The following is a 57,287-nucleotide window of genomic DNA, read 5'->3' on the forward strand; positions in this document are numbered from 1 at the left end:
TGAAGACTACGACGTTGATAGGCAGGGTGTGGAAGCACAGCGATGTGTGTAGCTAACCTGTACTAATTGCTCGTTTGGCTTGACCATACAACACCCAAGTGGTTTGTATGAAAGCTCTAATTAATCTATCTTGTATAGCTCAGGCTATAGAATATATATATTTCGATATCACCTTAAACCTTGATTCAGTTAGGTTTATGTTGACAGGCTTTAAGCTAATACTTAAGTCAATAACAACAACAGACTCATATCTAACCCCCTTTGCTGACGACAATAGCATGATGGAACCACCTGATCCCTTCCCGAACTCAGAAGTGAAACATCATCGCGCCAATGGTAGTGTGGGTTCGCCCATGTGAGAGTAGGTCATCGTCAGCTCTCTATTCCTAAAAGCCCCCCAACGTTAATTCGTTGGGGGGTTTTGTTTGGGCGTTGATTTAATCGTTACGGCTTTAATATTCTTTTAGATATTTATCTGAGTGTATTTTATAGTATCAAAATTCGAATGTACTTTATTTACCAAAGCTCCCAATTTAACCGTTGGGAGCTTTTTTTATGCTTATTCTTACTATCCCTATCTAATAATTTAGCGTTCATAACCTTGCTAAAGTTAGTTTACTCGCCATATTTAGATTGTTGGTTAGTGATATTATGCTAAATTGCTTATAGCAACTCATTTTATCTTTCTAGGTCAGAATTATGAAAATATCAAATACGTTAGATAGAAGTACTAAAATACAAAGGTATATGGATTTAAGTAAGTTTTTACATATACTTGAAAGTAAACAACTATTTATGTGTAGAATCGACAAGTTTGAAGATAAACTAGAAGGAGGATTGACAACAATAAATGATTTCTTTTATAGCGGTGCCGCAGAAGTATTAAGTAACCTTGTAAATAATAGTCTAACTTTAAGCCTTGGAAGAGATTGTAACTCTCCTGAAAGTATTGAAGAAGCTCAACAAAGGCAACAAGAATATGAAGAGAAGTCTAGAAATAAGTCGTTTACGACTGTTTTTGGAGACATTAAGCTATCAGAAAAAGTAACATATAAAGATGTTATTAAAGCACAAAAGAAATGGTTCGATGTGAGCTGTTGGCATTCCAATATACATGATACTGAAAGTATTGCTATGTGGAAGATATACGGTAATGATATAAACTCCGTATGTATTACCACCACCATTGGTCAACTATTAGACTCTATAGAAGAAGATAAAGATGTAAATCTGCTAATACAAAAGGTTGAGTATATAGATCATCGAGCAGAGTATTATAACTTAGAGGTCGATAGTAAACTCGCACCCTTCGTCCATAAGCATAAAGCATATAAATTTGAGAACGAAATAAGGTTAATAGCATATAATCACAGCAATGATCCTTTAAGTAATAGAGTTGATGCTGGCTATTTAATTAGGCTCAAATCGAATGATTTTATTAATAGTGTTAAGGTTTCTCCTGAAGCACCTGAATGGTTTTTTAACTTGATAAAAGATATTTTTAACGATAGGTATGGGCAAACTGGTGCTGTTGTTCGCTCTGATCTTGACGATTTAGTAACAACACTTAGTAGTTAGTATGTTTTATAGCTGTATTTGATATAGAAGCCATTATCTAAAATATTTGAGGATAAAGTTATGACAACTTCAAAAGTAACCTACCAAGGTGATCTACGTACTACGGCCGTTCATCTGCAATCTAACAATGAAATCATTACTGATGCACCAGTTGATAATCATGGTAAAGGTGAAGCTTTTTCACCAACCGATTTGCTAGCAACCAGTTTGGCCAGTTGTATGCTGACTATTATTGGCATAAAAGCCGCTGATATGAGCATCGATATTACAGGCACGACAGCTGAAGTCACTAAAATTATGGCTGCTGACCCTAGACGGGTTAGTGAAGTGCATATTGTCGTTACCTTCAATCAAGATCTTGATGATAAAACTCAAAAGATATTCTATAACACCGCGCTCAGTTGTCCTGTCGCAAAAAGTGTGCATCCTGATATTACTCAAAATCTGACTTTTAATTATGCAGAAGGTATTTAATATGCCAACTAAAACACTGCTTATCGTTGCCCATGCACCGTCACCGAACACCAAAAAGTTAGCGCAAGCGGCCTATAATGGTGCTAATCATCCGGACATAGATATTAATGTGGTGCTAAAGTCCCCACAGGAAACCCAGCCGGAAGATGTGCTGGCAGCTGATGCACTGCTGCTAGGTACAACTGAGAATCTGGCATATATGGCAGGGTTGACTAAAGATTTTTTTGATCGTTGTTATTATCCGGTATTGGAAAAAAAGCAGGGCATGCCCTTTGCATTATATATTCGTGCCGGACAGGATGGTACGGGTACCAACCGTGCCATGCAGACGATTACTACTGGTTTACGTTGGTCATGGATACAAGATGCGTTGATTTTACAGGGTGATTGGCAAGATGAGTTTACTGAACAGGTTGAAAAGCTAGCAATGACGCTTGCTGCTGGGGTAGAAGCTGGGATTTACTAGACAGATTCTTCAGAGGAGTCATTATTAGAGGTAGTTATGGATAAAAGTAATTTAAGCAATACTGTAGCCAATTTGCCATTTTCGCAAGCGTGCGAGAATAATAAAGATGCAATTCTAGCAGTTTTACAAAAAGAACTTAAAGATTCTACGCATGTATTCGAGATTGGATCAGGTACCGGTCAGCATAGTGTTTATTTTGCATCACAACTACCGCATTTAAAGTGGCAAACTAGCGATGTAGTAGCGAACCATGCGACTATTAACGCTTGGCACGATGCCTATCCTGCACCCAATCTATACCAACCTTTAGCTTTCGATTTGGCTCATAACTTATTGCCAGTTAACACAGTTGTCAAGATGCCATATGATGCGATATTCACTGCCAATACGCTGCATATTATTAGCTGGTCGTTGGTCGAAAAGTTATTTGAGTTAGTAAGTGAGGTTTTACCTCTCCACGGAAAACTAATCGTTTATGGCCCATTTAACGAAAACAGTCGTTATACCAGTGAGAGTAATCGTCAGTTTGATACGATGCTACGTCAAGGTAATTCTGGTAGTGGTATCCGCAATAAAGAAGACGTTATAGACTTAGCAACTCAACATGATTTGACGTTAAGCGCTACGCATAGGATGCCAGCAAATAATCAATTACTAGTTTTCAGGAAGACAGCACCTACACCATAGCTAATACATCAAAAAGTGATAGTTATTTTTCCACTGTTTTATCTATATTCAGTAGCTAAAAAATCCAAGTAACGTTTCCATGAGCGCTCATCTGCACGCGCATCATATCTATCGCTATCGAACACAGTGAAGGCGTGTTTTGCACCACTATAAGTAACCATCTCATGTGGTACGTTAGAAGCCTCTAATGTTTTACCAAGCACGGTAAAATCCTCTAACGGAACTGATTCATCAGCTGAACCGTGAAAGACAAGTATTTCTCCAACTGTCTTATCATAGTTTTGACCGACTGGAATATCGAGTCCACCATGAAAGGGTACAAAGGCTTTTTGCGGGAATCCTGATCGTGCCAACTCGAGAGCAACGGTGCCACCAAAACAATACCCCATCGTAGTACCTGCACGCACATCATTGCCTTGTTTCTGACCTACGTTCAACGCTCCTTCGAGTAATTTGCGCATCTTCACCCGATCGTCATACAACGCTGAAGTAAGACGTTTTTTGTCTTCAATTTTAGTAGGACGAACGTCAAACCCAAACATATCCGCTGCTAGAACATTGTAACCTTGGTTTGCTAACATATCGGCACGTCTTCGCTCATAGTCTGTCAACCCATCCCAATCATGAATCAATAGGATAAAAGGAGCGTTAGGTTTGTCAGCTTTTGCGTAATAGCCTTCATAAGGTTGGTTGTCTACCGTATAAGTGATGTTTTTGGTAGTGATAGCGACTGCCGTTTGGCTAAAAGTCAGTGCCATCAAGCCTAGTGAGGTGCCAACGAATAACGATCGACAGAAATTTGCAGGTAAGTAAGTAGTTTTTAGTAACATAAATAGCCTTATAACTCAAAGTGAGAAAGATAAACATAGGGCTAAAAACTTTGACCATTGCGTTTATCAGTAACATGTAGAGCCCAATAAAATAATACCTTAAAGAATATCTACATTACAAGAGTCGATTGTTAATATTAGCAAACACTAAAAAATATAGAATACTTTACTTTTAGTAGGTGCAAAATTTAACTAAATATCAACAATGTTCAGTGTATACATGCCTAGTTTTTTGGGTAATATAGCCTATCAACCTATTTATTTTTTTAGTAATTGGTAGTGTTAATCACACAGAAAACCAATCAACACATGAAATTCTAATCGTCTTAAATGACCCTCAATCTGTATGAGTACTTTTTTGATGGTTTCTTTTAAGCCCATTTTTACTCATTAGCTAGGATATTTTATGAAAAAGAATCTTGATCATACTGACCCCGCCAAAGATATGAACACGACACGTGGTAATGGTGGTGAAACCCATCAACGTGCAGATAGCGATGGTAAAGTACTAACTACCCAACAAGGTGTGGCTATTGCTGACAATCAAAATTCGCTTAAAGCAGGCCCGCGTGGCCCAACGCTTTTAGAGGACTTCGTACTACGTGAAAAGATTAATCATTTCGATCACGAGCGTATTCCTGAGCGCGTTGTTCATGCTCGCGGTAGTGCAGCTCATGGTTTCTTTGAATTAACCGAATCACTTGAAGAATATACCACGGCAAAAATCTTAACTGAGACTGGTAAGCAGACGCCGTTGTTTACGCGCTTTTCTACCGTAGCTGGTAATAAAGGCTCAAAAGATACCCCGCGTGATGTGCGTGGGTTTTCAGTAAAGGTTTATACTGAAGAGGGCAACTGGGATCTCGTTGGCAATAATATGCCAATCTTCTTTATCCAAGATGCTATTAAATTTCCAGATCTTATTCATGCGGTTAAACCGGAGCCGGATCGCGGATTTCCACAAGCAGCATCAGCTCATGATACCTTTTGGGATTTTGTCTCATTAAGTCCAGAAACGATGCACAACGTTATTTGGCTAATGAGTGATCGAGCACTGCCGCGTAGCTTTAGTATGATGGAAGGCTTCGGTATTCATAGCTTTAGACTGCTAGATAAAGAAGGTAAAAGTACCTTTGTACGTTTCCATTGGAAACCAGTACTAGGCGTGCAATCGACTACTTGGGATGAAGCGGTCAAAATATCTGGCGCGGATCCTGATTATCATCGTCGTGACATGTTCGAAGCTATCGATAACGGCATGTATCCTGAATGGGAGTTTGGCGTTCAGTTATTTACTGAAGAGCAAGCAAACGAGTTTCCGTTTGACCACTTAGATTCTACTAAGTTGATTCCAGAAGAAATGGTACCCGTCAAGATAGTAGGCAAAATGGTACTGAATCGCAATCCAGACAACTTCTTCGCCGAAACGGAACAAGTGGCCTTCTGTTTGTCACATGTTCCACCTGGTATTGATTTTAGTAATGACCCACTATTACAAGGTCGTCTGTTCAGTTATTTGGATACGCAATTGAAGCGTCTTGGATCGCCGAACTTTGCCCAAATTCCTATTAATGCGCCAAAATGTCCGTTTGCCAATAATCAGCAAGATGGTCATATGCAGATGCAAGTGCCTAAAACTCGTGTCCTTTATGAGCCCCAAAGTCTAGATCCAACCAGACCACGTGAAAGTGTTGAAAAAGGCTTCGAATCGTTCCATGAGAAAATGGATGATGGCGTTAAAGGTCGCATACGTGCCGAGAGCTTTGCGGATCATTATAGTCAACCGCGTATGTTCTATCGTAGCCAAACGGCAATTGAGCAAGCGCATATTGCTTCAGCGTATGCATTTGAGCTCGGTAAGGTAGACGCCGCGCATGTACGTACGCGTGTATTAAGTCATCTAATTAATATCGATGATGATTTGGCAAATCGGGTCGCAACAGCGCTAGGTATGGAATTACCCAAAGCTGCTGATCCTGCGGCACCAGTAAAGGACATGGCTACTTCTGAGGCAGTCCAAACTATTGGTATTACACCTAAGTCTCTAAAGGGTCGTTTGGTAGGTATTTTAGTTGCCGAAGGCTCAAAACACAGCGAAATCAAAAAGTTCGAAGACGCTGCCAAAGAGCAAGGGGCGAGCGTCAAGATAGTTTCGCCTAATAAAGAAGTAAAATTAGACGATGGTACACGCATTCAAGCGGACGAGCGTTTGGCTGGTGGTCCATCTGTGCTATTTGATGCAGTAGTCAGTATTATCATGCCTGATCAAGCTAAGAAGCTGGCTAAAGACAGCGCTGCGCTAGATTGGTTTAATGATGCTTATGCGCATTGTAAGGCTATCGCCTATTGCGGTGCGACCGATGAGTTTATCTTAAGCAAACTACCAATTGAAAAAGATGCTTTTGTGACCCCACTTGCTGACTTGGATTCCTTTATTGAGAATGCTAAATCCCGTCTATGGGAACGTGAGCCTAAGGTTCGTGACCTAGCATAAAGTGACTTGACGTAAATCATGTCAGTTAGTGCATGGTATTAATGTAGTAAGTAAAAATCTTAAACTCAGCCTATGTGCTGAGTTTTTGTATTTATAAAAAGTCATGTTTAACAACAAAGTACAGCAGTGACCCGTATCGTTATAAAAATATTCACGTAAAGTATAAAAATTATAAGCGTCATAATTGAAATATGGACACAAGCGTTCACTCAAAATAACTTATAGTGAGACTATCGACGTTATAATAGAGACAACATGATTCGACAAGTGAAGAACAATGGATTCTAACAATAATAATTAGTGATAATAGTATAAGGAAGAGTAATGAGTTTATGTGAGATTGTACGTCTAGAGGGGTACATTCAAAGTACTTACCTGGCGGTGTATCCTAACAAGATCCTACTACTGGATGGCTGTTGTCGTCCTGATGTGAAGATAGTGCTGGATTACATCCAAACGACCTTACAGCGGCCCGTTAGTGATCTAAAAGTAGTAATAGTCACACATATGCATCCCGATCATGCGGGCGGAGCAAACAGGCTTAGAAAGGCAACAGGCTGCCGTATTGTATCCGCAGATAAATCAAAACAGTGGTATAACAGTATTGGGGGTCAGGCGATGCACTTGGTCGATATTGGCTTGGCTCATTATGTGGCTAAGCGTCAAGGGCGTCCGTTCAAAAAACTATGGTATTCGGCTCATCTCCATCCTGACACTACGGTTCAAGACGGTGATCTCATTCCTGAGTTTGATGATTGGCAAGTATTAGAAACCCCAGGGCACACCGATCGAGACTTATCTCTCTTTCATCTACCAAGCCAGCAAGTTTATACTGCCGACTTGATTATTAAGCTGCGGCACAAATTCGTTGCTCCGTTTCCAATTTATGATCCTAAAACCTATATTCGTTCTCTACAAAAAATCAAAGATCTGAACCCATCAAATGTGATGATGGCGCATGGACGTAGTCTTATGATTGATGCGGCGACTTTTGATATGCTAATTGCTCAAGCTCCTAAGCATCGGCGTACGGTAAAAGATACCATTCGTCATAAATTGTTATGGCGACAAAATTTTGATTCTTATTCGAAGAGGAAATCTAAGAAGAAGTAATTTAAGTCTATAAGGCTGGCCTAATATAGTCGATTGACAGTAAAATCATTACCGTATCAACCATACTAATCTATAGCTTACCCTTGGTTTTACTGTGCCGGTATCATTATCCATTGACTGGGTGAGTAAACCTATTACAGTGTTAGATTGAACGAATGAAAGCAGTTGCTTTACTAAGCCAGCTGTCGTTATCTCTTGGCATTCCATCATCTTTATTTTATTTGACTCACGATATATTATTGACACTTTATAGGGTAAAATAATCTTTAAGAAATTTTAAGCAAAAAAAAGCTCAGTCATTATATATAATGACTGAGCTTTCTGAATATGGTGGGCCGTCCGCGATTCGAACGCGGGACCAATTGATTAAAAGTCAACTGCTCTACCAACTGAGCTAACGGCCCTTGAGAAGCGTCAAAAAATTGCACTGCAATTTTAGCTTCGCAAGTCAAAATCCTTTAAATAGGATTTTGTTAGAACTTTGCAATTAAACAGATATTTCTGTCCGAGCGCAAGAGAATTTACATTTTCGTAAATTCTGTGGAAACTAAAAAAAGCACTGCTTTTTTAGCTCTGCAAGAGAAAATTCTTTAAATAGAATTTTCTTAAAACTAGATATCTATAAGACATCAATTTTGAATTTACATTGTCGTAAATTCTGTAGAACTTAACTTATTAAGCCAAAGCCGAATAGGGCAAAATGCATAATAAGGTCTAACTGAAATATGGTGGGCCGTCCGCGATTCGAACGCGGGACCAATTGATTAAAAGTCAACTGCTCTACCAACTGAGCTAACGGCCCTTGAGAAGCGTTAAAAAATTGCATGCAATTTTAGCTTCGCAAGATAAATTTCCTTAAAGGGAAATTTATTAAAACTTTGCATTTAAATAACTTATCTACTTGAGTATAGGTCAAAATCCTTTAAATAGGATTTTGTTATTCAAGCATAACCTAATAATTGAGACATTAAGCTTGTTTCACTGTTTAGAAATTTTGTATCCCTAAACGTGAGAGCACATTATATATATTACTGTGATAATTACAACCCCGTAGCCTAAAAAAAGTGCAATTGACGCCATAAAGTAAACATTTTCACAAAATATTGCCCAGAGGTTGTCTTTTAAATTCTTTAAACCGTTATCAAGGTTTTAGTAAATATGGATTTAATCTCTAGAAAGGGCTTCTACAGGATCAAGTTTTGCCGCATTGCGGGCAGGTAAGAAACCAAAAATAATACCGATAAGCGTCGAGCAGACAAAAGCGGCAATGATAGATGTTGGGGAGTAGATAACTTTAAAGCTATCACCGCCAACACGGTTAATCAGCTCACCGATGGCAAACGCTAACCCGATACCAAGTAGACCACCCAAAATACAGACCAGTACGGCTTCAATCAAGAACTGTTGCATGATATCGCTTTGACGAGCACCAACAGCCATTCGCACACCAATCTCATTGGTGCGTTCAGTGACCGAGACTAGCATAATATTCATAACGCCAATACCGCCAACAACTAAGGAGATAATGGCAATAGATGAAATCAGCAAGGTTAGGGCAGCAGTGGTAGATTCGATGGTTTGGCGAATAGAGTCTGAATTGCGTATTCGAAAGTCATCCGTACCGTGACGACTTATCATTAGCTCAGAGATGGCAGACTCTGCGGCAGAGGATGAAATATTATCATCAATGAGTGCCACGAAGCTTTCGATATAAGCGCTACCTATAAGCCGTGACATCATAGTGGTGTAGGGCATATACAGAGTTGGAGAATCCAGACTGCCTCTACCAAAACCGCTGTCGTTGGGTGCCAATACGCCAATCACTCGCCCTGGTACGCTACCTATCAAGAGTACTTCACCGATGGGATTGGTATTATCAGGGAAAAAGGTTTGCTTGGCATTGTCATCAATAATGATATCTTGGGTACGGCGTAAGATACTCTGCTCATCGAAGCCTTGACCTTGAATCAGAGTTTCACCACTGACATTGAGATAGTCTTTACCGACCCCGCTGACACTGGTGGCCTCTTGTATATTACGATAGCGTACGTTGGTATTACTATCGAGCTGCGGGCTAACACTAACAACATACGGCTGATCAGCGACAGCTTGTGCGTCTTGCGGGGTTAGGTTGTCATCCCCATAACTGCGCCTTGGATCGCCGTACGGATAGCCGTCAGAGATGGTAATGGTATTGGTACCAAGTGAGCTGATATTGGTTAATATTTGCGCTTGTGAGCCTTTACCTAAACCAACTACGGATACGACCGAGGCAATACCAATAATAATGCCTAACATAGTTAATAGAGTACGCATTTTATGAGCGCGCATAGCCAGTAATGACATCTTGAACGCTTCAAATAAACGGTCGATAAAGCTGCTAAAGGTACTCTTGCGGTTTTTGTTTAAAATAGGTTCAGGCTGAGCTTGTGTCTGCTGATAATGTTCAGTTTTATAATCAGCGATAACATAGCCATCTTTGAGCTCAATCACTCGCTCAGCTTGAGCCGCCAGATTGGGATCATGAGTAACCATGATAATGGTGTGACCTTGAGCGTTTAAGTCTTGCAAGATTTGCATTACATCGTCACCGGACTTACTATCCAGCGCGCCAGTTGGCTCATCCGCTAAAATAATATCACCGCCATTCATTAGTGCCCGTGCAATAGAGACTCGCTGCTGCTGCCCACCAGACAGCTGACTGGGACGGTTGCCGACCTTATCTGCCAGTCCTAAGTCCGTCAGTAGCTGATCGGCACGCTGACTGCGCGCTTGGCCGTCCATACCTGCATATACTGCAGGTACTGCGACGTTGTCTCGAGCATTGATGTCGCCAAGTAGATGATAACGCTGAAAAATAAAGCCAAAGTGCTCACGGCGTAGTTTTGCCAGCTCATCAGCCTCTAAGCGACTGACTGACTGCCCAAAAATTTGATAGTCGCCAGCGCTTGCTTGGTCCAAACAGCCTAGAATATTCATCAAGGTAGACTTGCCAGAACCTGACTGTCCAATGATAGCGACCATTTCGCCTTGGTTAATAGTCAGATTGATATTATGCAGCACGCGAATAATCTGCTCACCGGCCTTAAATTCTTTAATTACCCCTTTGACTTGCATCAAGGGAATCTCCATCGCGGCGTTTGTAGTAGGGTCTTGGATGCTCATCTGCCATGCTGCCTATATCAATATTGCTTATATAAATCAATGTCAAAAGTTAGTCTTTTTCATTACATACTGAATACTGACCCTTAAAACGGTTTTCCACTTTTGCTGGATTTTTCTAATCCTTCTTCGCTCAAAATAACTTCATCGCCCACACTTAATCCACTTAAAACCTGCGCATTAACACGGTTATTTATCCCCACTTTTACCTGTTGGTCAACGACTTGACCATCGGCTTTGAGAATGCGTACTTTGGCCATTGTGGTGTTTGAATTGTTACTACTAGAGCTGCTATTGTTGGCGCTGTCGTTCTGAGCAGCAGGATTGTCGCTACTATTGATTTTTTTAAGCTTATCCGCAGGTTGCAAGGCGGCGGAAGGAATCAGTAAGGCATCTTTGGCCTGATTGATGACAATATAAACTTGCGCGGTCATATCAATACGAAAGCGGCGCTCGGTATTGGGCACTTCAATGTAGCCGACATAATAGATAGCAGAATCGGTTGAGCTAGTATCACTGATGACCTCGGGTGCCGGCTCAATGGCCTTAAGTATGGCATCATACTTTTGGTCAGGATTACCGATGATATTGAAATATACTGGCATTCCTGCCTGTACATTGATGACATCAGCTTCAGAGATTTGCGCGTTAATACGTACCGTTGATAAGTCGGCTAAAGTGACAATCGTTGGGGCAGTTTGGTTGGCGTTGACGGTCGTGCCCTGTTCAGTAGTAATAGATACTACAGTGCCTGTTATGGGGGCGCGAATGGTAGTGTAGCTGAGGTCTTCTTGCGCGGTGTTGACGTTAGTTTGAGATTTGCGTAGCGCGGCCTGTTGGCTATCAATATTGGCTTGTGTGGTGGCAATTGCGGCTTTGGCGGTATCGATAGAAGCACGGGCATTAGCAACTGCCGCTTTAGCGGTATCAATACGAGTGGCTTGAGTATCGTACTCTTGCTGCGAGATGGCGTCGATGGCGACCAAAGACTGCAAACGTGCAAAGTCAGACTGTGCTTGTTTTAACTCCGACTGACGACTGGCAAGGTCAGCATAAGCACTTTTTAGCCCTGCCTTCTTACTTAAGGTTTCGGCTCTTGCGCTTTGCAGTGCGGCTTCACTTTGCTCAAGGCTGGCTTGCTCATTACTCAGGTTATTCTTTTGCGTGACTTGGTCAATTTGTGCGATAAGGTCGCCTTGTTGTACCTCGTCACCCACTTCAACGAATAGCCGTTTGACTTCCCCAGACACTTGCGCCCCAACGTCGACGGTATTGAGTGCTTTGACTTTACCAGAAGCCATAACGTTATTTTCGATATCGCCAATCTCAGCAATCGCAGTAAGATAGTTGGGTTGGGTTTTTTTTGGTTTGAAGATATTGTAGGCTAAAGCTACTAACGCTATGATTATTAAGGCAATAACGCCCCATTTAATAGCAGGATTTTTGCTAATTTTACGCATGACGACAGTCCAATCACAATTAAATCGAGTGTAAGTATAGTAAAGGCTTGATGTGCAAAAGGGAATGGTAATTAGTTTGCGAAAGGTTAAGGGAACACCCTAACGCAGGAGTAAATCTTTGATTATAGTGGTAAAAAATGACTAATATGAAGGGTTAAAAGGACTACAGTGTTCACTTATTAAGCTGCAAACAACCGCTGTCCCGACAATTCCAACGCTGCTTGCAATAACAACTCCCATGCGGGTTGACGCACGACACCTTTAATCGCTTGGTCACAGCGATAGATTAACGTGGGCCACTCGGCCGTTTGTGCTTTTGATTGCCGGCGGGAAGCTTGTTGGTACAACCCTTGTTTGCTACGCCAAATGCCTAATGCTTGCGGGTCTTGGCCATCAAGTAAAGCCATGATGTGGCGCATGTCTTTACTGATTGCCCATAGCACTAAGGTGGTTGGCTCATCTGTGGCTTTAAGCTGAAATATAATTTTTGCGACTTGGGCACTATTACCCGCTAACATGGCATCGGATAAATCAAACACGCTAAACTGCGCATCACTGACCAATGCCGCTTGTAGATCGGTGATATCTAACGCTACATTTGCAGAAGTATTGACAGAAGTGCTGCTCTTATCATTGGCTTCAGGAGTGTTTGCGGCCAACTGCTTATTATTATCTGCCAGCTGTGGAGCAAACAGATAAGATAAACGCCATAAGGTCTGATAGGCGCTTAACAGATGATGCTCAGTATGTGACATCAAAAGCTGCCAAGCTTCTTGTGATAGTCGTAGGCCGAATTGCTGTGCTTGTATCTGTAACAGCTGCTGCCGCTGTTGCTCATTGTATAAATTGCAATCAATAACGTTACCGTATTGAGCAAAAGGAGCAAACCATTTGCTGCTTTGGGCGCGGCGATCTTGCTTGGGTGTCAGCCATAATAAGCTGTGGCTATGTGCGCCAGTTTGTGCGTCCACTGCAAAGCGTTCCAGCTCAGCGATGACAGCTTTATCTGGCTTATGATTGCCTGTCACAATCAAAGCACTGGCATCATCAAATAAGGATTGGCTACCGAGCTCCGATAACACTTCTTGCCAGCTCTTAACGGAGACCAGCTCGATACGCTTCCTGGCATAGTTTTGCGCGCGCCAATGCGGACGCAACGCATCAATAAGCCACTGATGCAATAGCGGCTCATCACCATGCGCCAGCCACAAGCCCGCTACCGCAACTGAAGGTTGCAATAGCTTGGGATAGGCTTGTATAAAGGACTCTTGCATAAGGTTTTAAGCCATCAGTTTATTGAGTGAAGGAAAGTACGATGAAGCTTAAGAGGGGGGTGCGATAATGGTCGTCGTAGAAGGCATTGCGGCTGAACCCCTACTAGATTGCGATAACTTATTAGCGCTGGCAGGAGCCACTTTTGGCAAACCAATCGCGACATATTGATCCGTAATACGGCGCGCTAAGCTGTCATAGAGCCAGTCACGAATTTGATTGCCTTGTTGGTCGCCAGTACTGACTGATGCCTCGTTATATTGATAGCTACGCTCAACTTGGATGGCATTAGTCAGAGTCACCGGTTGACCATTTTGCATGGTTTGATAATTGACATCTGCTGACAATACCAGTCGAATCTCTGTTAGGACGCCAACCAATTCATAGCGCTTAAAGCGTACATTATTGACAGTAATAGTGGCAATTTTCTCAGCATCTTTATTGTCTACGGTCTTGTTTGCAATATTGTCACTTGTGTTTTCTATCAGCGCCATACTGTCGACCACATCGACACCCAATGCCTCTAAACTCCTTGTTAACGGTAGCTTTAATGGAAATGAGGTACGATTATCTTCAAGGATAATGGCAGTCTTGGCGATATCAAAACGCATTGGTGTATCATAACCGCGTAGCTGAAAGCCGCATCCTGTAAGAGCCGTCGTCGCACCAAGCACCGCAAATATTGGCAAGGTTGTCAGTAGCACCGTGGCTATTTTTTTTGCATGACTTTTTTCTACACGATGTTTTTGCACAAATGGGGGTAACTGCGCAGTTCGGTGCTTGTACGACATAATCGCTATCCTTATTCTCAATAAAAAAGGCTCGAAAACTAAGTTTAAAAAGACCTAGCCTGCCACTACAATATTGACCAACTTATTGGGCACGACAATCTCTTTTTTAATCTCACCAGTGATGAACTTGGCCACACTATCGATAGCGCGTGCTTGTGCTTTAAGTTGCTCAGGATCAGTATTTGGCGCCACATCCATCTTGCCACGCATTTTACCATTGACCTGTACTACCATAGTGAGGGTATCTTGCACCAAGGCGCTGGCATCAACAGTAGGGTAGTTCAGGGTCTTAGTCTCAAGACCCAGCTGTTCAAGCAGATGCTCACCGACGTGCGGCGCGTATACTGATAGCATAATGAGCAAATCAATCAGCGCTTCATGTTGTACTTGAAAGTCTTGTTCGCTACTGGCATCAAAGCTACTTAACTCGTTAGCAAGCTCCATTAGACTTGATACTGGGGTGTTTAGCGCCAAGCGGTCACCAAGGTCACCATCAATTTTAGCAATCGTTTCATGGGTCTTGCGGCGTAGGTCTTTGGCCGCTTTGGTCAAGCCGTCGGTATTCAAGGCCTTACTGTTTAACGTCTCAAGGTTTAAGTTCGCTACTGTTAAGGCTTGCATATGCTCAGTGGCAACTCGCCAAACTTTTTTAACGAAGTTATAAGGACCTTTTAGCGCATCATCTGACCATTCAAGGGTTTGATCGGCAGGGGCGGTAAATAAAGTGTATAGACGAACAGTATCGGCACCATATTGATCTATGGTGGTTTGTGGATCGACACCGTTATTTTTAGACTTAGACATTTTTTCGATTTTGCCAATAGTAACCGGCTGCCCGTCTGCTTTTAATATGGCTTTAATCGGTTGTCCACGTTCGTTATAGTCAATATCGACATCTTGTGTGAAGTAATACGTGGTACTACCATCGGTATTAACACGGTAGAACGTACCCGCCAAGACCATGCCTTGGGTCATCAGATTGGCAAAAGGCTCATCGCCTGATACCAAGTTTTCATCACGCATTAGCTTATGGAAGAACCGCGCATAAAGTAAATGCATAACCGCGTGCTCAACACCGCCGACATATTGATCGACCGGTAGCCATTTATTAGCAGCAGACTTGTTTACCATACTTTGTGTATCATGCGGGCTGGCAAAACGCGAATAATACCAACTTGACTCAACAAAAGTATCAAAAGTATCAGTCTCACGCTCAGCAGGATTACCACATTTAGGACAGCTAGTATTCACAAATTCTGGGATGTTCTTAAGAGGGTTACCGCGACCATCAGGAACGACATCAGTAGGCAATACTACTGGCAAATCTTGCTCTTCAACGGGAACCGTACCGCAATGCTCACAGTTAACCATTGGGATAGGACATCCCCAATAGCGCTGGCGAGAAACGCCCCAATCACGTAAGCGGTATTGGATCTTTTTATTGGCAAGTTCTTGTGGTGCAAGTTTGACTAGCATAGCCTCGAAGGCCTGCTCAAAGTTCATACCGTCAAACTCACCCGAGTTGACTAAGGTATTACGCTCGGTGTAGGCACGGTTGCTATCAGTATCATCAGCAGCAGCGTCAGCATCTACATCGTCAAAGTAACCTTCAGGAACGTCAATAACTTGTTTAATAGGTAGGTCATATTTGGTCGCAAATTCATAATCACGCTCATCATGCGCAGGTACTGCCATGACCGCACCTGAACCATAGCTCATTAGCACATAGTTGGCGACCCAGACGGGTACTTTATCGCCTGTTAGCGGATGAGTAACTGTCAGACCAGTATCCATACCAATTTTTTCAGCTTTGGCCAGATCCGCTTCAGCAACGGAGCCTTTTTTGCATAGCGCACAAAATTCTGCAATGATTTCGCTATGTTCAGCAGCATATTGGGCCAAAGGATGCTCAGCAGCGACGGCGACATACGTGACACCCATCAACGTATCGGGACGGGTAGTAAACACGTCTAAAGTATTGTCTTGGCCCTCAAGGTTATAAGGGAAATGCACTTCCATACCGGCACTGCGACCAATCCAGTTGCGCTGCATGGTCAATACTTCAGACGGCCAATGACCCTCTAACTGATCTAAATCATCGAGCAGTTCGTCGGCATAATCGGTGATATTAAAGTAATACATCGGAATATCACGCTTTTCGACTGCAGCGCCACTACGCCAGCCTTTTCCATCAATAACTTGCTCGTTGGCCAGTACGGTATTATCGACCGGATCCCAATTGACGGTAGCCAGCTTCTTATAGACCAAACCTTTTTTGTATAACTGTAAAAATAACCACTGCTCCCACTGATAATACTCAGGGGTACAAGTGGCAAACTCGCGTGACCAATCAATTGATAAACCGAGTAGTTTAAGCTGGGCGCGCATGTTATCAATATTGGCAAAAGTCCATTCAGCAGGTGGCGTTTGGTTGGCAATTGCAGCGTTTTCAGCTGGCAGGCCAAACGCATCCCAACCCATTGGCTGCATGACTTCATAGCCTTTTAAGCGATAATAACGACTTAATACGTCAGAAATCGTATAGTTACGGACATGCCCCATGTGTAGCTTACCGCTTGGATAAGGAAACATGGACAGCATGTAGCGGCTCGGCTTATCGCTTGGCTCGTTATCGACTTCAAAGCGCTTGTCTGTCGCCCATTTGGCTTGCTGCTGCGCTTCGATAATCTGCGGCTGATAGACATTGATACTGATATCGTTTGTATTTTCTGCTTGGCTATTATTTGGGGCAGTTTGCGAGTTACTCATTGTCGGCTCTAATTGGTTAACACAGATAAAAGGGTAAGATTTTATAATGCCATAGCATAGCGTAATTTGGTGAAAATTGCGACGCTATGATAAGGCAATCGTATGCTAGGTCTATGATATTTTTGACTGGTAAAATGCTAGACTGGATGTAAACAAACGATAATTTATATTGAAAATTCAAATAAAGAAAACTTGGAGACAATATGACCATTACTATTTACGGCATTAAATCATGTAGCACTATGAAGAAAGCCTTTGTTAAGCTTGAGGAGCTGGGCGTAAATTATAACTTTCATGATTATAAGAAACAAAGTATCGGCCAAGATAGCGTACAGCGCTGGGTCGACTTGTTAGGAATAGATAAAGTACTTAATAAGCGCGGAACGACATGGCGCAAGTTAAGCGATGAGCAAAAAGCGGCAGCTGATGCAAATGAGGCAGATGCAATTGAATTGTTACTGGCCAATACCAGTATGATCAAACGTCCTATTGTAGAAGGCCAGATCGAGAGTGAAAACCAAGCTCGGTCAGTATTGTTATGTGGCTTTGATGAAGCAGAATACGAAGCAAATCTTTTATAAAAGTGCTGTTTCTTAGATGGTGATGGCTATAAAAACGAAAACTCTTTTTTCAGCCAGCACAAAGACAGTCACTATATGAAAGTATATGGCAACAGTAGCCACAGCTCGGTAGATTTTTGCGCTTATTAATAATGTCTAACGGTATTATCAATTGATTTAATTGAGCCCGATTTTAGAAAAGTCTAAGCTCGGGCTTAATTATTCCTAGTATGAAAAAAACCAGACTGGCCAGCCAAACAATCAATACATGCGAATTTGCTCTGCGTTCCAATCTAGCGCAATCCAATCAATTAAAAAGAACGACTTCCAGCCTTCTATCCATTTTGCACCGCCATAACCGATAATCCACCAGCAGTATAAGCTATGAAAGGCAAAAGTCAGACACCACACACAATGCCATCATCTATTCCTAGCTTAACATACCTAAATCACGGCTGATTAGCGTACCAACCCCTTCATTAGTGAAGATTTCCAAAAGTGTGGCATGCGGGACGCGACCATCGACAATAACCGCGCTTTTGACGCCACTACGTACCGCATTCAGCGCACATTGTATCTTTGGAATCATACCGCCTGAGATGGTCCCATCTTCAATTAAGGCGTCTACCTTTTTCGGAGTCAAGCCAGTGACCACTTGACCGTCGCGTCCTAATACACCTTTGATATTGGTCAATAGCATCAACTTTTCAGCTTGCAAAAACTCAGCAACCTTACCCGCGACTAAGTCCGCATTGATATTATAAGTATTGCCTTCACTATCGACTCCAAGTGGGGCGATAACCGGGATAAAATTAGAGGCAATAAGCATATTAATCACGTCTTTATTGACGCTGACCACATCACCGACAAACCCCAAATCTACAGGCACGGCAACACCGTCTGCTCCGATTTTTTCCATCATCAATTTTTTGGCAGTGATTAAATTAGCATCTTTACCCGTTAAACCAATGGCGCTACCACCATGCTTGTTAATCAGGCTGACGATAGATTTATTGACACTACCGCCTAGTACCATCTCCACGATATCCATGGTGCTTTTGTCGGTCACACGCATACCATCAATACGTTCAGACTGGCGACCAAGCTCTTTTAGCAGATTATCAACTTGCGGACCGCCGCCATGTACGACTACGGGATGCATGCCGACCGTTTTCAACAATACAATATCGCGGGCAAAGGAGCTTTCAAGCTCCGGATCGGTCATGGCATTACCGCCATATTTGACCACAATCAGCTTATCTACGAAGCGTTGAATATAAGGGAGCGCCGTGGTTAATACTTCAGCGGTAATTTTGGCATCATCAAAATTAAGCGACATCATAAACTCCTAAAATATGGTTTCAAAAATTACGTTCAACACACATATACACGTTGATAGTAAAAAGTTTGTGTCTGACATTATTGTTATGGAGGTATTCGTTTTAAATCAGTATCGGCTTTCCGCCATTGATTGCTTGTCATTATTGCAGTAGTCCTTTGCTATAAATGACTTTCTTTTATTTTGAATCGACTATAACCAAAGCTATTCGGGGTAAATCGCCATAATTTGCTCAGCCAAATTATTATCAAATAGGCGACATAAAGTCACAAAGCGCATTTGTACGTCTTTGAGATCAGCGACACTGTCACCGGCAAAACGCACAGTGAGATTATGGCTGGTATTTGATTGGCGCAATATCCCAAAGCCACGAGCAAAATCCAACCGCACCCCATCAATACAGGTCAATCTTGTTCCTAGCGGTAATAACTGCTTTGCCTGTGCTAACGTCATATGTTGTCTGCTAGCAGAGCAAGTGCATAGCGACGGAATACAGGACCTGGCAAGCCTATTATCAGAGGGGCTAGAAGCTATCGATAGCTCAACTAAGTGCTGTAAATAATGACAAAATGTGGCTAATTGTTGTATTACTGAGCAGTCTGTCGGTGGCGTATCTGGTAGCGGTAAATAGTGATCCGCAGTACTGACCAGCGTTGGTAATTGTCTAGTAATATCAGTTAATCTATGAGGGACTAGCGTGTCAGTTTGTTCGCCCCACAAATCGACAGCAGGCGGCAATGTATCACTAGGCGCTGCCGTATATACCAACCAATGCAGCAAACGTAGTCCAGCGTACATGGCATCATCGTAAGCCGTAAAATAACCATCGTTAAAGATAAAATGGCCGGATAATTCACCAGCAAATATAATACGGTTTTCACAGGATTGCAGCTGCTGACGCATCAGGCTACTGCCCGTTTTACTGATAATAGGAACGACACCCAGATTGCTCAATAAAGTAGGTAGATGATGTGAGCACTTGATATCAAACAGCACTTGCGGTGTCGAGGTAGTCTCAGCATCCCATGTTTTTGGACGCTCAGTGATGGCCACTTGTGCCAATAAATACAGTAGATGATCAGGCATGACGACTTTACCGCTATTATCAACAATCATGAGCCTATCACCATCACCATCGAACGCCAGACCAATATCTGCGGCATTGATAATAACCGTTTGTTGTAGCTCTGCTAATCGATTGGGCTCGGTCGGATCAGGGTTGCCCATAGGGAAACTACCATCAGGCGTATCGTTGATAACAATAACGTGCTGGCAAAATTGGCTGAATAAAGGTAGAGCGATTCTACTGGTGGCACCATGCATACAATCAATAACGATTGTTAGATCAAGCTTTTTGACAGCCCATCTGTTTGTAGCAGACAGGTTCTGAGGCGAATAAATGGTGGTAAACACCTCTGCAATAGCTCGAATATAAGGCGCTGCTACGGTGTCAGTAGGCAAGCCTATAACAGACAGTACAGGGTTCGACTGAGCATTAATATTTTGAATAGCCGCTATGGTTTTACCGTTACTATTGTTATCTCTATTTTGAGTAGACTCAGAAGGTATTGAGTCTTGGTAAAGCGCCTGAATATCTTCGGCACTAGGAGAGACATTGCCAACCAACCATTTGATACCTAAGATACTTTTCGCAGAATGACTGGCGGTCACCATTATACCGTGACCAGCATATTGCTCAGTCCAAAATGCCATCATCGGTGTGGTGATCAGTCCCAAGTTGATAACTTGTAGACCTTGCTGCTGTAATATAGTGGCCAGCGTTTGGGCGATGCTATCGCTACCGTAGCGAACATCATAGCCGATGATAACGGTAGTCGCTTTGGGTTCGGTATGAGGCGTCAGCTCATTATTAGATCTGGATTTCACACTCTGGGCGGTATGATAGCGTTGATAAAGTCGAACAAAAGCCTTGCCCAAAGCCTGCACAAAAATAGGGGTAAAGTACTGTTCGTCACCGCGAATATCATAAGCACGAAATAAGGATTGCTGGGCGGCAAAAAACGGCATCGCTTTACTCTCCTTATGGTCGTTATTTGTGGAAATGAATGTTTGGGCACTATTAGACATACAAACTAGCGATGGCTATTGGCGACCTGAATGACCAAAACCGCCTGCACCGCGTGCGCTTTCATCGCTAAAGTCAGTCACGACTTCGAACTCAGGACGCGCGACTGGTACGACAACATACTGCGCCATACGCTCTGCTGGATTGAGGATAAAATCTTCACTACTGCGGTTCCAAATACTAACCATTAGCTCACCTTGATAGTCCGCATCAATCAGTCCGACCAAATTACCCAGTACAATGCCATGCTTGTGACCGAGTCCTGAGCGCGGCAAAATCATACCAGCATAATTAGGATTTTGGATGTAAACGGCCAGACCGGTACCGATTAAATGCGTTGAGCCTGCCTTAACCGTCAAAGGCTCATCAATACAAGCACGTAAGTCGATACCTGCCGATCCATCAGTGGCGCGGGTAGGTAGAGAAAATGCTTTATCTTGAGTGATTTTAGGGTTTAGGACTTTGACTTGTACAGCTTGCATAACACACTCACTTAACGGTTGGACAGTTTGGATAGATAGTTTTTTAATACATACGTTTTAATAAATAACGACAACCACAAGGCTACGATTTATAAATTTAATACTGAAATTTAGACCTAAAGTAATAACACACTCGCCAGTCCTAGGAACGACATAAAGCCGACGATATCGGTTACTGTGGTCAAAATAACTGAAGCTGATAATGCCGGGTCAATATCCATATTCTTTAATACTATGGGAATAGTAATCCCCGATACATTCGCTGCTGTCATGTTAATGGCAATCGCACAGCCAATCACAGCGCTAATTCTAACATCCTGAAACCACATTTGCGCAATAATCGCCATGATTATCGCCCAAATGATACCGTTTATTGCGCCAACCCACAGCTCTTTATTAAACAACCACCAGCGGTTGGAACCACCAATTTGACCCATTGCCATACCACGAATAACTATGGTAAGTGTCTGGGAGCCGGCAATACCGCCCATACTTGCGACTACTGGCATCAGTATCGCTAGCGCCACTACTTTTGCGAGTACCGCCTCGAACTGACCAATGACCGCTGCTGCTAGTAATGCGGTACATAAATTAATACCCAGCCAAATACTACGGCTTTTGGCACTGGTGAGAATAGGCGCAAACAGTTCTTCATCTTGACTGACACCAGCCAGGTTTCTCATGGTGCTGTCGACATCGTCTTGGATGATTTCCATGATGTCTTCACCATTTAGCTGTCCAACCAGCTCACCATGACTATTAATCACCGGCGCAAAACGAATATCTTCTGAACGAAAAATAGCTGCCGCATCTTGGATATCTAAGCGATCATTGATAGTGACAGCGGTATCAATGAAGCTGGAAACCAATGAGCTTTGCTCGTGCTTGATCAAATCGACGAGACTGAGTAGCCCAAGCAGTTGCTGGCTTTGATCGACTATCAATAGCTCTTGGCTTTGGTCATCCAGTAGATCTTCATTATCGCGTAGCCATTGCTGTACTTGTGCCAGAGAGATATCATCTTGTACTTGAATGATATCAGGATCCATATAGCTACCCACTTCCCAATCGGCATAAGTGTCGAGCTTATTGACCTGAATCCGTATATCTTCATCCAAAGTCGCCATCACTGAGGTACGGACAGTATCGGTGACAGTCTCCAAAATCTCTGAGATATCCTGCGCATCAAGATCTTGGGTAAATAACGAGATTTCTTTTGAGGAGATATTCTCCATCAACGGCTGACGCGTATCAAACTCTAGCTCAGCGAGTACTTCCCCTTTGAGCTGCTCAGGAACTTGTGCCCAAATCAGCAGCCTATCTTGGGTTGGAAACGACTCGAGTAGGTTGGCGATTTCATATTCAGACTGCTTTGCCAAAAACTCAGTGATGGCTGTATAGGCCTCATCCGCAACTAAATCCTGTAAATACAGCAGCTTATATTCAGCGCTATACTCTAACGGATTATAGTTTCCCTGTAGCTTGGACGGGCGTTCAGGGCTAGGCGTAGCGGCGGACATAAGCGTTCCAAAAGTGTTGAAAAAGTATAAAACGAGCTAAAGCTGAAAAATAAATATTAATTTGATGCTATTCATTGAGACTTTAGTATAAATACTAGCGATTACCTAATAATGCTCGAATATTGGCTAAGTATTCATCAGCAACGGCTTCTGGATCTTTGGTAGCTTTTTTCTTTTTAGCTTTGGCTGGCCAGTCGATATGGTCTTCGGGTAGCTCCTCTAAGAATCTGGACTCTGAGGTGACACGCATCTGTCCCCCTGCACGGCGCTGCGTGGCTAAGGTTAAGGTCAGCTCACGACGGGCGCGGGTGATGCCAACATACATTAAGCGGCGTTCTTCTTCTACCGTTTCACTGATAATAGAGTTACGGTGCGGCAGCATCTCTTCTTCTAAACCCATAATATAAACGTAATTAAACTCCAAGCCTTTTGCTGCATGCAAGGTCATTAGATTGACCTTATTGGTGTTTTCATCTTCTTGCTGCTGCTCCAACATATCGAGCAATACTAGCTTGCGGATGATAGTATCAATAGTGCGATCTTCATCGTTTTCTGCACGGTTGATAAGCGATTGAATACTGGTATATAACACTTCAATATTGTCTAGACGGTTTTTTTCTTGCTGCGGGGTTTTCGCTTCCGAGCGCACCACATCGACGTAACCGGTTTCATCAATCATCTGACGTACGATTGGGACGGGGTCAGGATGCTGATCTAAATCGCGAGTGTAATGTTCAATAAAGTCACCAAATTCTTTTAGGGTACTATAGGCTTTGGTCGGTAACACATGACTGAGGCCAGCATGGGTACAAGAGGCCAGTAACGAGATACTATGCTCTTGCGCAAATAGACCCAGCTTCTCTAATGTCGCAGGTCCCATACCACGCTTGGGTGTATTAATAATGCGTAAAAAAGCACTGTCATCTTCTGGATTTAGAATTAGGCGTAGGTAGCCCATGATATCTTTGATTTCACTACGCGCAAAAAATGACTGACCACCGGATATCTTATAAGGGACTTGTAATTGACGTAGCTGGGCTTCTAACATTCGCGCTTGAAAGTTACTGCGATACAGTACGGCATAATCTTCCCACTCATTACCAAAACGTAGCTTATGGGTGACTATCTCTTTGGCAACGCGCTCCGATTCGTCGTCATCATTACGGCAATTGATAATGCGGATTTTTTCACCATGACCTTTATCTGACCAAAGTTTCTTTTCAAATAAATGCTCGTTATTGGTAATAACCGCATTGGCCGCAGTCAAAATACGACTGGTTGAGCGATAGTTCTGTTCAAGCATAACGATTTTTAATTTGGGAAAATCTTCTTTTAGCAGGGCCATGTTTTCAGGCTTTGCCCCACGCCACGCATAGATAGATTGGTCATCGTCACCCACGACGGTAAAGCGTCCTTGTGGTCCTACTAGATACTTAATCATCTCATACTGAGCAGTATTGGTATCTTGATATTCATCGACCAATAGGTAGCGAATACGGTTCTGCCATTTATCCCGCAGCAGGGTATTGTCACGGAGTATTTTAGTCGGTAATACAATCAAGTCATCAAAATCAACCGCATTATAAGCGCGTAAATTACGCTCATATAACGCATATAAAGTCGCAAAGATCATATCTTCCGGATCTTCTAAGGTCTCCATCGCTTTATCTGGATCAATCAGATCGTTTTTCCAGTCAGAGATAAACTTCATCGCTTTACCAACTAGCTCGCGACTTTCAGCGCCACTTAAGTTGTCGCGCATCATTAACTCCATCAATAAGCGCTTGCTGTCCTCGCCATCCATAATGGAGAAGTTGCCTTTTAGCGGAGTATGGATTAATTCATAACGCAAAAACTGTAAGCCAAATTGGTGAAAGGTTGATACCGTTAGACCGCGGGTCTTATCACTGGGCATTAATTTGCTGACCCGGGCTTTCATCTCGCGTGCGGCTTTATTGGTAAAAGTCACCGCCGTAATACGTTCCGCTGGCATGTTGCACTCTTGTATAAGATAGGCAATCTTACGGGTGATGACCGAGGTTTTGCCAGAGCCTGCGCCTGCCAATACCAGTAGCGGACCGGATACGTAGAGCATGGCTTCTTGTTGTTTGGGATTAAGTTGACTCATAGCAAGACCTTTGGGACAAATGGTTCAAAAGCAAAAAAGAGGGTAGTCGCGGAATTAACTAATTAAAGCCCCAGAAAAATGGTTGGCAGGCGACAGAATAAAGGCAGTAAAATGTGGAGGTTGCCGTAAACACACGTTTAAAATTAGGTAGGTTATTATAAAGCAAAAACTGTACGTTTTGGCAGGAGATGGCGGATGGTTAGTGTTGTCAAGAAAGAACTAAGAATAAAAAGAAGAGAAAAATAAAATCGCGCCAGCTGATCTGAATCAATTGGCGCGAAAACAAGCGTTGTAGCTAATTATTTTAACTAAGTATTTTAATTCAGCAGATCAGCTCTAAGCATTATTTAACTGACGTGCTGCCTCTAGCGCAAAGTAGGTCAAGATGCCATCGGCACCGGCGCGGCGGAAGCCAATCAGCGATTCTAAAATAACCTCATCACTTAACCAACCATTCTGAATCGCTGCCATATGCATGGCATATTCGCCAGAAACTTGATAGGCAAAGGTCGGTACACCAAAAGTATTTTTAACTTCACGAATCAGATCTAAATAAGGCTGACCCGGTTTGATCATCACCATATCAGCGCCTTCATTGATATCCATTGCCACTTCATGTAAAGCTTCTGCGCGATTACCAAAGTCCATCTGGTATTGCTTCTTATGCCCACCTTTTAGATTACCTGCGCTACCGACCGCATCACGGAAAGGACCATAATAAGCAGAAGCGTATTTAGCCGAGTAGGCCATGATAGCGGTATTGAAAAAACCTTCTGCTTCCAAAGCGTCACGCATGGCTTTGATACGCCCGTCCATCATATCACTAGGAGAGATAATGTCAGCACCAGCGCGGGCATGTACGAGTACTTGCTTGACTAGTACCTCAACCGTCTCGTCGTTAACCACATAACCTTCGTCATCAAGCAAGCCATCTTGACCATGTGAAGTATAAGGGTCTAACGCAACGTCCGTCATCACCACCATTTCTGGTACGGCATCTTTGACGGCTTTTACCGCACGAGCACTCAGACCATTTTCATCATAAGCGGCGTGACCATCGGCCGTTTTTAAGCTGTTATCGATGACTGGGAAGATATCAATGGTGGTAACGCCTTCGGCTAATAATTCTTTCGCGTGCTTAATAAGTAAATCAATGGATAAGCGTTCAACGCCTGGCATACTGGCGACGGCTTCGCGTTGGTTATCGCCTTCCAAAACGAAAACGGGGGCAATAAGATGCTTGGGGTGCAGCTCAACTTCACGAATCATCGCCCGGACATTATCGTTATAACGCAAGCGGCGCAGGCGAGTCGCAGGGAATTGGCGGTTAAAGGTATAAGTCATAATAGGTCCTTATTATATTTTCATTGGGTTATTTGGTCGTTGTTTATAATATTATTATTTATAGGTAAGATATTTATAAAATAGCTCTTAATATTGTGATACTACTATAACTAAAAGCAACCTATGAAAGCAAAAAGCCCCACCGAAGCGGCAGGGCTGATTGTGTGATATTTATCCACTATTGACCAGTAAGCAGTTAAGGCTCAATAATCTGCGTGACTGGTACTTGTTCAACAGGAGTCTCTTCAATCAAAACACCGACTGCTGCATCAGCATCGTTATCATTATCGATATCGACAATCGCAGTTGGTTTAAAGACAGCTGTCGTTGGCGAATTTGACTGTTTAATGGCAATGGATTCTTGCACAGAAATTACCCGCGCTGAGCTGGCGGCATCGATAGCGTAAGCGGCTTTTGCTTCAGCGCTATTGCCAGGCGCTCTACCTAATTGTGCCACGTTAGTATATTGCGGTACCGGAATAATGGTTGGCACACCAAGATTAGCACCGCCACCAAGGGCTTGGTACAATTCAACTTGGCTAATAATTTTTTGTAGCTCTAAATCTAAAATGCCTTGCTGAGTTGAGAACAATGAGCGTTGAGCATCGAGTACGTCTAGGTAGTTGGATATACCCGCTTTAAAGCGAGCGTCCGCAATTTGATAGGTTTGTTCAAAGTTGTCTTGTAGACGGTACTGTGACTCAAGCTGCTCACCTAGCGTTGCCCGCGTCGCGAGCACGTCTGACACTTCACGGAAGGCCGTTTGAATGGATCTCTCGTAGCTGGCGAGCGTTTGTTCACGCTCGATTTTGGCCACATCATAATTGGCATCTAAGCGACCAGCATCAAAGATGGGTACGCTGATATTAGGACCAAAGGACCAACCGAACGCGCCACTGCTAAATAAATCGTCTAAGCTGCCACTCCGCAGACCCACATTACTGGAAAGGCTAATAGAAGGGTAATAAGAGGCGCGCGCCACTTCGATATTAGCACCCGCGGCTTTAAGGTTATATTCTGCTTGCAGGATGTCAGGGCGGTAGCGGAGTAGCGCGCTCGGTAGACCAGCGTTAAAGATTTCATGAGTGGTAATGTTACTAATTGCAGGTGCAGGTATAAGCTCACTTGGAATTGAGGCACCTACTAAAAACTGCAATGCATTACGCGACGTTAAGATACTGCTTTGCGCCCTTAATACCGCGAGTTTGGCATTCTCAAGCGCGGCACTCGATTGTAAGGAGGGTAACTTAGGATCGATACCGGCTTCGAAGCGCTTACTGGCAATAAACAAGGATTGTTCACGACTCTCAACCGTTGCTTCAGCCAGTTTGAGCTGTGCCAAACTGTAGCTTAAATTGGCATAGCTTTGAGCAATGTTACTAATTAAGCTAATCTGAGTGGCATCTTTTGCCGCAGTGGTTGCTAAGAAATTCTGCAACGCCTGATCTTTTAGACTAGAAATTTTACCCCAAAAGTCTAGCTCATAGTTGGCTAGACCCAACTGCACATTATAAGCATCACCGGTTTGACTGCCGCCTATTGGACTGTTTTGGCGACTGCGAGAGTAGCCTGCGCTACCATCAATCGTTGGCAAGTCGCGAATATCAGTGATTCGATATTGCGCCCGTGCTTTTTCAATCGCTAAGCGCGCACTTTCGAAGTCTTTGTTATTCTCAAGACCTAATGCAATAAGACCCTTCAGACGCTCATCGCTATAAAAATTCTGCCAGCGCTGACTGGCAAGACTTGGCTGATCAGCGCTACTGATAGTCTCACGGTCAAAGGCACCGTAAGCTTGTTCAATAGGAATATTAGGCTCAGCAAGCACAGGGCTCATATCCGCTTTTGGGATGGTATTACACGCTGCCATGCTCATTGCTAATGCCGTCAAACCTAATAAGCGTCCACTACTCTTGTATACTCGTGAGGGAGTGGAAGTCGCAATCATAGCAGTAGGGGTAAACCATGTGCCTGTAATAATTGGGCGCACGCTAGCAGCAGTAGCTACTGCTTTGGTGGCTGAGTTGGGGGTAAAAAAGGATATAAAACTCATTGTGTATTATCTCCAAAGCTTACAGACTGATAACTCTCAGAGGGAGTTGGGTCTTGCGTATCATCGATTGGTTGATTTGGCGTGTTGTCCGGATCATTGGGATCGCTTGGCCCATTTGGACCCTTGCCATCCTCTTTATCATTCGGATCATGCGCTTCATTACCTTTATAAGGGAAAATACTACGCACCCAAATATAGAACATAGGAATAAAGAAGACACCTAAGAAGGTAGCGGTGATTACCCCACCAACAACGCTGGTACCGATTGCGTTTTGACTACCAGACCCGGCACCTGTGGCTATGAATAATGGCACAACACCCAGACCAAAGGCAAGCGAGGTCATAATGATCGGACGCAAACGTTGCCGCGCCGCCGTCATTACCGCCTCTTTGAGGCTATAACCTTCCTCTTGATAATCCCTCGCAAACTCGATAATCAGGATGGCGTTTTTGGCTGATAGCCCGACCACCGTGAGTAGACCGACTTGTAAGTAAATATCGTTGGAGAAGCCCCGGAACCAGGTAAATAGAACCGCCCCCAATACCCCAAGTGGAATCACCAATAGTACTGAGAATGGAACTGACCAACTTTCATAAAGAGCAGCAAGACATAAGAATACCACTAAGATTGAGATGGCATATAGCATGGGCGCTTGAGCACCTGATTTTTTCTCTTCTAATGACAGGCCTGTCCATTCATAACTGATGCCTTCTGGTAGTTTTTCGACCATGGCTTCCATGGCCTCCATCGCTTCACCCGTACTTAAGCCTTCAGCAGCATTACCTTGAATGTTCATTGACGCTAAACTGTTATAGCGCGTGAGACCCGGTGAACCGGTTTCCCATTCACTACTAGAGAACGCATCAAACGAAATCATCTCGTTGCTGTTATTACGCACATACCATTTACCGAGATCATCAGGGTTGGTACGGCTACTAGGCTCACCTTGTACGAACACGCGCTTAACCCGACCACGATCGACAAAGTCATTGATATAGGTCGAACCCCATGCGGTGGAGATAACACTATTAATGCTTGCCAAAGATAAACCATAAGCTGCGGCTTGCTCTTGGTTGATATTGATTTTCAGCTGCGGCGCATCTTCTTGTCCGTTTGGCCGCACCCCGGCTACTTGATCATTTTGAGCGGCCATGCCAAGTAACATATTGCGTGCTTCAAGCAGACCTTCATGCCCGACGTTACCGGAATCTTGGAGCATCAAGTCAAAACCACTAGAGTTACCAAGCCCGCTAATCGCTGGGGGTATAATATTAAAAACAGTCGCTTCGTTAATTTGACTAAAGAAGTAACCTTGTGCACGATCAGATATGGCCTGCGCGGTATTTTCATCCCCTTCGCGATTCGCCCAATCACTTAATTTTACGAAGGCTATACCTACGTTTTGTCCTTGTCCAACAAAACTGAAGCCCGCGATCGTAAACGCTGAAGCAACATTGTCTGGTTCTTGGCTACTATAATAATCGCTAACTTTATCAAGAACATCTTGGGTTTCATCCAATGTCGAACCAGCGGGTAGCTGTACGGCGGTAAACATAATACCTTGGTCTTCTTGTGGTAAGAATGAGCCGGGGATACGTAAGAATACCACTGCCATAATACCGATAATGGCGGCATAAATAATAAAGTAGACCCATTTAAAGCGGAAACTTTTACCAACAAATTTTTCATAAGAGCGACTGGTTTTAGTGAAAGAACGGTTAAACCAACCAAAGAAGCCTTTTTGGTGTTCGCTATTGCCTTTTTCATGGCTTTTACTACGTTTTAGCAAAGTCACACAGAGGGCAGGGGTGAAAATAAGAGCAACTAGAGCCGACAGCACCATACTGGTGATAAGCGTAATGGCAAACTGACGATAAATAACACCCGTTGAGCCGCCAAAGAAAGCCATCGGTACGAATACTGCTGATAAGATAAGCGCGATACCAACAACAATTTTACTAATCTCACCCATCGACTGTATGGTGGCGTTCTTGATGGAGATATGGGGGTCTTCTTCCAAAATTCGCTCGACGTTCTCTACCACCACAATGGCATCATCGACCAATAGACCGATGGAGAGTACCATAGCAAACATAGTCAGCACGTTAATACTGAACCCTGCGACATATAGCACCGCAAAAGTACCAAGCAATACCACAGGTACGGCTAGGGTCGGAATAATAGTAGCGCGCCAGTTCTGTAAAAAAACGAACATGACGATAAATACTAATATAATCGCTTCAATTAAGGTCTTAACCACTTGCTCAATAGACAAGCGTACAAATGGGGTGGTGTCGTAAGGAACGACTGACTTTAGACCTACCGGGAAGTTTGCTTCTAGCTCGGCGACTCGATCACCGACTAATTCGCGGGTTTCAAGCGCGTTAGCACCGCTTGCTAGTGAGACGGCAAGGCCAGCTGCTGGTTGGCCATTAAACAACGAAATAGTACTATAATTTTCACTACCAATTTCAACGTCTGCAACATCGCCTAAGCGCACTTGTGCACCAGAGGTATCTGTTTTCAATAAAATATTTTTGAACTCGTCAGGCGTTTTTAGATAGCTTTGTACGGTGACCGTCGCATTAATAACTTGTTCATCGACATCAGCGGGTGCTTGACCTAGTTGACCTGCAGATACTTGTGCGTTTTGCGCTCGTACTGCATCGACCACATCAGATGGCACCAAACGATAGCTACGTAAGCGTGCTGGATCAAGCCAAATACGCATGGCGTAAGAGGCACCGAATGCTTGTACTTGACCAACCCCTTCAACACGGCTGAGCGGATCGACGACATTCGAGTTGATATAATCACCGATATCAGCACGATCCATACTGCCATCTTCGGAGACAAACCCAAACACGGCTAAAAAGCCATCAGAGGCTTTATTGACGTTGACACCCTGACGCTGTACTTGCTCAGGCAACGAGCTCATTGCGGCCTGTAATTTGTTCTGAACTTGTACTTGTGCCGTATCAGAATCCGTACCGTTCTCAAAGAAAAGCTGTACAGAAGCACTACCATTTGAAGCACTTGACGACTTTATGTACATCAAGCCATCAAGGCCCTTCATGCGCTGCTCAATAATTTGTACCACTGAGTTTTCAACGGTTTCAGCGTTAGCACCAGGGTAGCTGGCGCTGACCGAAATGGTTGGCGGCGCAATAGCTGGATACTGCTCAATCGGTAGGTTGATAACCGATATTATGCCGATGAGCATAACCAAAATAGCCATCACCCATGCAAAAATAGGGCGATTAATAAAAAAAACTGACATAGTATATCCCTAAGTCTTCCTAGCTTTGAATGGAATTAATTGGCGGCTGCTTGTGCCGGTGTTTTGGCAGTTTTGCCATCGGTAGACTTATTTACATTTTTTGCAGCTTGCTGCGGTGTTTTGGCAGCAGTGCCAGCAGAAGCACCTTGCTCAGAGGGTGTTGGGTTTGGATTTTCCAAAGGCTTAGCGACCACTTCTTGTTCAGGTTTAACTTTTGCGCCACCGATAATCACCACTTTATCGCCACTCTTTAGACCGTTAGTGACCACCCACTGTCCATTATAGGTACCATTAATAGTAACCGGGCGTACTTGGATCTTATTGTTTTCATCAACGATATAAACTTGAGTTTCACTTTTAGTCGAACGCATCACCGCACTTTGCGGGACTAAAGCGGCATTGGTAATGACACTTTGGGTCAAGCGTGCGCTGACATACATGCCTGGCAGCAAAATATTGTTATTATTAGGGAATATGGCACGCAAGGTTACCGCCCCAGTTGACTCATCGACTTTCGCCTCTGATAAAGCAAGCTTACCTTTTACCGGATAGACAGAGCCGTCCTCTAACACTAGTTCAACGGTATTCATTCCGGCTTGGGCTTTACCAGCGGAGATCTGCTGACGTAGATTAAGCAGCTCAGACGACGATTGACTGATATCCACATAGATAGGATCTAAGCGTGAAATAGTGACTAGCGGATCGGCCTGACTGGCACTAACTAGCGTACCCGCAGTGACACTTGAGCGGTCACTACGACCATCAATTGGCGCACGTACGATCGTACGATTGAGATCTAAGGTGCTAGCATCCAGACCGGATGTCGCGGTTTGAATACCGGCTTTTGCACTTTCAATACCCGCTTGTGTCTGGCCAATAGCGGCATTTGCACTTTGGACAGCCGCTTGAGCGGTACGTACTTGGGTTACCGCTTGATCATATTGCTGCTTGGAGATGGCATCAATCTCGACCAGTCCTTGCAGACGCTGTAGATCATTTTGTGCTTGCGATAATGAGGCTTGGCGACTGACCAGTTCAGCTTTCGCATTGGCATTATTAGCCAACGCGGTCTGGTAGTTGGCTTCCGCCTGTGCTACCGCAGCCTTACCACTGGTAATAGAGGTTGCGTAGTTATCCGTATTGATACGATATAAGGGCTGGCCCTTTTTGACGCTGCTGCCCTCACGGAACAGTACCTCGTCAATAATGCCATTCACTTGTGGGCGAACGTCTGCGGTCTGGTAGGCCGCAGTACGTCCAGAAAAAGTCTGTACTTGGGGCACAGCGCCAAAGGTAACGGTCTGGACGTTGACGACGGCAGGCGGCATCTGCTGCTGTGCTGCTTCACCAGCGGCGTCCTCGTTTTTGTCACAGCCAACCAGTACAGCCCCAGATAGTACAGATGCTATTACAATCGCAAGATAAGAGTGCTTCATCAATGTCCTCGGCAATAATATAATATTGATACAATATAATAAGTGTAGTGATAAATCTTAACGTGATAGATGTGATAAAGAATATGCATACAACGACGCATAAAAATCAGATAGGCAGGTTTAATTTAATCGACTATTATAAACTATAGGGTCTACCCCGCAGTCAAGCGATCAAAAAATAGTTTTGTCTCGTAAAATTATCTTTTAGTTTTTACTAAGTGTAAAAAACACCGACAACACAAGCGTTACACGAAAAACGCTTAAGAAACTTTACGACAATCTCTGAGTTAGAAGATTGTTAATTTTTGTTGTATAAATGAACTTAAAGAAAATCAAGCAACTAACAACGTATAAATTAAGTAAGATTATGAGCTGTCCAGAAAACAAAGGCTTTAGCAATACTTAAATGTGAACGCTAAAATAGCTAGGCATGAACGGTCACTTTAAATCAACCGTGTAAACGATTGATAAAGGCAGTAGCGTTATACCAGCACAGCTGTAACGTTATGACAAACGTGCGCTGGCAAGCTCAGTCAATTGATACAACCCTTGACGATAGCGATTATCGGGTAGGGTAGTAAGTGCTTGCTGAGCGAGTTTGGTTTCTTCCAAAGCACGCAGCTTACAGTAATCTAATGAGCCCGAACCACGCACCAGTTCAATCAATTGTTCCGCATTCGGCGTTTTCCCAGTCTGTACTGCAATTCGCAATTGCTCATAGCCGTTTTGATCGGTGTCTTTTAATAACTCAAGTGCCTTAATGGTTGGCAGAGTAGGCTTGCCTTCTGCCAAGTCATCACCTAAGTTCTTGCCCATTACCTCGCTGTCGCCACTATAATCAAGCACATCATCGACAATTTGAAACGCATTACCAAAGTGCTGGCCAAAATCTGCTAATGCTTGAAGGTGCTGGGTTTGATCCTGCAAGATAGCGGCTCCTTGGGTAGCCATCATAAATAACCGCGAGGTTTTGCCATCAATAATTCGTAGATAATCATCTTCAGTTGCGGCCGGGTTGTGTTGATGCTGAAGTTGTAATACTTCACCTTCTGCAATATCACAAGTGCCATCTGAGAACAATTGCAATAACGGTAAACTTTGAAAGCTAACCAATAAGTTAAACGCCCGTGCGATTAGATAGTCACCGACCAGCACCGCCGTGGCATTGTCCCATGTGGCATTGGCAGTAGGCTTACCGCGGCGCTGTCCTGATTCGTCAATCACATCATCATGTACCAAAGTTGCGGTATGCAACATTTCAGTAATGGCGGCCAAATGCATAGCCTGCTGTGATGGTGCATCATGAAACATTCGTGCACACAACAAAGTAATCAGCGGACGCATCCGTTTGCCACCAGCGTTGATCACATGTTGTGAGACGCTCATCACTAGTTGGACTTTGGAGTTAAGACTACCAAAAACCTGCTTATCCATAATCTCAAAATCATCAGCAACGATGCTTTGGATATCGGAATAGCTTGGTGTGGATAATAACAAGGAGGCGGATTCATTAAATGAGTCATTAAATGAGTCATTAGATAAAGAAGTACGGGTCATAAGAAGTAGTCATATTAATTAGAATAAAGAGAAAATTTTGATAGTAAGATATACCAATGCTATCGACCCTCTCATAATAGCATAGCTGTATGCTCAAATCGGAGACTAAAATGTGACATAAAATGAGCTCAGGCATAAAGCTTCATTATATTTATCACTCAATGCTTATCCTTCAAAATCCATTATGAACTTTACTAAAAATAGCTAAGATTACCTCTAAAAATAACCAATAGTGATCAATGATAAAGACAAATAGATAAAGCGTTGTAAGTCACTGATTATATAAGTTATAATAACCACTGCTAAATGTAGATCAGTGGTCGTTGTTCCTACTATCGATGTCTCTGTGTTGAGTGCCCTATCAAATGGCTTAGATAGCTAATGACATCAAACTTGATATGAACAAGGACTATTGGTATTACCACCTCACAAAAACAGGACGAGCGGCTTGCTTTTATTAGCGAAAAGCCGTATAATCTTGCTTTTAATTTTTCCCTGTCGTGTTCGTTGACGAAGCGTTAGTATCATACTAGCCACGGCACACGGGTTAAACGGAGTTATACAATGTACGCAGTAATCAAAAGTGGTGGTAAACAGCACCGTGTCGTCGTCGATGAATTGCTTAAAGTTGAACTACTAAAAGTAGAAGCTGGCGAAACGATCAAATTCGAAGACGTAATGATGGTTGTTGACGGCGATAACGTCAAAATCGGTCAGCCAGTCGTTGATGGTGCAAGCGTAGAAGTAGAAGTTGTTAAGCATGGTCGCGGTGACAAAATCCGTATCATCAAGCACAACCGTCGTAAGCATTATCATAAAGAGCAAGGTCACCGCCAATGGTATACCTTGTTAAAAATCAAAGCGATTAATGCTTAGTTACCAGCTTACTTATTAAAGCTTAACAGCGCACTAAAAGCTTAAGATGTATCGCACACGCGATAATCATATTAACAAGGAGATTTTCTCATGGCACATAAAAAAGCTGCCGGTTCGACCCGTAACGGTCGTGATTCAAACCCAAAAATGCTCGGCGTAAAAATATTCGGTGGTCAAACCATCGTTGCTGGTAACATCATCGTTCGTCAACGTGGTACAGAATTCCACGCTGGCGAAGGCGTTGGCATGGGTCGTGACCATACTTTATTTGCATTGAATGACGGTGTGGTAAAGTTTGCGACCAAAGGTAAATTCAACCGTCGCTATGTGATGGTTGAAGGCGCATAATTGTCGCTGAGCTATTAACTTATTGTGTTTAGATAAGTTTCTATAGCTAATAGAAAAGTCCCTATTACCAGCCGGTGATAGGGACTTTTTTATGTTTATATCTTATTCTTGTTAATTTTACTTAAAATATCAATATTGACAGAGGTATAGAAACGTTATGAACACAAGGGTGAAATAGTGTAAATTTCTTGGTTACAAGCGTGTATGGCAGGCGTAGTATTGATTGCAATTCAGGTCTAGGCGCGTAATAAAAAAGCTGCCACACTGTTTGTCGTTGATTGAATGCCATTGCTTGAATGCCTTTAATCAACAGTGCCGTGATAACTAATAATGACTGTTTTTTATTTATCCATTAAAGCTAATAACTGTTAAAGCCAATAACTAACACGCAACATATTTGACCACAATAAATACACGGCTGATTCGATAACTAGCAGATTAATTGCTAAAGACCAATAATTAAAGAACGATCTTTAAAAAATAATTGATATTTTATTTTTATTACGAGAGGAAAAACGATGACTTTATTAACCAAGCAAGTCTCTAAACCAACAACGACTGCAAAACAGAAATGGATGAGTGGTGCTCTAGCCGGAGTATTGATGACTACATTTGGCGTTGCTGCGCCTATGGTGGCATTGAGCCAATCAGCGAGCGCGGCTCCTGCAAGTAATCTAGTCGCAGCTCAGCGCTTAAACAAGCTATTGACCAATACCAAAAGCATGACTGCCAACTTTACCCAAACCACAAAAGGCGCAAGCAGCGGCACCTTTAAAGGCTCAATGAGTGTCCAACGGCCAAATAACTTCCGCTGGGAAACCAAGTCACCATCAGAACAACTGATTGTTGCCAATGGTAGCTCGATGTGGATTTACGATAAAGATTTAGAGCAGGCTACCCAGCAAGCGGTAGATAGCCAAGTAGGTAACACCCCCGCACTGCTATTATCAGGTGACCCAAGTAAAATCGATAAAAACTTTAAAATTACTCAGCCTTATGCGACTAAGAACTATTACGTACTCTACCCTAAGTTAAGTGATGCCAGTTTTAAAAACTTATCCGTGAGTTTTAGTGGTGGCAAACCAGTAATGATGGTGCTTAACGATACTTTGGGACAAACTACGTCAATTAAATTCAACGGTATTAAGCTTAACCCAAGTATTAGTAGCAGCCAGTTTAAATTCACGCCACCAAAAGGTGTGGATGTGATCAATCAGTAATCTATGGTTAAGCCTATTATGAGATAAATATAAGTAAGTCATAGAAAAAAGGATCAGCCGTTATTTCGGCTGGTCCTTTTTTTATTGAGTGATCAGGAGTAAATCGCTAAACAATCAAAGATAAGTACCTATATTTTATATTGATATTTTATATTGATATTTTATATTAATATTTGTTCAAAGTAGAGTAGGGACAGGTTGCAATTAGGACTAATAGGTTTACAATATCGGCCTACTTACAACGTATGTCATCAAGCTTATTGACTTGAGCTGCTTAGTTGAATGTCTAAAATTTTGCTCCGGCACTTTTTAATTTTTAGCTGTAAGGCAGGTCATCGTTGTTACGCTTATTTGGGTAGGTTTTTAGGCTGATCTTTATGTTTGGTAAAGCAAGTATACGCCTTAGTCTATAACATAATTTTTTGCTCTAAATACATATTTAGTAGCATATAAAGTGACCACCCAATACAGTTAAAAACTGGCTTTTGAGCCTTGAGATGCGTATAGTAAGTAAACAGTCTATGGCAGTTATCACGTCATTGTTGATCACGTGTAATGAGTTATTAAATCAATTAAATACTTCGTTATTTAAATAAATATTGTTTAAATAATTAACCAAGATATTGATTTAATAAGTTTATATTACGTTGCTAAAAGATGCGTTTGACGACCAGCCCTTATCTAATCGTTATATTTAGATACTGTACGGTTGGTATCGTTCTACACCGTCATCAATAAGCTTGATAATTGGTCATTACCAGCAAAGTTACTTATAGTTATTTACGGTTGCTGAAAGAAATCACTTACAGTTACTTAAAGAAGTTTCTTAAAGAAACTACTTAACTTAATAATAAACAGTCACTTTGTGTTTTCGTCTGCGTCAGGTACGTTGTCATGTCATCATGTTGCTATTAACGATAAGTTGCAATTAGTAATGGCATGCGGTATTTATGACACTCGATTGGGTGAGGAGCACGTATTATCATGTCTGCCTTTAATTGGTCAGCAGTTGCTTTTATTCTAGCCGCTATCGGCCTAGTTGTGTTTATGCTAGTCGTTCCGCGCTTGCTTGGTGGACGTTCACACGGCCTACAAAAAGAAGAAGTATTTGAAGCGGGTGTTGTTGGATCTGGCAACGCCCGTATTCGTTTGTCTGCGAAATTCTACTTGGTCGCTATCTTCTTTGTCATTTTTGATTTAGAAGCGCTTTATTTATTCGCTTATGCTGTTTCGGTGCGTGAGGTCGGTTGGATTGGTTTTGCAGCGGCGGCGGTGTTTATTGGTGTCCTAATCGTCGGTTTGATATATGAGCTAAGCTTAGGGGCTATAAGTTGGTCACCTGCGGATAAACTTCGTAAAAAAGTACGCCTTTATGCCGCGCCTGCAGGCTTCAATCTAGCGGACATCACTAAGTTCGATGGCGTTGATGAGCTGATGGTAGATCCTACTGGCAAGATTCCAGCACAATCCTCAGGACAGATCAACGTTTCAAATAATATTGAAGCCAATCGTCGCCACCTCCAAAATATCGATCATATCAATACCACAGGTAATGTTACCTCTGTGGATTTTGCGGCGTCTGCTCAACATACCAATGTTGAACCTAATCGCTAATGAGCATGATATTAAGTGATTGTTCTAAGTGATTGTTTTAGTACCTAGCATTTAATAACTAACAGCTACGAACAAACAGTTTCGAACAAAGATTTATGAACAAATATTTATGTGCAAAAAGTATTCGTACGATAATCGGCAGCTATCAATAATATTGCCACGCTGCGCTTAATTTAAAGGTTGTATGTTATGAAATACACGTTAACAAAAGCCGACCCTGATGCAGATAATTATCCTGCAGAGACTCGTCAAACTGTCAATGATCCTATTGAAGATGAAGTCAATAAGAACGTCTTTATGGGTCGTCTAGAAGACCTAGTACATACGACGGCAAACTGGGGACGGAAAAACTCATTATGGCCCTTTAACTTCGGTACTTCTTGTTGCTACGTGGAATATGCCACTACTCTGACCGCGGTTCACGATTTGTCGCGCTTTGGGGCAGAAGTCATTCGTGCCTCGCCGCGCCAGGCGGATGTAATGATCGTGGCAGGGACGTGCTTTATTAAGATGGCCCCCGTTATTCAGCGCCTTTATGAGCAAATGCTAGAGCCTAAATGGGTTATCTCTATGGGTGCTTGTGCCAACTCTGGCGGTATGTATGACATCTATTCTGTGGTACAAGGCGTGGATAAAATTATTCCGGTTGATGTCTATGTGCCTGGCTGCCCGCCACGTCCAGAAGCTCTGATTCAGGGATTAATGCTACTCCAAGAGTCCATCGCCAAAGAGCGCCGTCCGCTAGGTATTCATGTCGAAAATCAAGGCGTTTATCAGCCGCAAATGACTCCTGAGCGTGACCGTAAACAAGCGGATCGTATTGCAGTGAAAAACTTGCGCAGTCCGGACAGTATTTAGTTACTGGTTTTTGTTTGACGATTTTCGTTTAATGGTTTTCTCTTAATGATTAGTAGTCGTTAGTAGTCGGCAAGCTCACAAGTTAATCGTTAACATTTATGCGCTCATCACAATCTAGTTATAAACAGTTTAGTTATAATTAGTTATGATTAATGAAGGAAGACATCATTCATGGTCACGGTAGTTGAAAATACAGATCCTAAGATTAAACCTGTACCAGCGGTCATCAAAGAGTTGGAACATGAATATGCCGGCAAGTTTGTCGTGCAGCAGACCGTTGATGAGATTCCAACGGTTTGGGTGGCGCGCGCTGATGTATTAGACATATTAATGTACTTGCGCAAGCTGCCTAAGCCTTATGTTATGTTATTTGATTTATCGGCGATGGATGAGCGTCTGCGTCAACATCGTCAAGGACTGCCTGCTAGTGATTTTACGGTGTTTTATCATTTGATGTCGCTTGAGCGTAATAGTGATGTGCGCATTAAAGTGGCGCTCAGTGAAGATGACTTAAATATACCCAGCGCTACCAAGATTTGGCCCAACGCCAATTGGTACGAGCGTGAAGTATGGGATATGTTCGGGATTGTGGTTACTGGCCACCCGCATTTAACCCGTATTTTATTGCCTAAATACTGGGAAGGTCATCCACTGCGTAAAGAGTACCATGCTCGTGCGACTGAATTTACGCCGTACTTCCTTAATGCTGCCAAACAACAGTATGAGCAAGAAAACTTGCGCTTTGTTCCCGAAGAGTGGGGCATGAAACGCTCAGGGCGTGACGAAGACTTTATGTTTTTGAACATTGGTCCTAACCATCCCTCAGCTCATGGAGCATTCAGATTGGTGCTACAGTTAGATGGCGAAGAAGTCGTCGACTGTATTCCAGACATTGGTTATCACCATCGCGGCGCAGAAAAAATGGCCGAGCGCCAGACTTGGCATTCTTATATTCCTTATACCGACCGGATTGATTATCTCGGCGGTGTGATGAATGAGCTGCCCTATATTATGTCGGTTGAAAAGCTAGCTGGTATTACTATTCCCGCTCGCGCTGAGACCATTCGCGTGATGATGAGTGAGTTTTTCCGAATCACCAATAACCTGCTATTCGTTGGTACTTTTATTCAAGATGCTGGTGGTATGACGCCAGTCTTCTATGCCTTTACCGATCGTCAAAAAGCGTATGACGTGATCGAAGCGGTTACCGGTTATCGGATGCATCCAGCATGGTTCCGTATTGGCGGTACGGCACACGATTTACCGCGTGGCTGGCAGCGTCTGGTGCGTGAGTTCTTGGACTGGATGCCTAAGCGTTTAGATGAATATGTCAAAGCGGCGATGATGAATAGTGTTCTAAAAGGCCGTACTCAAGGCGTTGCCCAGTATGATGCCAAGCAAGCATTGGCTTGGGGTGTCACTGGAGCAGGTCTGCGTGCCACTGGTGTGGATTTTGATTTGCGTAAAGCGCGTCCCTATATGGGCTATGAAAACTTCGACTTCGAAGTACCGCTTGGCTATAACGGTGACGCTTATGATCGCTGTATGATTAAAATCGAAGAAATACGCCAATCAATGCGTATCATTAAACAGTGTATGGATAATATGCCTCAAGGCCCTTATAAAGCCGATCATCCATTGGCAGTGCCACCGCCGAAAGACCGTACTTTGAATGATATTGAGACTTTGATTAACCATTTTCTCTCAGTCTCTTGGGGTCCTGTGATGCCAGCCGGTGAGTGCTCGACGATGGTCGAAGCCACCAAAGGTCTTAATAGCTATTACATTACCTCCGATCACGCCACTATGAGCTATCGTACGCGTATTCGCACACCGACATTTGCGCATTTACAGCAGATGCCATCGGTGATTAATGGCTCATTAGTATCTGACGCTATTATGTATCTGGCCTCCATTGATATTGTAATGGCGGATTGTGACCGATAACGGTTACTAAATTAAAAATACAATGCTTAGAAGTTAGTGCTCAAAAATAAGTACTCAAAAGTTAATTGCTGTAGCTGTAATAAATAATTTAATCAATATGTTATCGCCAATAGGCACACCAAAACGTTGTAGCATTTCAATGTGGCGACAGTCGCAACCTGATACAGTGTGATGAGTGAGGATAAAGACAAGATATGAAAATTGTTTCCGATAAAGCGCCAACAGTGAATGTGGCAAGTATTTTAACCGCTCAAGAAATTGAAGCCATTCATGAGTTTATGCACCACTATCCGCAAGCGCGTTCCGCTTCGCTAGATGCGCTAAAAATTGTGCAAAAGCGTAACGGCTGGGTTGACGATGCACAGGTCAATGCCATTGCCAATATATTAGATATTCCAGTGACAGATATCGATGGGGTCGCAACCTTCTTTAATCGCATCTATCGCCAGCCGGTTGGTCGTCATGTAATCTTAATTTGCGATTCAGTAGCGTGCTTTTTGACGGGCTATGAAGCGCTGTCCACTGAGTTAAGGTCTCAGCTGGGTATCGAGTATGGTCAGACCACTAGCGATGGCCGCTTTACAATATTACCGATTTGCTGTTTGGGCAACTGCGATAAAGGCCCTGCGGTGTTGATTGATGAAGATACTTATGGCCCTGTTCAGCCTGATGAAGTCGCCCAGTTATTGGAGCTATACGCATGAGATTAACCGTTTCAGAGCAGATTGCTCTTCGCAGCCAAGGTAAAGCGCCAAGCCAACTTAATGATCAGCGCATCGCTGTCTATGGTGATAAAGCGACTGCTACTAGTGAAACCAAACCGCTGACATGGCGTTTGGCGCATCACGATGCGGTATTAGACCTTGCTACTTACGAATCACTCCAGGGGTTTGAAGCGCTTAAAATGGCTTTGAATCAATCGCCAGATGCCACCCTAAATACGATTAAAGAAGCAGTGGTCAAAGGTCGCGGCGGTGCAGGTTTCCCGGCGGGTATTAAATGGTCGCTAATGGCGCCACCCGATGGCGGGCCACGCTACTTAGTTTGTAATGCTGATGAGATGGAACCGGGTACTTTTAAAGATCGCTTGTTAATGGAGCGTTTACCGTTACAGCTTATCGAAGGCATGATTATATCTGCTTATGCCCTTCGCGCAACGGCTGGTTATATCTTTATTCGCGGCGAATACATTCTGGCTGCTGAGCGTTTAACGGCTGCTATTGAAGAGTTAAGGGCCAACAATATCCTTGGCGACGATATCTTAGGCTCGGGTTTCAACTTTGATTTACACGTGCATACTGGAGTAGGTCGATATATCTGCGGTGAAGAGACGGCGCTACTCAGTAGTTTAGAAGGTCGCCGTGCCATTCCACGTACCAAGCCACCATTTCCACAAGTGTCAGGGGCATGGGGTCGGCCAACGGTAGTTAATAACGTTGAAACCCTTCATAATGTTCCCGCCATTATTTTGCATGGCAGCGCATGGTATCAAGATTTGCCAAAGGCTAAAGGCGTGGTAGAAACCCCAGGCACTAAGCTGTTTGGTTGTTCCGGACTGGTTAATGATCCAGGTCTTTGGGAATTGCCTTTTGGTTATACCGCGCGGGAAATTATTGAAGACTTCGCTGGCGGTATGCAAGAGGGACGCACGCTTAAAGCTTGGTTACCGGGTGGTGCGTCAACCGACTTTTTGACTGCTGATCATTTAGATGTAGTGGTAGATTTCGATACCATCCAAAAAGCTGGTAGCCGAATGGGTACAGGGCTAATTATGGTAGTCGATGAGCAACAAGATATGGTGCCATTGCTACGTAACCTTGAGCTTTTCTTTCAGCGTGAATCATGCGGTTGGTGTACACCGTGCCGTGATGGCTTGCCATGGGGTGTTAAATTGCTCACTGCTATTAATGAGGGCGAAGGGCAAATAGGCGATGTAGAGAAGCTTGAAGGCCTAACCCGTGACTTGTGGCTTGGGAAAACGTTCTGCGCGCATGCCCCCGGTGCGATGGAACCCCTTATGAGTGCGATTAAATATTTCCGTCCTGAGTTTGATCAAAAAATTGCGCAGGCGGTTGGTGTAGATGTCATTGAGGCTGCAGCCAGTCAACAGCCAGTAGTGAAATAAGGAGAGCGGCATGGCAGTCATACATATTGATGGAACCACTGTCGAAGTAGATAGCGCAGACAACTTGCTTCAAGCATGCTTGTCACTCGGCATTGATGTGCCGTATTTTTGTTATCATCCTGCTTTAGGCTCAGTAGGTTCGTGCCGTCAGTGCGCGGTTAAGCAGTATAAAGACAAAGAAGACTTAGAAGCTGGACGCGGTAAATTAGTAATGTCATGTATGGTCGCGCCCACTGAAGATATGTACATCTCAGTCGATGACGAAGAAGCCAAAGCCTTTCGGCAGTCGATCGTTGAGTTCTTAATGACCAACCATCCCCATGACTGTCCAACCTGTGAAGAGGGTGGTCACTGTCATCTTCAAGACATGACTTATATGTCTGGTCATCATCGCCGCCGTTATCGCTTTACCAAACGCACCCATCATAATCAAGAACTTGGGCCATTTATTGCTCATGAAATGAACCGCTGTATCGCCTGCTATCGCTGTGTACGCTTTTATAAAGACTATGCTGGCGGCGAAGATTTGGGTGTTTTTTCCTCGAGCAACCGGGTTTATTTTGGCCGTGAGGATGATGGTCAATTTGAAAGTGAGTTTTCGGGCAACTTGACCGAAGTCTGTCCAACGGGTGTGTTTACGGACAAAACCCACTCTGAGCGCTATAACCGTAAATGGGACATGCAATATGCCCCTAGCATTTGTCATGGTTGTTCGGCGGGCTGTAATATCTCAGCCGGTGAACGTTATGGTGAATTGCGCCGTATTGAAAATCGCTATAATGGGGAAGTGAACCGTTACTTCTTATGCGACCGTGGCCGCTTTGGCTATGGTTACGTCAATCGTGACGATCGCCCCACCCAAGCGCTTGAACGTATCAATGATAAACATGTCAAAATCAATATTGACTATGCTCTCGATGAAACCATCAAGCGTCTTAAAGACAAAAAAGTGATTGGTATTGGCTCACCGCGCGCCAGTTTAGAGACTAACTTTGCGCTAAAGAATCTAGTAGGTTTTGATAACTTCTCAACTGGTCTTAACCATCAGCAGCAAGCATTGGTGAATAAATGCATCGAAGTACTAAGTACTGAAGGTATTTATAACCCAGGTATGACTGACATTGAAAGCCATGATGCAGTGCTCATTTTGGGTGAAGACATCACTCAGACTTCAGCTCGGGTGGCATTATCAGTACGGCAAGCCGCAAAAAACGAAGCTGTCAAAATGGCTGCCGCTGCCAAAACGCAAGAATGGTTAGCAGAACCGGTAGAACGTATCGCTCAAGGTGCGCTCAGTCCGGTTTATATTATCGACGTTACCCAAACCAAACTTGATGATATTAGCAAAGTCAGCGTGGTAGCGACTCCTGAAGATATTACTAAGCTGGGCTTTAAAGTTGCTGACGAGATTAACCTACTAGCAGATGACTTATCACAAATAACAGATCCCCAAGCGTCTGAATCTTCGCGCGATCAAGTATCAGAGCAAGCAGATCAAAATCAAGGTGAAGAGTCTGATCCTATGCAAGCGCTGGCGCAGCAAATTGCTTATGACTTAGTGCGAGCAGATCAGCCGCTGGTTATCTCAGGTACTGGTTTGTCCTCTGTTGCGTTGATTGAAGCTGCGGCGCAAATTACTCAGGCGCTCAGCCAAAAGCGTGCGGCTATCAAAGCGACCGAACATGAGCAGGTTGAAACCCATAATGCCAAGGTTGAAGCAGCTGAAGAAATTGCTGAAACCGATCAGCCTACTGAGGATAAGGAGCTGGCTGCTAAACCTGCCAAGCCTGAAACCGGTACCAATAAAGAAGCGCAAGATGACATTGAGCGTGAGCCGGCTACTAAGCTTGAGCTTAGAGAAAAAAATACTAGCTATCGTGCGCAAGCAGGTATTTATCTGACTGTTATTGATGCTAATAGCATGGGCGTATGTCTGCTTGGTGGACGGTCAGTAGAAGAGCTATTGGCGACTGACTTTGATGTGGTCGTGGTCGCTGAAAATCAGCTAACCGATGCGATTGATGCACAGAAACTCACGCAGCTATTAGCCGATAAAACCGTGATTGCACTTGATCATCAGCTATTAGATTGGCATAAAGATGTGGATATTGTACTACCAGCGGCAAGCTTTGCCGAAGCAGACGGTACGTTAGTATCTGCTGAAGGCCGTGCTCAGCGCTTCTTCCAAGTTTATGATAACAACTATTATCATCCACTTAGTAGTATTAAAGAAGGCTGGCGCTGGTTGCACGCTGTGCATAGCAGTCTGATAGGTAAGCCTGTTGATTGGACCCAGCTTGATGATGTGATTAATGCCTTAATAGCGACCCATCCGAAGCTTGCTGGTATTAAATACGCGGCTCCGGATGCTGATTATCGCATTACCGGTCTAAAGATTGCCCGTGAGCCGCGCCGCTATTCAGGTCGTACCTCGATGCGTGCGCAAATGTCAGTACATGAGCCTATGCAGCCCAAAGATTTGGATACTGGTTTGACCTTTTCGATGGAAGGCTATAGCGGTACTCAAACGCCAAGCTCGATGATTCCTTTCGCTAATTCGCCTGGCTGGAACTCACCACAAGCGTGGAATAAATATCAAGATAAAGTCGGTGGCAGTTTAAAGAACGGTGATCCTGGTGTGCGCTTATTTGATCAGCTAGAGCGTTTGGCGATCCGTCAATATATTGCGCCGCAAGCAACGTCTCTGACCACCACGAATATTCAGCAGGGGCAAGCCAAGCTAGTGCCTGTTTATAATATTTATGCCAGCTCGATGATGGCATCACGTAGCCCAATCGTCGCTGGACAGTTACCGATTGCCGCTTGGCGTATTGGTATTGACGATGCTCAAGATTGGGAAATTGCGGATGGTGATTATTTAGCCATCGAAATTGACAATCAGCAAGTCACTTTGCCTGTGCAACTGGTACATTATTTAGCCGAAGGGTGTATTGGTTATCCGGTCGGGCAGGTAGATATTATTCATCCTTCCATGCCAGCTTCGGTCCGTAAAGTTGATGAGCCTGCAAATGTTGTTACTATGATAGGTGACATGGCAAACGATAATGCTAATGTTAATACTGCTGATGCTAATTCTAATGTTGATCGCGCGACGCATATAACAGCAGCGCCGACCACGACTCAGGAAGTGTAATATGCAAGTGACCCGTATTATTCCTGATGTGCCGAGCTTTTTGGCCGGTAGTATGACTTTAGATACTTGGTTAATCTTGTTTATGGTCGCGCAATCGATTGTCATCTTTTTGGTGGTAGTCCTAGTGGCTGCCATGATGATTATTTATGAGCGCCGCATGCTTGCGCTTTGGCAAGACCGTTATGGCCCTAACCGTGTAGGGCCTTTTGGCTCTCTACAATTAGTCGCCGATATGCTCAAAATCTTCTTTAAAGAAGATTGGACGCCAAAATTCACAGATAAGTTTATTTTTACCTTGGCGCCGGCAGTGGCAATGTTTACCGCGCTGGCTTCTTTTATCATTATTCCGGTATCGCCAACGCTTGGCGTGGCTGATTGGGATATTGGTATTTTATTCTTTTTTGCCATGGCTGGTATTGCCGTTTATGCCGTAATGTTTGGCGGCTGGGCATCAGCGAATAAGTTCTCGCTACTTGGTGGACTCCGTTCTGCGGCGCAAACCATCAGTTACGAGGTATTTTTAGGATTATCATTAATGGGTGTGGTCGCACTGACTGGCTCATTTAACTTGCGTGCCATTGTCGAAGCACAAATTGATGGTTGGTATATCATTCCGCAGTTTTTTGGGTTTTTAACCTTTGTAGTGGCAGGAGTGGCAGTTACCCACAGACATCCTTTTGATCAGCCAGAAGCAGAACAAGAACTAGCAGAAGGTTACCATGTTGAATATTCTGGCATGAAGTTTGGTATGTTCTTTATTGGTGAATACGTCAACGTAGTGCTGATATCTGCCTTGATGACTTGTCTATTCTTTGGCGGCTGGCTTGCGCCCTTTAACTTAGATATTCCGTTTGTTCCACCTGCTTTTTGGTTCATGATTAAGACCCTGTTCTTTATGACATTATTTGTTTTGGCTCGGGGCTCACTCATGCGTCCGCGCTATGATCAGGTGATGAACTTTGGCTGGAAAATCTGCTTACCGGTGACCTTGATTAATCTGCTGGTTACCGCTGCGGTCATTTTGATTTTCTCTCCAACGCTGTAACCATTTTTAAGCATTGTTGATGAATTAGAGTAAAGCTGATAAGGATAATAATCCCATGTTTACTACGATAAAAAAGACTGTCATTGGTATGTTTACCATTGTGCGCAGCATGTGGATGGTCAATAGCCACGCGATACGGCCACGCGATACGATATTGTATCCTGAAGAGCCGGTACCGGTTCCGCCGCGGTTCCGCGGGCGTATTATATTATCTCGTGATCCTGATGGCGATGAGCGCTGCGTTGCTTGTAACTTATGTGCTGTGGCCTGTCCAGTTGGCTGTATTTCTCTGCAAAAGGCCGAGCGCGAAGATGGGCGCTGGTACCCAGAGTTTTTCCGTATTAATTTTTCACGCTGTATTTTTTGCGGGCTATGCGAAGAAGCTTGTCCAACCACAGCCATTCAAATGACCCCTGATTTTGAAATGGGTGAATATGTACGTCAAGATTTAGTCTATGAAAAAGAGCATTTGCTCATCTCAGGGCCGGGTAAGTATCCTGATTACAACTATTATCGCGTATCCGGTATGGCGTTGGCAGATAAACCAAAAGGCGCAGCGCAAAACGAAGCGGCACCTATTGATCTAAGGAGCTTGCTGCCATGATGGATTTTTTAAATCAACCTGATTTGGTAGGGTTTTATGCGCTAGCGGCGGTGGCTATATTTGCCAGTCTGCGAGTCGTCATTCATGCCAATCCAGTGCATGCTATCTTATCAATGATTGTGTCACTGTTGGCTGTTGCTGGCATCATATTCATTTTGGGTGCACCATTCGCTGGTGCGCTTGAAGTTATAGTCTATGCCGGTGCGATTTTGATATTGTTTGTCTTTGTGATTATGATGCTCAATTTAGGCATGGAGAATGAGGCGCGAGAAGAGCGCTGGCTTGATGCGAGAACATGGGCAGTACCAACGGGACTGACACTTATTATCGCAATTGTGCTGTATGCGATGATTGGGCTCAATCATGACGAAGCTGCTGTTATCGGTGGGGTCAGTGTTCCCGCTAAAGCGGTCGGTACCGCATTATTTAGTAAATACATTATGCTGGTCGAAGTGGCAGCACTATTGCTACTTGCAGCCTTGGTTGCGGCTTATCATTTAGGTAAAGAGTCTATAGATGACGAGATTATCGGTAATGACAGCCAAGCCTTTAGCCCGAGTGTCGGTAGCATTAAAGAATACGATAATAATGATGGCTATAACCATAATAGTCATGATGCGGTTGAGATGGCTAAGCCCTATGTATATGAAGAAGTAGATCCACATGACTACGTAGGTAGTCAGGTGAGTATGAATAAAGTCACGCGCAAGGAGTCAGACTGATGGTACAAGCAGTGAGCGTGGCACAAGAGGTGTCAAACGTGCCGTTTGCCCACGAAGTAGCAGGCTTAGTACAGCCGGTTGCTGAGGCGCAGAATGTATGGGGTGTGATACCCATGAGTCATGGACTGATATTAGCAGGGATTTTATTTGCTATTGGTCTATGCGGTGTGATGGTACGACGCAACTTCTTATTTATGCTGATGAGTCTTGAGATCATGATGAATGCTGCCGCATTGGCATTTATAGTGGCGGGCAGTCGCTGGGTCGATCCAGATGGACAAGTTATGTTTATCTTTATTTTGACTTTAGCAGCTGCTGAAGCAGCAATTGGTCTGGCAATATTATTGCAGTTTTATCATAAGCGTGGGCATCTCGATGTCGACAGCGCCAATGAGATGAAAGGATGATGTCATGAGTTTATTACTATTAACCTTTATACTCCCGCTCATTGGCTTTTTGATCTTAGCCTTTATGCGCGATCGGTTAACTGAGCAGGCTGCCGCATTTGTTGGTGTGGGTAGCCTATTGCTATCAGCACTCTGTACTCTGGTGGCTAGCTTTATCTTTTTAACCACGTATCCGGCGGGTACTGTAATAGAAATACCGCTATGGACGTGGTTTCAAGTGGGCGACTTTGCCCCAAGCTTTGGCTTAAGCTTTGACGGCTTAGCACTGACCATGATGGGTGTGATTACTGGCGTTGGCTTTTTGATTCACCTATTTGCCGCTTGGTATATGAAAGGTGATACCGGCTTTGCGCGCTTCTTTAGCTATATGAATTTGTTCGTCGCCAGTATGATATTACTGGTATTGGGCGATAATTTATTATTGCTATATCTCGGCTGGGAAGGCGTTGGTATTTGTTCTTACTTGCTAATTGGTTTTTATTTCCAAGACCGTGCTAATGGTCGCGCTGCCATGAAGGCTTTTACCGTCACCCGTATTGGTGATGTGTTTTTAGCATTCGGGCTGTTTTTATTATTCCGCGAATTTGGCACGCTCAATATTCAAGAGATTATTACTCGCGCCCCTGAGGTGTTCGATGTTAATAATCCAACTATGATTTTGACCACTATGATGTTGGTTGGTGGAGCAATGGGCAAGTCAGCACAACTGCCGCTGCATACTTGGTTAGCGGATGCGATGGCAGGCCCAACGCCAGTATCGGCACTGATTCATGCTGCAACTATGGTAACGGCTGGGGTTTATTTAATCGCCCGTATGCATCCGTTGTTTTTACTGACCCCTGGCGTATTGCTGTATTGGGTCGGCGGCGTGGGAGCGTTGACTTTAGTAGTTGCCGGATTATGTGCCCTGGCACAGACTGATATAAAACGAATTCTAGCCTATTCGACCATGAGCCAAATTGGTTATATGTTCTTAGCGCTAGGTGTTGGCGCATGGCAAGGGGCTATCTTTCATTTGATGACCCATGCTTTCTTTAAAGCCTTGTTGTTCTTATCGTCAGGTGCGGTCATTCTTGCAGTTCATCATGAGCAAAACATCTTTAAGATGGGCGGATTGCGCCGTAAGATACCTTTGGTATTTTGGTGTTATATCGTCGGTGGCGGTGCGCTAGCCGCGATACCTTGGGTAACGGTTGGTTTTTATTCAAAAGAAGCGATTCTTTGGGAAACCTATGCTACGGGTCATCAAGTTCTATTTTATATGGGCGTGTTCGGTGCCTTCTTAACCGCGCTTTATACCTTCCGTATGATTTGGATTGTGTTTTTCGGCGAAGAGAAGACCAAAGCGCACAAGCTGTCCGGCGTATCTTATTGGTTGCCCCTTAGTGTGCTATTGGTATTATCAACCGCCGTTGGTGCGTTAATTACCCCGCCATTACAAGGAGTACTGCCAGAGAGCGTTGGGCATTTATTAGAAGTGGCCAATCAAGCCGAAGGTAAGCATACCGCTGAATACATCGCCATGGGTGCGATGCTAGCAGGTCTAATATTAGCCGCATTGTTATATGTAGTGGATAAAGGCCGTATGCTAGCGAGATTCAAACAATCACGCATTGGCGGAGCGCTATATTATTGGTGCTATCACGGCATGGGCTTCGATGCGCTATACGATATAATTTTTGTAAAACCTTTTTTATTCATCGGCCGCTTATTCAAAGCCGATCCTATTGATAAGACCTGGCTGGTGTTACCAAAGCTAGCGTCAGTGGGCAATAAAATGTTGTCCGCGACCCAAACTGGGTCACTTCGAGGCTATGCTGCAAGCTTTGGCTTGGGCATGGCTGTGCTGTTGGTGCTGGTAATGATGACGGTGGTATAAGATGATAGAGTTACAACAAACGTGGATGCTACCAGCATTAATTGCAATACCCTTTATTGCCGGGTTGCTATGCTGGCTGGTTGAACGGTTTAATAGACGTCTGCCGCGCTGGATTGCGTTAATTGGTATGACCTTGACCTTTGTACTGTCGTTAGTGTTATGGCAGTACGGTGACTTTGGTGGCATGAGTAAGCAAGTGATTGCGCCAGATTCTGCAGTGCCGTGGGTTGCTGAGTTTAGTGTTCCCTGGATACCCAGCTTTGGTATTAGCTTTCACTTAGCCTTGGATGGCTTGTCGCTAATGATGGTGGCCTTGACTGGCCTACTGGGTGTCGCCGCTGTTGCCTGTTCGTGGAATGAGATTCAACGCCGTGTTGGGTTTTTTCATCTGAACTTATTGTGGAGCTTAGGCGGCGTCATTGGGGTCTTTTTAGCCATTGATATGTTCTTATTCTTCTTCTTTTGGGAGATGATGCTGGTTCCTATCTACTTCTTGATCGCTATTTGGGGTCACGATGTGGTCGGGGGTAAGACCAAAGAATACGCAGCTACTAAGTTCTTTATCTATACCCAAGCGTCTGGGCTTATCATGCTCATCGGTATCTTGATGCTGGTCATTATTAGCTACGCTTCTAGCGGTGTAGTCAGCTTTAATTATAATGACCTACTCGGTACGCCACTCGGCGGCTGGGAATATCCCATCATGCTGTGCTTCTTTATTGGCTTTGCGGTTAAGCTGCCGATTGTTCCTTTCCATGGTTGGTTGCCGGACGCGCATGCGCAAGCGCCAACGGCTGGTTCGGTGGATTTGGCAGGGGTACTGATTAAGACGGCGGCTTATGGTTTGATTCGCTTTGTGTTGCCATTATTTCCCGCTGCATCCCAAGAGTTTGCGCCGATTGCTATGACTTTAGGTACCATTGGTATCTTCTACGGTGCATGGTTGGCCTTTATGCAGACCGATATGAAGCGTTTGCTTGCTTATACCAGTATCTCGCACATGGGCTTTGTGGTATTGGCTATTTATGCCGGTACTTTATTAAGCTTACAAGGTTTGATGATTCAGATGCTGGCGCACGGTTTAAGCTCAGCGGCGCTGTTTATCATGGCAGGACAGTTGTATGAGCGTTTACATACTCGTGATTTAACCTTGATGGGCGGTATGTGGGGACAATTTCGCTACTATGCCCCGATACTTATGTTCTTCAGTGCAGCGCTGCTCGGTATTCCGGGTACGGGTAACTTCATTGGCGAATTTATGATTTTGCTGGGTTCATTTGCACAGTATCCGGTGTTTGTGGTGTTCGCAACCTTTAGCTTAGTATTGGCGGGTCTATACTCACTAATCTTGATTCATCGTGCGTTATTTGGTGCTAATAACACTAAAGAGCTGGCCATGCACGAGACTAAATCACATGGTTTGCCTGAGCGTCCATTAAAGGACTTGGGCAAGCGTGAGTTGTCCTTATTGCTCATGTTAGCTGTTGGTTTGGTATGGCTAGGACTGTATCCTCAGCCGTTCCTTGATACCTCAAGTCATGCCATGCAGTGGATTAATAATGCATATATTTACAGTCAAGTGACACAAGTAGATGCGTCGCAGTTACTTGATGCAATGGAGGCACGTTAAGTCATGAATGAATTTACGATGAATGATTTGATGGGGCTGATGCCTTATGCGCCAATCATTGCAGTAGTAGTTACGGCACTGGTTGTGATGATCGCTATCACTATTAAACGCTCCCATGTCGTCACAGGTACCCTTACGGTAGCCGGTCTTAACATTGCGCTGTTTACCTTACTTGGACAAATGGCGGGATTGATTAATAGCGGCTCTTCGCTACCAAATGCTGAGCAGCTGTTTGTAGTAGATAATTTTGCCCAGTTCAACATGGTGGTGATTCTTATCTGCGCGCTGGCGTGTTGTACGCTATCGTATGCTTATTTGGCCAATCTAAAAGACAATAAAGATGAGCTGTATTTGCTCATGCTATTATCGACTGTTGGCGCGCTGCTGATGGTCTGTGCTCAGCATATGGCATCGTTTTTTATGAGCTTAGAGCTGCTGTCAGTACCCTTATATGGTCTACTGTCTTATACCTTTATGCGTAACAAGTCGCTTGAGTCGGGGCTTAAATATTTAGTGCTGTCGGCTACCGCGTCTGCGACCTTATTAATGGGCATGGCGTTTATTTATGCAGAAGTAGGCTCTTTAGCCTTTAAGCCTATTAGTCTCATGTTAGGTGATTTCTTTGAATCGCCCTTATTGATACTAGGCGCGGCGATGATGTTGTTCGGTATCGGTTTTAAGCTGTCTGCCGCTCCTTTTCATACTTGGACGCCAGATGTTTATGAAGGCGCGCCCGCACCTATCGCCACTTATCTAGCCTCAGTTACTAAAGTGGCGATGATGGCGCTTGCCGTCCGTTTCTTAATCGATACTGCATTACTGGCACTGCCATCCGTGCAAATGCTGCTTATGGTCATGGCGACCTTATCGATACTTGTAGGTAACTTATTAGCCGTACGTCAGACCAACCTCAAACGTCTATTAGGTTATTCATCTATTGCCCATATGGGTTATGTGCTGATCGTTATTGTTAGTATTGGGTCAGCCGCTGATAGTATCTCTAGCATGTATATGGCGGTTTATGCCTTTACTTCTATCGGTGCCTTTGGGGTTGTAACCTTGATGTCGAGTCCTTATCGTTTAGCGGGTGAAGCAGGCGAACTGATCCATTATCAGGGTCTGTTTTGGCGACGTCCGGTACTGACAGCAGTAATGACTATTATGATGCTGTCGTTAGCCGGTATTCCGTTGACGGCAGGCTTTATTACTAAGCTATTTGCTATTCTCGCTGCTGTACAAGGGACAAATTGGTTCTTAGCGGCGATGATTGTCTTGGGTAGCTCGATCGGCTTGTTCTATTATCTGCGTGTGATGCTAACGTTATTTAAACGTCCAAAAGAGTTTATTGAATTTGACGTTGCGGGGCAGTGGGGTATTCGGATGGGCGGTATTATGGTGATTGCTGTGACGGCTATTATTGTCTTCTTTGGGATATTACCCAATAGCCTTATTGAATGGTCAAGTCTGGCGCGTATTTGGTAGCGTAAACTTTATATAATCGATTCAATTTAGAAACTCTACAGTATTACTGGGATGCTACTGTAAAAAACGTTTTGCAGCCTCTGTCCCGCTTGCGAACAGCACGCAAGAAAAATTTATACCAGTAGTACGTTGCTATATACGACTCTCTTTTGTTGTGAATTGACTATAACAACATGACGAGTCGCTGTGAGACTGTTCTTTTAGTTATTGCCTATTACTTATCGGTAGTTACTGTTAGGAAACCAAGAGGCGCCACGTTTATGCTAAGCTTGGCGCCTCTTTTTTATTGCTTGTTTTAGCAATATTTTAAAATTTCTAATAAAAAATACAGACTGACGACTAAATACAGAATAATGATATAAGTGAATAATCTCTATGAGTGACAATATCCAAACCGTGAAAGTGCTTAGTAAAACCACCTGGACACCCAGTTTATTTAGTTTTACCGTTGCCCGCCCCGATAGCTTTAAATTTACTGCTGGACAATTTGTGCGTTTGGGCGTTAACCCTAGTCATCTGCAACATTATCAGCAACAAAGTACGGAACAGCAGCAAGGCTTAGGACAAACCCAAGAGGACACCGCAGAGCAGGCATCTGATGTGGCACTAAATGATGACATCTTTCGCGCTTATTCCATCGTTTCCTCACCATTTGATGAAGTATTGGAATTTTTCTCTATTGTTATCCCTGACGGCGCATTTACCTCACAGTTGCAATATCTAGAAGTAGGCGATGAGTTATTGCTTGATACCACTCCGTTTGGGTTCTTGACCTTAGCGCGTTATCAAAAGCCACACCCAAAAGACTTATGGTTACTGGCTACCGGAACTGGGCTAGCGCCGTTCTTATCGATGCTACAAGATCTGCAAACCTGGCAGGATTACGAGCACATTGTGCTGGTATATAGTGCGCGTACGTCCGAGGAGCTAGCGTATGTCGAGAAGATTGAAAGCTTGCAAGAAGACATTGGCTCGCTGGTCGATAATCCGGCTGAATTAATCTTTATTCCGATTGTGACCCGCGAGCATGTTGAAGGCGCGCTAACCGAGCGACTACCAAAGCTACTATTAGAAGGCACGCTGCAGGAGCAAGCAGGAGTTGCGTTAGATATTGATAGTACGCACGTGATGCTGTGCGGTAATCCAGATATGGTATACGATACTAAAGAAGCCCTTAAAACCTTGGGACTGGTGATGAATCGCCGCGGTGAAGGCAATATTGCGGTCGAGAACTACTGGTAGAGAGCTGGTTGTTAGAGGGCCGTTTTTAAAGAACTACTTAGAATGGTAAGTTTATAGATTGATTGACATAAAAACGCCGCAATCTTAATACCTTAAGGTCGCGGTGTTTGTTTTGAAGTTACACTAAATAAGCGCTATTAAGGCTTTAGTAACTATTCTTGGCTTGGATCAGTGGCATCACCCAATGGATTAATAGGACCTTGCATCAGCTCAGGTTCATCGTCATCGCTAATGATGTCTTCACCGCTGCTTGAGCCCAATAGATCACGATAATTAATTTGAGTTTTTAAAATAAGCTGTTCTTCTTCCACCTCACCATAATTCACTTGCACCTTGTGTAGAGTGCTCATAATTTTTTTGTTCTTTTTGAGCCAACGATTAATATCAAGATAAATGATATTTTCTTTAGCGCGAGCAATATTGATATAAGCCAAGATGACGCCTAAAGGATCTTTTTTGAGGATACTATGATAAAACCAGATAGCAAGTTTAATACCTTGGCGCTTCACAAAGGATTCACAGCGGAAGTTAAGTACATCGGTATAGGTCTGCTGTCCAAAGACGAAGCGCTGAACATTGCGATCAAGCTGGACGTGAACCAATCTAAAGTTACTGGCAACCTCAGCATAGATACCGGCGGCATTGACTGTGCAGTAAAGGCGGAACCAGTCGTCATGTAGCTCTACACGCAGCTCTAAGATAGCTTTTACATTATCAGTCACGAACTTTTGCAGCGCATCATTGACATATTGTTGCGCAACCGGCAGCGCTATCTCGTCATCAAGCTTGTCAGTGGTTTTGTTATATAGTTTTCTGATAGCTTGGGTTAGGCTGTCCCAACCATCGCTAAATGACTCGTCAAAACCGTAGCCAATATTGTCAGAAAAATCATCTAAATTGTCAGTATGATCAAAATCATCAAATTTACTCAAACTTATTATCCTTATGACTGATTCTGGTATGGTTATTTATTGGACGCTAAATAGGAAGACAAATAGCAAAGTAAGTAAAAAATAGTATATAGCAAAATAGCATAGTGCAAAACTGAAGGCACTACATTGTAGCAAATAATCTAAAGAACGTAACGAATAGTGCTAAACTGCCCCAGTCCTTATTTTCTGTATGTTTATCAAAAAGTGCCGTAAAACCACGTCGTTCTAGGGCGTGGATGTAAGGCATTTCTAGTTAGGTACTTGCTGTTGGTCGATATATTGTCTAATAACTTCAATTGAAGCCCCGCCACAGCTTGAAG

At 43.7% G+C, this 57,287-nt stretch carries 42 protein-coding genes, 2 tRNA genes and 2 rRNA genes; 26 read left to right on the top strand and 20 right to left on the bottom strand.

The genetic code is table 11. From position 1 onward, the window contains the following. The 6 genes from JMX97_RS09380 to JMX97_RS09405 form a co-directional block, all read left to right on the top strand. Nucleotides 1-87 (top strand): 23S ribosomal RNA (locus JMX97_RS09380); the annotation flags it as partial. Between the two features lie 176 nt (nucleotides 88-263). Continuing rightward, nucleotides 264-378, top strand: a 5S ribosomal RNA gene (gene rrf, locus JMX97_RS09385). A 321-nt stretch (nucleotides 379-699) separates the two neighbouring features. Further along, nucleotides 700-1,578 (top strand): DUF2971 domain-containing protein, encoded by an 879-nt coding sequence (locus JMX97_RS09390; RefSeq protein WP_201557388.1) that lies wholly within the window; start codon nucleotides 700-702, stop codon nucleotides 1,576-1,578. Nucleotides 1,579-1,638: 60 nt separating this feature from the next. Then, entirely contained in the window at nucleotides 1,639-2,052 is a 414-nt protein-coding gene (locus tag JMX97_RS09395; protein ID WP_201557390.1) for an OsmC family protein, read from the top strand. A gap of 1 nt (nucleotide 2,053) precedes the next feature. After that, a complete protein-coding gene (locus JMX97_RS09400; protein WP_201557392.1) occupies nucleotides 2,054-2,518 on the top strand; it encodes a flavodoxin family protein in 465 nt (154 codons plus the stop codon). A 36-nt stretch (nucleotides 2,519-2,554) separates the two neighbouring features. Continuing rightward, a complete protein-coding gene (locus JMX97_RS09405; RefSeq protein WP_201557394.1) occupies nucleotides 2,555-3,205 on the top strand; it encodes a DUF938 domain-containing protein in 651 nt (216 codons plus the stop codon). Nucleotides 3,206-3,243: 38 nt separating this feature from the next. On the opposite strand, the gene JMX97_RS09410 is transcribed toward JMX97_RS09405, so the two are convergent. After that, nucleotides 3,244-4,035 carry a dienelactone hydrolase family protein gene (locus JMX97_RS09410; protein ID WP_201557397.1) on the bottom strand — a complete coding sequence of 264 codons (792 nt, stop codon included), beginning with the start codon at nucleotides 4,033-4,035 and terminating at the stop codon, nucleotides 3,244-3,246. 406 nt (nucleotides 4,036-4,441) lie between these two features. On the opposite strand from JMX97_RS09410, the gene JMX97_RS09415 reads away from it, so the two are divergent. Then, nucleotides 4,442-6,529, top strand: a complete 2,088-nt coding sequence (locus JMX97_RS09415) for a catalase (protein WP_201557399.1) — start codon at nucleotides 4,442-4,444, stop codon at nucleotides 6,527-6,529. 324 nt (nucleotides 6,530-6,853) lie between these two features. Further along, the gene (locus tag JMX97_RS09420; RefSeq protein WP_201557410.1) at nucleotides 6,854-7,642 is read left to right on the top strand and encodes an MBL fold metallo-hydrolase; all 789 of its coding nucleotides are present in this window, start codon (nucleotides 6,854-6,856) and stop codon (nucleotides 7,640-7,642) included. Between the two features lie 328 nt (nucleotides 7,643-7,970). Here the strand turns inward: JMX97_RS09420 and JMX97_RS09425 are convergent. From JMX97_RS09425 to leuS, 7 genes are all read right to left on the bottom strand, one after another. Beyond that, nucleotides 7,971-8,046 (bottom strand) — tRNA-Lys (locus tag JMX97_RS09425). A gap of 322 nt (nucleotides 8,047-8,368) precedes the next feature. Next, nucleotides 8,369-8,444: transfer RNA gene (locus tag JMX97_RS09430), tRNA-Lys, on the bottom strand. A 362-nt stretch (nucleotides 8,445-8,806) separates the two neighbouring features. Then, nucleotides 8,807-10,807, bottom strand: a complete 2,001-nt coding sequence (locus tag JMX97_RS09435) for a MacB family efflux pump subunit (RefSeq protein WP_201557412.1) — start codon at nucleotides 10,805-10,807, stop codon at nucleotides 8,807-8,809. Between the two features lie 83 nt (nucleotides 10,808-10,890). Then, nucleotides 10,891-12,264, bottom strand: coding sequence for an efflux RND transporter periplasmic adaptor subunit (locus tag JMX97_RS09440; RefSeq protein ID WP_201557414.1), 1,374 nt, complete (start codon nucleotides 12,262-12,264; stop codon nucleotides 10,891-10,893). A 179-nt stretch (nucleotides 12,265-12,443) separates the two neighbouring features. Then, nucleotides 12,444-13,538, bottom strand: a complete 1,095-nt coding sequence (locus JMX97_RS09445) for a DNA polymerase III subunit delta (RefSeq protein WP_201557416.1) — start codon at nucleotides 13,536-13,538, stop codon at nucleotides 12,444-12,446. Nucleotides 13,539-13,586: 48 nt separating this feature from the next. After that, nucleotides 13,587-14,327: a hypothetical protein gene (locus tag JMX97_RS09450; protein ID WP_201557418.1), complete on the bottom strand. Its 741-nt coding sequence runs from the start codon at nucleotides 14,325-14,327 to the stop codon at nucleotides 13,587-13,589. 54 nt (nucleotides 14,328-14,381) lie between these two features. Further along, the gene (leuS, locus tag JMX97_RS09455) at nucleotides 14,382-17,096 is read right to left on the bottom strand and encodes a leucine--tRNA ligase (protein WP_201557427.1); all 2,715 of its coding nucleotides are present in this window, start codon (nucleotides 17,094-17,096) and stop codon (nucleotides 14,382-14,384) included. A gap of 203 nt (nucleotides 17,097-17,299) precedes the next feature. On the opposite strand from leuS, the gene JMX97_RS09460 reads away from it, so the two are divergent. Further along, nucleotides 17,300-17,677 (top strand): Spx/MgsR family RNA polymerase-binding regulatory protein, encoded by a 378-nt coding sequence (locus tag JMX97_RS09460; protein WP_201557436.1) that lies wholly within the window; start codon nucleotides 17,300-17,302, stop codon nucleotides 17,675-17,677. A 240-nt stretch (nucleotides 17,678-17,917) separates the two neighbouring features. On the opposite strand, the gene JMX97_RS09465 is transcribed toward JMX97_RS09460, so the two are convergent. From JMX97_RS09465 to JMX97_RS09515, 11 genes are all read right to left on the bottom strand, one after another. Then, entirely contained in the window at nucleotides 17,918-18,067 is a 150-nt protein-coding gene (locus tag JMX97_RS09465) for a hypothetical protein (RefSeq protein WP_227671537.1), read from the bottom strand. Nucleotides 18,068-18,086: 19 nt separating this feature from the next. After that, on the bottom strand, nucleotides 18,087-18,995 hold the full coding sequence (gene argB, locus JMX97_RS09470) for an acetylglutamate kinase (RefSeq protein WP_201557501.1): 909 nt from the start codon (nucleotides 18,993-18,995) through the stop codon (nucleotides 18,087-18,089). Between the two features lie 204 nt (nucleotides 18,996-19,199). Beyond that, entirely contained in the window at nucleotides 19,200-21,023 is a 1,824-nt protein-coding gene (locus JMX97_RS09475) for a phosphomannomutase (RefSeq protein ID WP_201557438.1), read from the bottom strand. 75 nt (nucleotides 21,024-21,098) lie between these two features. Next, the gene (gene dut / locus JMX97_RS09480) at nucleotides 21,099-21,563 is read right to left on the bottom strand and encodes a dUTP diphosphatase (protein WP_201557439.1); all 465 of its coding nucleotides are present in this window, start codon (nucleotides 21,561-21,563) and stop codon (nucleotides 21,099-21,101) included. A gap of 116 nt (nucleotides 21,564-21,679) precedes the next feature. After that, a complete protein-coding gene (mgtE, locus tag JMX97_RS09485; RefSeq protein WP_201557443.1) occupies nucleotides 21,680-23,083 on the bottom strand; it encodes a magnesium transporter in 1,404 nt (467 codons plus the stop codon). Nucleotides 23,084-23,177: 94 nt separating this feature from the next. Continuing rightward, complete coding sequence (locus JMX97_RS09490; RefSeq protein ID WP_201557445.1) at nucleotides 23,178-25,211, bottom strand: UvrD-helicase domain-containing protein; 2,034 nt, start codon at nucleotides 25,209-25,211, stop codon at nucleotides 23,178-23,180. Nucleotides 25,212-25,547: 336 nt separating this feature from the next. Beyond that, a complete protein-coding gene (hemB, locus tag JMX97_RS09495) occupies nucleotides 25,548-26,555 on the bottom strand; it encodes a porphobilinogen synthase (RefSeq protein ID WP_201557447.1) in 1,008 nt (335 codons plus the stop codon). Between the two features lie 196 nt (nucleotides 26,556-26,751). After that, nucleotides 26,752-28,608, bottom strand: a complete 1,857-nt coding sequence (locus JMX97_RS09500) for an efflux transporter outer membrane subunit (RefSeq protein WP_201557449.1) — start codon at nucleotides 28,606-28,608, stop codon at nucleotides 26,752-26,754. Then, the gene (locus tag JMX97_RS09505; protein ID WP_201557450.1) at nucleotides 28,605-31,889 is read right to left on the bottom strand and encodes an efflux RND transporter permease subunit; all 3,285 of its coding nucleotides are present in this window, start codon (nucleotides 31,887-31,889) and stop codon (nucleotides 28,605-28,607) included. The genes JMX97_RS09500 and JMX97_RS09505 overlap by 4 nt, the downstream gene beginning before the upstream one ends. Nucleotides 31,890-31,924: 35 nt before the next feature. Continuing rightward, a complete protein-coding gene (locus JMX97_RS09510) occupies nucleotides 31,925-33,325 on the bottom strand; it encodes an efflux RND transporter periplasmic adaptor subunit (protein WP_201557452.1) in 1,401 nt (466 codons plus the stop codon). 504 nt (nucleotides 33,326-33,829) lie between these two features. Continuing rightward, complete coding sequence (locus tag JMX97_RS09515) at nucleotides 33,830-34,759, bottom strand: polyprenyl synthetase family protein (protein WP_201557503.1); 930 nt, start codon at nucleotides 34,757-34,759, stop codon at nucleotides 33,830-33,832. 687 nt (nucleotides 34,760-35,446) lie between these two features. Here JMX97_RS09515 and rplU point away from each other — a divergent pair. The 17 genes from rplU (at nucleotide 35,447) to JMX97_RS09600 (ending at nucleotide 56,035) form a co-directional block, all read left to right on the top strand. Further along, on the top strand, nucleotides 35,447-35,758 hold the full coding sequence (gene rplU, locus JMX97_RS09520; protein ID WP_201557454.1) for a 50S ribosomal protein L21: 312 nt from the start codon (nucleotides 35,447-35,449) through the stop codon (nucleotides 35,756-35,758). A 90-nt stretch (nucleotides 35,759-35,848) separates the two neighbouring features. Beyond that, nucleotides 35,849-36,106, top strand: a complete 258-nt coding sequence (gene rpmA, locus JMX97_RS09525) for a 50S ribosomal protein L27 (protein ID WP_201557456.1) — start codon at nucleotides 35,849-35,851, stop codon at nucleotides 36,104-36,106. A 518-nt stretch (nucleotides 36,107-36,624) separates the two neighbouring features. After that, nucleotides 36,625-37,326 (top strand): outer membrane lipoprotein chaperone LolA, encoded by a 702-nt coding sequence (gene lolA, locus JMX97_RS09530; protein ID WP_201557466.1) that lies wholly within the window; start codon nucleotides 36,625-36,627, stop codon nucleotides 37,324-37,326. A gap of 984 nt (nucleotides 37,327-38,310) precedes the next feature. Next, nucleotides 38,311-38,940 carry an NADH-quinone oxidoreductase subunit A gene (ndhC, locus tag JMX97_RS09535; RefSeq protein ID WP_201557475.1) on the top strand — a complete coding sequence of 210 codons (630 nt, stop codon included), beginning with the start codon at nucleotides 38,311-38,313 and terminating at the stop codon, nucleotides 38,938-38,940. A 189-nt stretch (nucleotides 38,941-39,129) separates the two neighbouring features. Then, nucleotides 39,130-39,798 carry a NuoB/complex I 20 kDa subunit family protein gene (locus JMX97_RS09540; protein ID WP_201557477.1) on the top strand — a complete coding sequence of 223 codons (669 nt, stop codon included), beginning with the start codon at nucleotides 39,130-39,132 and terminating at the stop codon, nucleotides 39,796-39,798. 171 nt (nucleotides 39,799-39,969) lie between these two features. Beyond that, nucleotides 39,970-41,745 (top strand): NADH-quinone oxidoreductase subunit C/D, encoded by a 1,776-nt coding sequence (nuoC, locus tag JMX97_RS09545; protein ID WP_201557479.1) that lies wholly within the window; start codon nucleotides 39,970-39,972, stop codon nucleotides 41,743-41,745. Between the two features lie 194 nt (nucleotides 41,746-41,939). Continuing rightward, on the top strand, nucleotides 41,940-42,449 hold the full coding sequence (gene nuoE, locus JMX97_RS09550; RefSeq protein WP_201557481.1) for an NADH-quinone oxidoreductase subunit NuoE: 510 nt from the start codon (nucleotides 41,940-41,942) through the stop codon (nucleotides 42,447-42,449). Then, nucleotides 42,446-43,870 carry an NADH-quinone oxidoreductase subunit NuoF gene (gene nuoF / locus JMX97_RS09555; RefSeq protein WP_201557483.1) on the top strand — a complete coding sequence of 475 codons (1,425 nt, stop codon included), beginning with the start codon at nucleotides 42,446-42,448 and terminating at the stop codon, nucleotides 43,868-43,870. The genes nuoE and nuoF overlap by 4 nt, the downstream gene beginning before the upstream one ends. Nucleotides 43,871-43,880: 10 nt before the next feature. Then, nucleotides 43,881-47,024: an NADH-quinone oxidoreductase subunit NuoG gene (gene nuoG / locus JMX97_RS09560; RefSeq protein ID WP_201557485.1), complete on the top strand. Its 3,144-nt coding sequence runs from the start codon at nucleotides 43,881-43,883 to the stop codon at nucleotides 47,022-47,024. 52 nt (nucleotides 47,025-47,076) lie between these two features. Beyond that, nucleotides 47,077-48,069 (top strand): NADH-quinone oxidoreductase subunit NuoH, encoded by a 993-nt coding sequence (nuoH, locus tag JMX97_RS09565; RefSeq protein ID WP_201557505.1) that lies wholly within the window; start codon nucleotides 47,077-47,079, stop codon nucleotides 48,067-48,069. Between the two features lie 55 nt (nucleotides 48,070-48,124). Next, a complete protein-coding gene (gene nuoI / locus JMX97_RS09570) occupies nucleotides 48,125-48,673 on the top strand; it encodes an NADH-quinone oxidoreductase subunit NuoI (RefSeq protein ID WP_201557487.1) in 549 nt (182 codons plus the stop codon). Next, on the top strand, nucleotides 48,670-49,395 hold the full coding sequence (gene nuoJ, locus JMX97_RS09575; RefSeq protein ID WP_201557489.1) for an NADH-quinone oxidoreductase subunit J: 726 nt from the start codon (nucleotides 48,670-48,672) through the stop codon (nucleotides 49,393-49,395). The genes nuoI and nuoJ overlap by 4 nt, the downstream gene beginning before the upstream one ends. A gap of 113 nt (nucleotides 49,396-49,508) precedes the next feature. Further along, nucleotides 49,509-49,802 (top strand): NADH-quinone oxidoreductase subunit NuoK, encoded by a 294-nt coding sequence (gene nuoK / locus JMX97_RS09580; RefSeq protein ID WP_201557507.1) that lies wholly within the window; start codon nucleotides 49,509-49,511, stop codon nucleotides 49,800-49,802. Between the two features lie 4 nt (nucleotides 49,803-49,806). After that, nucleotides 49,807-51,681, top strand: a complete 1,875-nt coding sequence (nuoL, locus tag JMX97_RS09585) for an NADH-quinone oxidoreductase subunit L (RefSeq protein ID WP_201557491.1) — start codon at nucleotides 49,807-49,809, stop codon at nucleotides 51,679-51,681. A 1-nt stretch (nucleotide 51,682) separates the two neighbouring features. Beyond that, complete coding sequence (gene nuoM / locus JMX97_RS09590; RefSeq protein ID WP_201557494.1) at nucleotides 51,683-53,311, top strand: NADH-quinone oxidoreductase subunit M; 1,629 nt, start codon at nucleotides 51,683-51,685, stop codon at nucleotides 53,309-53,311. A gap of 3 nt (nucleotides 53,312-53,314) precedes the next feature. Continuing rightward, nucleotides 53,315-54,793 (top strand): NADH-quinone oxidoreductase subunit N, encoded by a 1,479-nt coding sequence (locus tag JMX97_RS09595; RefSeq protein WP_201557495.1) that lies wholly within the window; start codon nucleotides 53,315-53,317, stop codon nucleotides 54,791-54,793. 375 nt (nucleotides 54,794-55,168) lie between these two features. Continuing rightward, a complete protein-coding gene (locus JMX97_RS09600; RefSeq protein ID WP_201557497.1) occupies nucleotides 55,169-56,035 on the top strand; it encodes a ferredoxin--NADP reductase in 867 nt (288 codons plus the stop codon). A gap of 152 nt (nucleotides 56,036-56,187) precedes the next feature. On the opposite strand, the gene JMX97_RS09605 is transcribed toward JMX97_RS09600, so the two are convergent. Continuing rightward, nucleotides 56,188-56,967 carry a hypothetical protein gene (locus JMX97_RS09605; RefSeq protein WP_201557499.1) on the bottom strand — a complete coding sequence of 260 codons (780 nt, stop codon included), beginning with the start codon at nucleotides 56,965-56,967 and terminating at the stop codon, nucleotides 56,188-56,190. Nucleotides 56,968-57,287 lie beyond the last annotated feature (320 nt).

The sequence above is a fragment of the Psychrobacter sp. 72-O-c genome (assembly GCF_904846605.1).
Classification (GTDB): domain Bacteria; phylum Pseudomonadota; class Gammaproteobacteria; order Pseudomonadales; family Moraxellaceae; genus Psychrobacter.

What these genes read in the sequence shown, in the direction of transcription:
- JMX97_RS09390 (WP_201557388.1), top strand. Translation starts at nt 700, where the DNA reads ATGAAAATATCAAATACGTTAGATAGAAGTACTAAAATACAAAGGTAT.
- JMX97_RS09395 (WP_201557390.1), top strand. Translation starts at nt 1,639, where the DNA reads ATGACAACTTCAAAAGTAACCTACCAAGGTGATCTACGTACTACGGCC.
- JMX97_RS09400 (WP_201557392.1), top strand. Translation starts at nt 2,054, where the DNA reads ATGCCAACTAAAACACTGCTTATCGTTGCCCATGCACCGTCACCGAAC.
- JMX97_RS09405 (WP_201557394.1), top strand. Translation starts at nt 2,555, where the DNA reads ATGGATAAAAGTAATTTAAGCAATACTGTAGCCAATTTGCCATTTTCG.
- JMX97_RS09410 (WP_201557397.1), bottom strand. Translation starts at nt 4,035, where the DNA reads ATGTTACTAAAAACTACTTACTTACCTGCAAATTTCTGTCGATCGTTA.
- JMX97_RS09415 (WP_201557399.1), top strand. Translation starts at nt 4,442, where the DNA reads ATGAAAAAGAATCTTGATCATACTGACCCCGCCAAAGATATGAACACG.
- JMX97_RS09420 (WP_201557410.1), top strand. Translation starts at nt 6,854, where the DNA reads ATGAGTTTATGTGAGATTGTACGTCTAGAGGGGTACATTCAAAGTACT.
- JMX97_RS09435 (WP_201557412.1), bottom strand. Translation starts at nt 10,807, where the DNA reads ATGAGCATCCAAGACCCTACTACAAACGCCGCGATGGAGATTCCCTTG.
- JMX97_RS09440 (WP_201557414.1), bottom strand. Translation starts at nt 12,264, where the DNA reads ATGCGTAAAATTAGCAAAAATCCTGCTATTAAATGGGGCGTTATTGCC.
- JMX97_RS09445 (WP_201557416.1), bottom strand. Translation starts at nt 13,538, where the DNA reads ATGCAAGAGTCCTTTATACAAGCCTATCCCAAGCTATTGCAACCTTCA.
- JMX97_RS09450 (WP_201557418.1), bottom strand. Translation starts at nt 14,327, where the DNA reads ATGTCGTACAAGCACCGAACTGCGCAGTTACCCCCATTTGTGCAAAAA.
- leuS (WP_201557427.1), bottom strand. Translation starts at nt 17,096, where the DNA reads ATGAGTAACTCGCAAACTGCCCCAAATAATAGCCAAGCAGAAAATACA.
- JMX97_RS09460 (WP_201557436.1), top strand. Translation starts at nt 17,300, where the DNA reads ATGACCATTACTATTTACGGCATTAAATCATGTAGCACTATGAAGAAA.
- argB (WP_201557501.1), bottom strand. Translation starts at nt 18,995, where the DNA reads ATGTCGCTTAATTTTGATGATGCCAAAATTACCGCTGAAGTATTAACC.
- JMX97_RS09475 (WP_201557438.1), bottom strand. Translation starts at nt 21,023, where the DNA reads ATGCCGTTTTTTGCCGCCCAGCAATCCTTATTTCGTGCTTATGATATT.
- dut (WP_201557439.1), bottom strand. Translation starts at nt 21,563, where the DNA reads ATGCAAGCTGTACAAGTCAAAGTCCTAAACCCTAAAATCACTCAAGAT.
- mgtE (WP_201557443.1), bottom strand. Translation starts at nt 23,083, where the DNA reads ATGTCCGCCGCTACGCCTAGCCCTGAACGCCCGTCCAAGCTACAGGGA.
- JMX97_RS09490 (WP_201557445.1), bottom strand. Translation starts at nt 25,211, where the DNA reads ATGAGTCAACTTAATCCCAAACAACAAGAAGCCATGCTCTACGTATCC.
- hemB (WP_201557447.1), bottom strand. Translation starts at nt 26,555, where the DNA reads ATGACTTATACCTTTAACCGCCAATTCCCTGCGACTCGCCTGCGCCGC.
- JMX97_RS09500 (WP_201557449.1), bottom strand. Translation starts at nt 28,608, where the DNA reads ATGAGTTTTATATCCTTTTTTACCCCCAACTCAGCCACCAAAGCAGTA.
- JMX97_RS09505 (WP_201557450.1), bottom strand. Translation starts at nt 31,889, where the DNA reads ATGTCAGTTTTTTTTATTAATCGCCCTATTTTTGCATGGGTGATGGCT.
- JMX97_RS09510 (WP_201557452.1), bottom strand. Translation starts at nt 33,325, where the DNA reads ATGAAGCACTCTTATCTTGCGATTGTAATAGCATCTGTACTATCTGGG.
- JMX97_RS09515 (WP_201557503.1), bottom strand. Translation starts at nt 34,759, where the DNA reads ATGGATAAGCAGGTTTTTGGTAGTCTTAACTCCAAAGTCCAACTAGTG.
- rplU (WP_201557454.1), top strand. Translation starts at nt 35,447, where the DNA reads ATGTACGCAGTAATCAAAAGTGGTGGTAAACAGCACCGTGTCGTCGTC.
- rpmA (WP_201557456.1), top strand. Translation starts at nt 35,849, where the DNA reads ATGGCACATAAAAAAGCTGCCGGTTCGACCCGTAACGGTCGTGATTCA.
- lolA (WP_201557466.1), top strand. Translation starts at nt 36,625, where the DNA reads ATGACTTTATTAACCAAGCAAGTCTCTAAACCAACAACGACTGCAAAA.
- ndhC (WP_201557475.1), top strand. Translation starts at nt 38,311, where the DNA reads ATGTCTGCCTTTAATTGGTCAGCAGTTGCTTTTATTCTAGCCGCTATC.
- JMX97_RS09540 (WP_201557477.1), top strand. Translation starts at nt 39,130, where the DNA reads ATGAAATACACGTTAACAAAAGCCGACCCTGATGCAGATAATTATCCT.
- nuoC (WP_201557479.1), top strand. Translation starts at nt 39,970, where the DNA reads ATGGTCACGGTAGTTGAAAATACAGATCCTAAGATTAAACCTGTACCA.
- nuoE (WP_201557481.1), top strand. Translation starts at nt 41,940, where the DNA reads ATGAAAATTGTTTCCGATAAAGCGCCAACAGTGAATGTGGCAAGTATT.
- nuoF (WP_201557483.1), top strand. Translation starts at nt 42,446, where the DNA reads ATGAGATTAACCGTTTCAGAGCAGATTGCTCTTCGCAGCCAAGGTAAA.
- nuoG (WP_201557485.1), top strand. Translation starts at nt 43,881, where the DNA reads ATGGCAGTCATACATATTGATGGAACCACTGTCGAAGTAGATAGCGCA.
- nuoH (WP_201557505.1), top strand. Translation starts at nt 47,077, where the DNA reads ATGACTTTAGATACTTGGTTAATCTTGTTTATGGTCGCGCAATCGATT.
- nuoI (WP_201557487.1), top strand. Translation starts at nt 48,125, where the DNA reads ATGTTTACTACGATAAAAAAGACTGTCATTGGTATGTTTACCATTGTG.
- nuoJ (WP_201557489.1), top strand. Translation starts at nt 48,670, where the DNA reads ATGATGGATTTTTTAAATCAACCTGATTTGGTAGGGTTTTATGCGCTA.
- nuoK (WP_201557507.1), top strand. Translation starts at nt 49,509, where the DNA reads ATGAGTCATGGACTGATATTAGCAGGGATTTTATTTGCTATTGGTCTA.
- nuoL (WP_201557491.1), top strand. Translation starts at nt 49,807, where the DNA reads ATGAGTTTATTACTATTAACCTTTATACTCCCGCTCATTGGCTTTTTG.
- nuoM (WP_201557494.1), top strand. Translation starts at nt 51,683, where the DNA reads ATGATAGAGTTACAACAAACGTGGATGCTACCAGCATTAATTGCAATA.
- JMX97_RS09595 (WP_201557495.1), top strand. Translation starts at nt 53,315, where the DNA reads ATGAATGAATTTACGATGAATGATTTGATGGGGCTGATGCCTTATGCG.
- JMX97_RS09600 (WP_201557497.1), top strand. Translation starts at nt 55,169, where the DNA reads ATGAGTGACAATATCCAAACCGTGAAAGTGCTTAGTAAAACCACCTGG.